Origin of the sequence: Kitasatospora sp. NPDC056651 (assembly GCF_042792155.1) — a bacterium.
Lineage (GTDB): Bacteria > Actinomycetota > Actinomycetes > Streptomycetales > Streptomycetaceae > Kitasatospora.
Genome location: NZ_JBHTWX010000001.1, coordinates 57,672 through 115,342 on the forward strand (window position 1 = coordinate 57,672; position 57,671 = coordinate 115,342).

Here is a 57,671-nt window from a genome sequence, read left to right on the forward strand (position 1 = left end):
GCTGGGGGCGCTGGCGGTCAGCGCGGGGGCGGCGGGGGCGGCCGCGGCCGGGTGGCGCCGCTCACGCGTCGCCCGGGGCTCCGGTCAGCCCTCGGCTCCCTCGGCTCCCTCGGTGCCCGCGGTGTAGACGCCGAACGCCGCTCCCTGGGGGTCGCGCAGCACGGCGATCCGCCGACCGCCCGGCAGGCCGGTGGCGGGCATCAGCACGTCACCGTCGAGCGCCGCCGCCCGGCTGACGGTGTTGCCGACGTCGGCGACCGCGAAGTAGGGCAGCCAGTGCGGCGGCACCTCGGCCGGGAAGCGGTCGTCCATCGTCAGCATGCCGCCGAAGTCCTGACCGTCCAGGCCCCACTGGGGGTAGTGCTCGGACGGGGCGACGGACCAGCCGAAGACCGCCGGGTAGAAGGCGAGCGCGCCGTCCGGGTCGCGGGTGAGCAGCTCCGCCCAGCCGAGGGAACCGGGCTCGTTGAACACGTCGGCACCCTTGAAGGCGCGGCCCTGCCAGAGGATGAACACCGCGCCGGACCGGTCGGCTGCCACCGAGAAGCGGCCGAAGTCGGACGCGTCGGTGGGGTCCTTCAGGATCCGGCCGCCGGCTTCCTTGATCTTCGTGGCGGTCGCGTCGGCGTCGGCGACCGCGAGGCCGACCGTCCAGGCGATCGGCTGCTGCGGGGCGTAGCGCGGGGTGATGGCGGCGGCCGCGGCGTCCCCGACCAGCATCTGGGTGTAGCCGCCGTCCCCGGGGCGGGCCGTGTCGTCCGCCCGCCAGCCGAACAGTTCGGTGTAGAAGGTCCGGGCGGCGGCCGGGTCGGAGGTGCCCAGCTCGGTCCAGCAGGGGGCGTTGATGGTCACGGAGGTCTGCTTCATGACGTCTGTCCTCGCAGCTTGCTCGTTGCTCGGGAACTCCCGGAGTTTTCGGCGCCTCGGCCCCCGCACACCTCCCGCCCCAGCATGCGGCGCGGGGGCGGCGGGTGGCGGACGGTGTTGGGCCGAACGGGGGCGGGCGAACAGATGACAGATGACAGCTGACAGATTTCGAAATCTGTCAGCTGTCATCTGTCACTTGTCATCTGCTACCTGGTGCTCGTCACCCGTCACCCGCCACCGGTCGACCGCCGGTCGCCGGCCGCCGCTCCTCAGCCACGCGCGGCCCGGGCCACCGGTATCCACAGTTGCGCCTCGGCGTCGGCGGTGCCCGGGACGGGGCGCGTCCGGAGGATCTCCGGACCCGGCCGGGCCTCGTACGGGTTGGACGGGAACCACTGGCTGGCCACGTCCCCCCACATCTCCTGCAAGGCCTGCGGGAACGGCCCGGCGTTGGTGAACACCGCCCAGGTCCCCGCCGGGACTTCGAGCACGTCCAGGTCCACCGGGACGTCGACACCCTCGCGCACCACCACCGCGTGCCAGTAGTCGAGTTCGGACCCCTCCTCGCGGTTCGGCGAGAAGTCGTCGCTCACCGACACGATCCCGTCCGGGTCATCCCCGGACAGCGACGCGATCCGCTCGACCGCCTCTGTGCCGAGCCCCTTGATGAACTCGGCGATCCCCGGGTTGATCCCCCGGTAGATCAGGGTGACCCGGGCCTTCCTCCCGACGATCCGGAAGTCCGGCTTCTCCACGATGCGGTATTCCATACTGCTGCTCCCCTCCACGACGAGTCGGAAGGACATCCGGGGCTGGGAGACGAGCACCGCGCCGTCGCGCCGGGCCTCGCCCGGCCCGACCCCGTGCATCGCCCGGAACGCCCGGGCGAAGGCCTCCCCCGAGGAGTACCCGTACCGGACCGCGACGTCGAGCAACGTCCGATCGCCGTCCAGGACTTCGGCCCCGGCGACAGTCAGCCGCCGGCGTCGGACGTACTCCGACAGCGGCATCCCGGCGAGCATCGAGAACAGCCGCCGGAAGTGGTACTCCGACGTCATCGCGATCCGCGCCAGCTCGGCCACGTCGACCTCACGGTCCAGGTCGCGTTCGATCCGGTCCATCGCCCGGTTCAGGTGCTCCAGCACGCCGCTCCGTCCTTCCTTTGTTGGTCTCCACCGTAGGAAGGGCCCACTGTGCCGCACCCGACAATCGGTGCCCGCTCCGGTCGGGTACCGATCGGAGCGGGCGGCGACGGGCGGCGACGGGTCACGGACGGTGCCGGGCCGAACAGGAGCGGGCGAACAGCTGACAGCTGACAGATTTCGAAATCTGTCAGCTGTCATCTGTCATCCGTCACTCGTTACCCGTCATCCGTCCCCCGGCTTCAGCCGCGGCTCAGATCAGCCCCTGGGCCAGCATCGCGTCCGCGACCAGCTCGAAGCCGGCGATGTTCGCGCCGACCACGTAGTTGCCCGGCTGGCCGTACCGCTCGGCGGTCGTGTGGCAGGAGTCGTGGATGTGCTTCATGATCCCGGCGAGGCGCTCCTCGGTGTACTCGAAGCTCCAGGAGTCGCGCGAGGCGTTCTGCTGCATCTCCAGGGCACTGGTCGCGACACCGCCCGCGTTCGCCGCCTTGCCCGGGCCGAAGGCCACTCCGGCCTCCTGGAGCACCCGCACCGCGTCCGGCGTGGTGGGCATGTTGGCGCCCTCCGCGACGGCCAGCACCCCGTTGCGCACCAGGGCCAGCGCGTCGGCCTCGGTGAGCTCGTTCTGGGTGGCACAGGGCAGCGCCACGTCACAGGGCACGCTCCACACACCCGGACCCTCGACGAACCGGACGTGGCTGCCGCGCAGCTGGGCGTACTCGGAGATCCGGCCGCGCCGCACCTCCTTGACCTCCTTGAGCAGGTCGAGGTCGATGCCCTTCTCGTCCACCACGTAGCCGGAGGAGTCGGAGGCGGTCAGCACTGTCGCGCCGAGCTGCTGCGCCTTCTCGATCGCGTAGACCGCGACGTTGCCGGAACCGGAGACGACCACCCGGCGCCCGTCCAGGCCGTCGCCGCGGCTGCGCAGCATCTCGCCGGTGAACATGACGCAGCCGTAGCCGGTGGCCTCGGTGCGGACCTGCGCGCCGCCCCAGCCGAGGCCCTTGCCGGTGAGCACGCCGCTCTCGTACCGGTTGGTGATCCGCTTGTACTGGCCGAACAGGTAGCCGATCTCCCGGCCGCCGACGCCGATGTCGCCGGCCGGAACGTCCGTGTACTCGCCGAGGTGGCGGTAGAGCTCGGTCATGAAGGACTGGCAGAACCGCATGATCTCGGCGTTCGAGCGGCCCTTGGGGTCGAAGTCGGAGCCGCCCTTGCCGCCACCGATGGGCAGACCGGTGAGGGCGTTCTTGAAGATCTGCTCGAAACCGAGGAACTTGACGATCCCGAGGTTCACCGAGGGGTGGAAGCGCAGTCCGCCCTTGTACGGGCCGAGGGCGCTGCTGAACTCCACCCGGAAGCCGCGGTTGACGTGGACGTCGCCGGAGTCGTCCGTCCACGGCACCCGGAACATCAGCTGCCGCTCGGGCTCGCAGATCCGCTCGATGATCCGGGCGTCGAGGAGTTCCGGGCGGTGGGCGAGCACCGGGGCCAGGGTCTCCAGGACCTCGTGGACGGCTTGGTGGAACTCGTCCTCGCCCTGGTTGCGGCGGACGACGTCCGCGTAGAGCGCCGCTATCGCGCGCTGCTCGGCTTCGAAGGTGGCAGGGGAGGAACCGGGGATGGCGGGGGTCGTCGGCATCTGGTCAGGACCCTTCCGTGGTTGTCGATGGGTTGCGCAGAGTTCCCGTGAACCGGGGGGACGTGTCCAAGGGAACGGTGGAAGTCTCGCAGTGTCCACACCGCGAGTTCCTTCGCATCCACATGCTGGAAGGCCCGGCGGGACATCTGGGGCCGAAGAGGTGTTGTACGCCTAGCCGGTCGAATCCGGCCGGTTCGACCGCTAACCGGTCGAACCGGAACCACCCCGCGCACCCGTCCGTTCCACCCGCCGCCGCACCGTCCGCAGCCCCGCGTGGGCCGCCAGCGGCAGAACCACCAGCAGGGCGGCCCAGAAGGCCCCGTGCCCCCACAGCCCCGCGATCACCCCGAACGGCCCCTCGAACACCGGGATCCGCAGTGCCTCCACCGGCCCCAGCGGCCCGGGCCAGGCGCCCAGGAACAGCGTGGCCGGGACCCACACCGCGAACAGGCCCCGGGCCGTGGCCGGCGTCCCGAGGGTGCTCACCAGCGACACCACGGCCAACAGCAGGACGAACCCGGCCTGGTAGGCCGCGCCGGCCTGCCCCGTGCCCCAGGAGCCGGGCGTCCGGTGCGTCCCGGTGGCCGCGAGCCGGACCTCGACCGTCGCCCACAGCAGCAGGACCAGCACCGCCGTCGTGCCGAGCGCGAACCGGGCCCGGTCGCGGGCCCCCGCGCCGCCCGTGCGCCACCGGTCGGACGGCGCGCTCCACACCCGCCCGGCGGTGGCCTCCCCCGAGGAGCGCGCCGCACGCCGCGCGTCCAGCCGCCGCCAGGCCTCCCGGACCTGCCGGCGGGCCTCCTGGGCGGGCTTCAGCAGTCGGCCGGACGCCCGCTCGACCAGGGTGAGCGCGACCACGACCGCCACCACCGCCGCGACGCCGGCCCAGCTCCCCATCCCGCCTTCGAACACGACCACCCGGTCGGCCACCGGCGGCGGGGGCTCGAGTGCCGTCATCGGCGGCCCGAGCCTCAGGTAGCCGATCGTGAAGGCCCCGGCCCCGGTGAACAGCGCGGTGCCGATGCCCACCCGCGCGGGGAAGAAGGCGATCACGACGGCGGCGACCAGGGCCGCGCCGAGCTGGCCGACCACCTGCCGGGCCGCCTGGTCGCCGGCCGTCCGGAGCGGGCCGCCGAAGGCGCCGGTGGGCGAGAGGCCGAGCTTCTCCCCGGCCTCGATCGGGTAGCGGAGCACCGCTCCCGCCCACAGCAACAGTCCGAAGGCGAGGAGGAGCAGCGCGGCGGCCCCGGCCCGGCGCGGCAGTGCGGTGCGGGCGTGCGGCCACCATGCCGCCGCCCGGCCCCGCCAGTCCATCGGCGGCCGTCGGCGCCGGTCGCGCCACAGCCGGGCCATCCGTCCTTCCCGTCGCACCCCGGCCCCAGCCTCTGCCCGTGCCCCGACCCCGGACCCGACCCCGGACCCGACCCCGGACATCGCCTCGGCCTCGGGCCGCTCGGGCCGTCCCCGACCGCGCCGCCGCAGGGACTCCGCCGCGACCAGCGCCGCCCGCCCGGCCGTCTGCGCCGGGTCCGCGCCCACCGCCCGGCGCCGCAGCGCCGACCAGCGGCGACGCACCACGTGCCGGGCGGTGGCCACCGCCGGGTCGGGCTCCGGTCTGCGGGCCACCGCCCGTACGGCGGTGCGGGCGCCCGCGCCCACGGCGAGCGCCCCGTCCACCACCGTGGCCGCCACCACGGCCGCGAGCTCCGACACCCGCTCGGGCAGCGGCAGTCGGTGCAGTGCGGCGGGCAGCGGCGAGAGCCGGCCGAGCAGCCGCTCGCGCTCCTCGGGCCGGATGCTGAGCCAGACCGCCTGCCGGTGCGCCTCCTCGCGCTCCTCCGGGCTGAGCCCGTCGCCGCCGCGCCGGCCGCCACCGACGGTGCGGGCCAGCCGGTCCACCTCGGCCAGCACCTCCGGCAGTCCGGCCAGCGCGAGCAGCCGTGAGCAGTGCTCGCCCGCGCACTCGGCGTGGAAGCAGTCGTAGCGGGCGGCCACGGCCGGTGCACCGCCCCGGACCAGTTCGTCGATGAACTCGGCGCCATCCGGCCCGGTGACCACGCGCTCCAGCCCGGCGGTGTCGATCGGGCGGTCGCGGTAGTGCGGGACGGCGCCCGGGGCGAAGGCGGCGCCGAGGGCCAGCACCGCGACCGCCGCGACGGACTCGCGCCGGGAGCCCGGCGCCCTGGCCGCCTCGGCGAGGTAGTGCAGGTCGAAGGTGGTGTCCTCGACCTCGTCCCGCAGCCAGTCGCGCAGCCGTTCCGCTCCCCCGGTGGAGAGCCAGCGGGCCGCCGCGCCGGAGTTCTTGAGCAGCGCCTCGGTGAGCCGGACCGGGTCGGTGAACGGGTTGCCGAGGAAGGTGACCGGCCGGTGCGTCCGGGCCTGCGCCTGCGGTCGGCGGCGGACCACCTCGGGGGTGCCGCCGGCCAGCCAGCCGCGGACCTGCGGCGCGGTCCAGCGGTCCTCCGGCTTCTTGGTGAACAGCCCCTGGAGGAGCAGCAGTCGGCGCGGGTCGCGGACGGCGGTGAGGTCCACCTCCTCGCCCATGACCAGTTCCAGCTCCAGCTCCTGGTCGGCCGGGCGCTTTCCGTCCGCGCCGACGAAGCGGGGGCGGCCGACGAACAGCTCGTACAGCACGTTGCCGAGCCCCCACCAGGGCCCGGCCTCGTGGTTGTTGCCGGCCAGTTGCTCGGGGGCCATGTAGGCGACGGTGACCATCATCGCGGAGCTGAACCGACGGCTGACCGTGAGCCGGTCGACGCCACCGAAGTCGGCGATCACGAACTCCGCCTCCCCGGAGCCGCTGCCACGTCCGGGGCGCACCAGGATGTTCGCGGGCTTGAAGTCCAGCGGGTTGCGCTTGATCCGCCGCTGCCAGAAGTCGAGCAGCGCGACGAGCTCGTGGACGATCCGCTCGGTGGTCCGCCGGTCGCCGTGGCCGCCCTCCCGCCACAGCTCGGCGACGTACGCGGCGAGGGTGACCGGCAGGTACTCCATAGCCACCCAGTCGACCAGGGCGCCGTGGTGGCCGACCCGGCCGAAGTCGATCAGGTGCGGGACGTGCCGGCGGAAGCCGTCGTTGCGCAGGTGGGCGAGCAGGTCGTGGTCCATCCGCTGGCCGGCCACGGAGACCTTGACGGCCGCGTCGCCGCCGCCGTCGGTGCGCCGGACGTACCAGACGACGCCCTCGGATCCCGCTCCGACCCGGCCCAGCGGAATGAAGCGCTCCCGCAGGGCGTCCGGGAAGGCGCCTTCGAACGGGCTGTCGGCGACCGGGACTTCACCGGATCCCGGCTCGGGAGCGACCGGCCCTGCGTGCGGCGATCCGCCACGGCCGCCGCCCGGAGCGGGGCCGCCGGGCCCGATGTTGTCCTGCCAGGAGGGGGTGGCGGTTCCCGGGCGGGGGCGGACCCGCGTCGGGGCGTGCGGGTCGAAGCGGGGCTCCGCACCCGGCGTCCGACGGGTGGCCGCGTCCGGGTCGAACCTCGGCTCCACCGGGTCGAAGCGGGGCTCCGCCGGGTCGGCCCCCGGGTCGGCCCCCGGCTCCGCGCCCGGCTTCCGGCGGGTCGCGGCCTCGGGGTCGTACCGCGGTCCGGTGCCGGATATCCGGCGGGTCGCGGCCTCGGGGTCGAAGCGTGGCGGGGCGGCGGGCGCTCGGCGGGTCACGGCCTCCGGGTCCACCCGGGTCTGCGGGACGGCCCCGAGCCGGGACGGCCGGTCCGATGCGGCTCCGGCCCCGGTCCCAGTCCCAGTCCCACCGGAGCCGCGTCGGCGTTCCCGTGGCCGCCGCTCCACCCTGGTCGCGGGCAGCTCTCCCGGATCTCCGTCGGCCGGGTCCACGCCCCTCGTCGTGCCCATGCGACGCTTCCCTCCCCCGCGGCCCGGACCGGTACGAGGCCGCGAGCGTGGGCGCACCGGTGCCGGGAGGTGATTGTGACGCGCCATCATCCCGCATGCCGGGCAGCGGTGTCGGACGCTTCCGCGGATCAGGACCGAGCCACCGCAGGACCGGTACCGAAGCTCTGTCACCGGTACGAAAACGGGACCTTTGGGAGTGCCGGACCCGACTTGCCGAGCTGACTTCCGGACCGGACCGCGGGACCGCCGGGCCGCCGAACCTCGGGGCCGCCGGACGGCGGAACCCCGGACCGCCGGAGCACGGCCGCCGGAGCGGTCAGCGTTCCTCGACCGGGCGCCCCTTCGGCTCCTCCACGATCCGCCGGGCGATCTCGACCGGCCGCACCGGGCGCCCGAAGTGCCAGCCCTGCGCCCAGTCGCAGCCCATGGTCCGCAGCCGCTCGGCGTCCCGGTGGGTCTCCACCCCCTCGGCGGTCACGTTCAGCCCGAGAGCGTGTGCCATCGACACCAGTCCGCTGACGATCCGCCAGCCGGTGGACTCGTCCTTGCCCGGTTCGTGCAGGTCGCCGACGAAGGAGCCGGCGATCTTCAGCCCGGAGACCGGCAGGTCGCGCAGGTAGGCGAGGTTGGACCAGCCGGTGCCGAAGTCGTCCACGGCCAGCGACACCCCGAGGTCGACCAGCCCGTGCAGGGTGCGCAGCGCCTCGTCCTCGGGCCCGACCACGGTCGACTCGGTGATCTCCAACTGCAGCCGGGCCGGGTCCAGTCCGGTGCTGTCGAGGATCCGGCCGAGGTCGGTGACCAGCGCGGCGCTGCGGGCCTGCCGCACCGCCAGGTTGACGTTGAGCTGCGGCGCCACGTCACCGAACCGCTTGATCCAGTCCGCGGCCTGGCCGCAGGCCTGTTCGAGCACCCAGCGGCCGAGCGGCATGATCAGCCCGGTCTCCTCGGCGGTGGTGACGAACTCGTCCGGGCCGAGCACGCCGAGCTGCGGGTGGCGCCAGCGCACCAGCGCCTCCACGGCGGCCAGTCTGCCGTCCGCGAGGCGGTAGAGCGGCTGGTAGTCGATGAAGAACTCGCCGCGGTCGAGGGCGGCGGGCATCCGCACCGACACCGCGTAGCGGCTGACCGCGCGGGCGTTCTCCTTGGGGTCGAACAGCGTCCAGCGGCCCCGGCCGGCCTCCTTGGCGCGGTAGAGGGTGAGGTCGGCGGCGCGGACGGCGGCGCCGGGGGTGGTGGTGGACACCCGCCGCTCCAGCACACCGACGCTGGCGCCGACGGCGAGCTTGTGGTCGCCGATCAGCACCGGCCCGGCCAGCGCCTTGAGCACGGTCTTCGCGGCGGCCACCGCCTCCTGCTCGCCCCGGCACTTCTCCAGCAGGACGACGAACTCGTCGCCGCCGAGCCTGGCCACCAGGTGGCCGAGCGGGCTGAGGGCCGCCTTCAACCGGGCGGCGACGGCGGACAGCAGCTGATCGCCCATGTCGTGGCCGAGGCTGTCGTTGACCACCTTGAAGCCGTCGAGGTCGACGTAGCAGAGGCCGAAGCGGGCGCCGGGCTCGGGTTCCTCGAACAGCTTCTCCAGCCGCTCGAAGAAGGCCGCGCGGTTGGGCAGGCCGGTCAGCGGGTCGTGGGTGGCCTGGTAGCGCAGCCGCTCCTGGAGCCGGTAGCGGTCGGTGACGTCCTCCAGCATCGCGACCTGGTACTGCGGGGCGCCGTCGTCGTCGCGGATCAGCGAGACGGTGAGGTGGGTCCAGACCACCTCTCCGTCCTGGCGGTAGTACGGCTTGTCGAACTGGAAGTACTCCCGCTTGCCGCCGATCAGCTCCTCGTACGCCTCCCAGACGCCGGGGGTGTCCTCGGGGTGGACGAGGTCGTCGACCCGGCGGCCGACCATGTCGTCCGGCCCCGCTCCGAAGAGCTCCTGCACGGCCTTGTTGACGGCCAGGATCTTGCCGTCGGTGTCGCCGATGGCGATGCCGATCGCGGCACTCTCGAACAGCGCCCGGAACCGGGCCTCGGAGTCGCGCAGGGCCCGCTCGGCCTCCTTGCGGGCCGTGTCGGCGGCGGTGCGGATCGCCTCCTGCTCGCTCAGCGTGCGCTCGCGCAGGGCGGCGGCCCAGCCGGCCGCGAAGGCGCCGGTCAGGGCGGGGCCGCGGTCGTCGTGGACGGGCTGCGCCTGGAGCAGTTCGACCGCCCGGGCCAGCAGCACCGGGTCGGTGAAGTGCGCGTCGACCAGCTCGGCGCCGGCCTTCGCGGCCAGCTCCGACTCGAACGGTTCCTCCTCCTGGGCGCGGTGCAGCAGCGCCGCGGTGCGAGCGACCAGCCGGCCGAGCAGGCCGGGGTGGACGGCCATGCCGTGGTCGGCGGAGAGCAGTCGGGCCCACTCCTCGTGGAAGCGCTCCGCGTTGCCGCGCACCGGGGTGGTACTCATCTGCTGAACCTGGTTCCTCTGGTGTACCCGCCGGTTTCGGCGGGCGCGACGACGGGCGCGGTGGCGGCCGCCCGGGCCGCCCGGGCCGTCCGGCGGCCGTCGGCCCCGCCGCCGCCCGTACCCGGTGCCGCGCTCCCGGCGGCCGCCGCGCGGGGCGCACGGCCGTCGGTGCCTCGTTCGTCGCGTCCGCTCAAGGGCGGATCCCCACGCCCGCGACGCCGGCGATCCGTTCGGGGTGCTCCCCGACCGTACCGGGCTGGTCCGGGCGCCACAGCGGCAGGTGGACCACGCCCGGCTCGACCAGCTCGAAGCCGGAGAACATCGCGGTGATCTGCTCGTGGGTGCGCATGGTCAGCGGGGTCGGCGTCCGCTGGTAGAGCTTCTGGTGGTCCTCCGCCTGGTCCGGGCGGCTCTCCAGGGAGGCGTGCGAGAGGACCAGCGCGCTGCCGGGCGGGAGGGCGTCGCGGATCACCCCGATCAGCTTCCACGGGTCCTCGTCGTCGCTGACGAAGTGGGCGACGGCCACCAGCAGCACGGCCACCGGCTCGCCGGCCGCCAGCAGCTCGACGACCTCGGGACGGGCCAGCAGGTCGGCGACGTCACGCAGGTCGGCCTGGACGACGGCGCTGGCGTGGTCGTCCTCCAGCAGCAGTCGGCTGTGCGCGACGGCGACGGGGTCGCGGTCCACGTAGACGACCTCGGTCTCGGGGCGGATCGCCCGCGCGACCTCGTGCACCGCGCCGAAGGTCGGGATGCCGGAGCCGATGTCCAGGAAGCGGGTGATGCCCCGCTCGGCGAGGACGGTCACGGCGCGGCGCAGGAAGGCGCGGTTGGAGCGCATGATCTGCGGCAGTTCCGGCCACATGGCGATCGCCTTGCGGGCCATCTCCCGGTCTACCTCGAAGTTGTGCGATCCCCCCAGGTAATAGTCGTAAACGCGGGCGGCGTTCGGTTTGTCCAGGTCCGTACCCTCCGGTACCCAGCTCGGTCGCCGCATGCCTGTGACTCCTTCACTCCGGTTCTGGGGGTGCAGCACCTGGGTGATGCTGCCGTGACTGATGAGACTACAAGCACAGAAGATCCTCCCCCGCACCCCGAACAGCTGCAAGCGGAGTGCACCCCGCCTTGCCGACGGGCGTTTCCGGAACACTCGCCTCCGGTCATGGTCGGCGCCGCGGACCGATTCGGCAAGGGTCCACCGGCGTTCGCCCCTCGGGCTGGCCGGGCCCCACTAGGGTGGGCCCGTGGACCCCAACCACTACCGATTCCGGGGCGTCTGGCGGCTCGCGGCCCCGGCATCCGCCGTGTACGCGGCGCTGGAGGACGTGCGGAGCTATCCGCTGTGGTGGCCGGAGGTCCGCGAGGTCCGGCCGACCGGCGAGGACTCCGGCGACGTGGTGGTGCGCGCGCTGCTGCCGTACCGCCTGGTGATCGGCCTGGCGACGAGCCGGCGCGACCCGGCCGCCGGCGTGCTGGAGGCGGCCATGCGGGGCGACCTGGCCGGGTGGTCGCGCTTCACGGTGACGCCGGACGGGACGGGCAGAGCGGATGGAACGGGCGGAACGGGGAGCCGGGTGCTGTTCGAGGAGGAATCCAGGCCCGGCAAACCCCTGCTGCGCCGGCTCGCGCTGCCGCTGCACCCGCTGTTCCGGGTGAACCACGCGGTGATGATGCGCCGGGGACGACGAGGACTCGCGGCGTACCTGGCGGGGCAGGGCGGGGTGGCGGTGGACGGCGGCGGGGCGGCCGCGGGTGACGGGGTGGCGGCGAACAGATGACAGACGACAGCTTTCAGCGAACAGATGACAGATTTCGAAATCTGTCATCTGTTCGCGCCACCCCCGACCCCGGCCCCCACCCGGACTCCGGCGTCGGATCCGGCGTCGGATCCGGCATCGACTTCGGCTTCGACACCCCCTTCGACCGCGCCGGCACCGGCAGCAGCAAGTGGGCCCGCGCCGACGCCCCCGGGGTGATCCCGATGGGCCTCGCCGACATGGACCTGCCCGGCCCGCCCGCCGTCGCCGAGGCGCTGGAGCGGCGCACCCGGCACCGGGCATACGGGTACACGGTCTGCGACCCGGCCGGGCGGACCCTGGTGGCCGACTGGTACCGCGCCCGGCACGGCGCCGCGGTGGACCCGGACTGGGTCCTGCTGCTGCCCTGCGGCCCGCGCACCGCGTTGCGCGTCCTCCTGGAGACCGTCCGGCCGCAGGCGCCCGTGCTCCTGCCCACCCCCGAGTGGGGCGGCTTCGCCCAACTCTGCCGCGCGGCCGGCCTCCCCCACCGCGAACTGCCACTGCACCCGGGCCCGGACGGCTACCGGCTGCCCCCCGGCCCCCTACCCCGCCCCGCCGGCGCCCTGCTGCTGAGCAACCCGCACAACCCCTCCGGCACGGTGTGGCCGACCGGCGCGGTACGCGGTCTCGCCGCGTGGTCGGCGGAGAACGGCGCACTGCTGGTCTCGGACGAGGTGCACGGCGACCTCACCCACCCCGGCCACTCGCACCCCGTCGCCGTCACCACCGCCGACCCGGCACACCGCCACCTCGTCGTCACCCTCAACTCCGTCGGCAAGACCTTCAACTGCTCCGGCATTCCCAGCAGCTTCGCGCTCGTCCCGGACCCCGGACTGCGCACCCGGTTCGCCGAGTCCCTGGCCGGATACGGCCTCTGGGAGGGCGGCCTGCTGGAACAGACCGTGCAGCAGGCCGCGTTGCGCGAGGGCCGCCCCTGGCTGGACGCCCTGCTCGCCCACCTCGCCGCCACCCGCACCCGGCTCACCGACCGGCTCGGACCCGCCGTCCGCTCCGTCCCGCGCGCCTCCTACCTGCTCTGGCTGGACGCCGCCGCACTCGGCCTGCCACCCGCCGGGGCCCGCCGGGCGCTGCTGGAGCGCTGTGGCCTGGAGGCGTCCGACGGCGCCGATTTCGGTCCGGGCGGCCGGGGTTCGCTGCGCCTGAACTACGCCCTGCCGGGGCCGGTGGTGGCAGCCACCCTCGACCGGCTGGAGCGCTTGGAGTGCCTGGAGCGCCCGCCGCGCCCGCCGCGCCAGTGACCCCGGCAATTGCCCGGCCGGACGCCGCCCGCGCCCACGCGCCGGCGACCCCGGAGATCCTCCCGTTCACCCGGTCGCCACGCCACTGACCTGCGAAAACGAACGTTCACGCGATTTTTGCGAGGCACCCTCGCATGCTCCGTAGCAGACTGGGCAGGGTAGACCGGGCCGCAATCGTGATCCCGAGGATGGTGAGTCCGGTGATACCGACATCCCGCACCACTCCGCCCGACCGGCAGAGCACGCCACCACCCCCACCGGGGGTGACCCCGTTGACCGAATCGGGGGCGCGCAGCCACGTGTCGGGCGTCTGCTTCAAGATCGGACCGCCCCGGCTGGTCGGGGTGGAAGTCGAATGGTTCGTCCACGACGACCGATGTCCTACCCGGCCCGTACGGCCCCAACTGCTCCACGCCGCACTGGAATCGCTGCCCCTCGGCGGCCCGGACGGCGCCTCGCTCCCCTCCGGTTCGCGCCTCACGCTCGAACCCGGCGGACAGGTCGAGCTCAGCTCCCCGCCCGCCACCGGCCTCCTGGCCTGCGTCGAGGAAACCCGACGCGATCTGACCGCCCTGCGGACCGCCTTCGCGGCGCAGGGCCTGCGACTCACCGGCACCGGGACGGATCCGCTGGCCCGCCCCCGACGGATGGTCCTGGACCACCCCCGCTACCTCGCGATGGAGCGGTTCTTCGACTCCGCCGGGCCCTGGGGCCGGATCATGATGACCGGTACCGCGTCCCTGCAGGTCTGCCTGGACGCCGGCGAGGCGGACGGCCCGCACGCGGTCGAGCGCCGCTGGCGACTGACCCACCTGCTCGGCCCGGTCCTGGTCGCCGCTTTCGCCAACTCCCCCATCCTGGACGGCAGTCCGACCGGCCACCGGTCCACCCGTCAGCTGGTCTGGTCCCGGATGGACCCGACCCGCACCCTCGCCCCGGAACCCGACCACGGCAACCCGCGCGAGGCCTGGGCGCAGTACGTGCTGGACGCCGAAGTGCTGTGCGTGCGACGGCCCGAGGGCCTTCCCTGGACGGCTCCCGCCGGGCTGACCTTCCGCGACTGGATCCGCGGTGGTGGCGAACGCCCGCCCACGCTCGACGACTTGGAGTACCACCGCACCACCCTCTTCCCGCCGGTGCGCCCACGCGGCCACCTGGAGCTGCGGATGATCGACGCCCAGCCCGGGGACGGCTGGGTGGTGCCGACCGCGCTGGTCACCGCGCTGCTGGACGACCCGGTGGCCGCCGACGCCGCGCGGGCCGCGCTGGAGCCGCTGGCGGCCGCCGACCGACCGGGGACGGACGGTCCGCGCGCGCCGCGCAGCGACGTCTGGCGCCGTGCCGCCACCCTGGCCATGACCGACCCCGAGCTGCGCCGGGCCGCCCTCGCCTGCTTCGCCGCCGCCGATGCCGCCCTGGGCCGCCTGCCCGGTGCCGGGCGACTGCGCGCCACCGTCGCCGAGTTCGCCGAGCGCTACCCCGCGCACGGCCGCTGCCCGGCCGACGACCAGCTGGACGCCCTACGCGCCGGCACCCGGCGCACTCCCCCGGAGGAGGCCTCATCATGACCGACGTCCGACCCCACGGGAATGCCGGGGCAGACAGCACGGACCACACCGGCACCGCCCATCCCACCAGCCCCCTCGGTGAACTCGGCACCCCCGGTGAACTCAGCACCCCCGGCGCCCCCGGTGAACTCGGCGCCCTCAGCACCCTCAGCACCCTCGACGGCCTCGGCACCGAGGCGCTGCGCGAGAGCATCGCCACCGAGCTGCTGGCCGCCCGCGCCCGCACCGCCGCGCTGACCGACTGCGTCGGGGACGGCGACCTCACCGCCCAGCACTCCCCGTTGATGTCCCCGCTGGTCTGGGACCTCGCCCACATCGGCAACCAGGAGGAACTCTGGCTGCTGCGCAACGTCGGCGGCCGCGATCCGATGCACCCCGAGATCGACCCGCTGTACGACGCCTTCCAGCACCCCCGCGCCGAGCGCCCCAGCCTGCCGCTGCTGCCGCCCGCCGAAGCCCGTGCCTACGCCCACGAGGTGCGCGGCCGGGTGCTGGACCTGCTGGCGACCAGCCCGCTGGAGGGCGCGCCGCTGCTGGAGGCCGGGTTCGCGTTCGGCATGATCGCCCAGCACGAGCAGCAGCACGACGAGACGATGCTGATCACCCACCAGCTCCGCAAGGGCGAACCGGCCCTCGCCGCTCCCCCGCCGCCGCCCGTGCCTGCCGACGCGGCCGCCCTGCCCACCGAAGTCCTCATCCCGGCAGGCCCGTTCACCATGGGGACGGACACCGAGCCGTGGGCGCTGGACAACGAGCGCCCGGCCCACGCCGTCGACCTGCCGGCCTTCCTGCTGGACACCACCCCGGTCACCAACGCCGCCTACCAGCGATTCATCGCGGACGGCGGCTACGACGACCCGCGCTGGTGGACGCCCGAGGGCTGGACGCACCGGCAGCGGGCCAGGCTGACCGCCCCGCTGTTCTGGCACCGGCAGGACGGCCAGTGGCTCCGCCGCCGCTTCGGGTCGGTCGAACCGGTCGAACCGAACGAACCGGTGCTCCACGTCAGTTGGTACGAGGCGGACGCGTACGCCAGGTGGGCCGGACGGCGGCTGCCGACCGAGGCGGAGTGGGAGAAGGCGGCCCGGCACGACCCGGCCACCGGGCGCTCCCGCCGCTACCCCTGGGGCGACCAGCCACCCGGCCCCGAGCACGCCAACCTCGGCCAGCGCCATCTGCGCCCGGCCGGGGCCGGCAGCTATCCCAAGGGCCAGTCTCCTTACGGTGTACGGCAGTTGATCGGCGACGTGTGGGAGTGGACGGCCAGCGACTTCCGCTCCTACCCGGGCTTCCGGGCCTGGCCGTACCAGGAGTACTCGGAGGTGTTCTTCGGCCCCGAGCACAAGGTGCTGCGCGGCGGCTGCTTCGCGGTGGCACCGGTCGCCTGCCGCGGCACCTTCCGCAACTGGGACTACCCGATCCGACGGCAGATCTTCGCCGGTTTCCGCACCGCGCGCGGCCTGGGGGGTGCCTGATGTGTCGTCACATCGCCTATCTGGGCGAGCCGGTGGCACCCCGGGAGTTGCTGGTGCACCCGCCGCACGGGCTCTACCGACAGTCCTGGGCGCCCCGTGCCCAGCAGTACGGGACGGTCAACGCGGACGGCTTCGGCCTCGGCTGGTACGCGGACGGGGACGAGGTGCCCGCCCGCTACCGCCGGACCGGGCCGGTCTGGGCGGACGAGACGTTCGCCGACCTCGCCCGGGTGGTCCGCACCCGGGCGCTGCTGGCGGCCGTCCGCTCCGCCACCGAGGGCTGCGCCGCGGGCGAGGCCGCGGCCGCGCCGTTCGCCGCCGAGCGCTGGCTGTTCAGCCACAACGGCGCGGTGGCCGGTTGGCCCGGCAAGCTCGACGCACTGGCCGCCCTGCTCCCCCCGGCCGAGCTGCTGGAGCTGGAGGCGCGCACCGACTCGGCGCTGCTCTGGGCGCTCACCCTGCACCGGCTGCGGGCCGGCGCCGGACCGGGTGAGGCGCTGGCGGCCACCGTCGCCGACGTCACCGCGCACACCACCGGCCGGCTCAACCTGCTGCTCACCGACGGCACCGCGATCGCCGCGACCACCTGGGGCGACACCCTGTACCACCGCGCCCTGCCGGGCCTCGGCACGGTGGTGGCCTCCGAGCCGTACGACGACGCGCCGGGCTGGACGCCCGTCCCGGACGGTTCGCTGCTGCTGGCGGACTCGCGCGGTATCACCGTGGACCGGCTTCCCGGCCGCGACTGACACCCACTCTCCCTTCATCTTCTGAACAGAGGAACCACCCTGTCATGGACACCTTCGATCTCGTCCGACTGCTGCCCGCCGACCACTTCAGCACCGCGCTGCGCCACGACGTGCAGCACGGACTGACCTCCGCGCCCAAGTGGCTCCCGCCGAAGTGGTTCTACGACGCGCGGGGCAGCGAGCTGTTCGAGGAGATCACCCGGCTGCCCGAGTACTACCCGACCCGCGCCGAGCGGGCCATCCTGACCGCGCGGGCCGGCGAGATCGCCGCCGCCACGGGGGCCCGGACCCTGGTCGAGCTGGGCTCCGGCTCCTCCGAGAAGACCCGACTGCTGCTGGACGCCCTGCGCGCGCTCGGCACCCTGGAGACGTACGTCCCGGTGGACGTCAGCGAGAGCGCGCTGGCCGCGGCCGGCGCGGCGCTCGCCACCGAGTACCCCGGGCTCGGGGTGCGCGGGGTGCTCGCCGACTTCACCACCCGGCTCGGCCTGCCCCCGGAGGGTGGACCGCGCCTGGTCGCGTTCCTCGGCGGCACCCTCGGCAACCTGCTGCCCCAGGAGCGTGCGGCCTTCCTGCGCCGTCTGCGCGCCGCCCTCGACCCGGGCGACTTCCTGCTGCTCGGCACCGACCTGGTCAAGGACCCGGCGGTGCTGGTCGCCGCGTACGACGACTCCGCCGGGGTGACCGCCGAGTTCAACCGGAACGTGCTCAACGTGCTCAACCGCGAGCTGGGCGCCGACTTCGACCCGGACGCCTTCGAGCACGTCGCGCTCTGGGACCCCGAGCAGGAGTGGATCGAGATGCGGCTGCGCTCGCTGCGCGCGCAGACCGTGAAGATCCCGGCCCTGGACCTGCCGGTGCACTTCGCCCGGGGCGAGGAGCTGCGCACCGAGGTGTCGGCGAAGTTCCGCCGGGAGCGGGTGGCCGGGGAGCTGGCGGCGGCCGGGCTGCGGCTGAGCCACTGGTGGACCGACCCCGAGGGCCGGTTCGGGCTCTCGCTCGCCGCGCCGGCCTGAGCGGTGCCCGGCGCGCCGCATGCCGCGCGTCGCACGGCGGACCTCACATTCCGAACAACTCAATTTGCTTGTTCACCTTACGAATTCTCAGAGCGAAACTTGAGCTCCTGGTGTACAAGACTTAAACGAATAAGGGTTACGATCTCGGCTACCGAGCTCAGCGTTGAGTACCAGGAGTCAGATCGTGAGCGTCACCCAGAAGCCCTCCGGGGCGGTCGAGGCCCCCGCGCCCGGCCGCCTCGGCTTCGTCGTCTTCATCACCGCGGCAGCGGCCCTCGGCGGCTTCCTGTTCGGCTACGACAGCTCCGTGATCAACGGCGCCGTCTCGGGCATCCAGGAGAAGTTCGGCGTCGGCAGCGGCGTGACCGGTCTGATCGTCTCCTCGGCCCTGCTGGGCTCGGCGGTCGGAGCGGCGGTCGCCGGACGGTTCGCCGACCGGTACGGCCGCATCAAGGTCATGAAGGCGGGCGCGCTGCTGTTCGCGATCAGCGCCGTCGGCTCGATGCTGCCGTTCGCCGCCTGGGACCTCGCCCTGTGGCGCGTCCTCGGCGGCGCGGCCATCGGCATCGCCTCGGTGATCGCCCCGACCTACATCGCCGAGGTCGCGCCGACCAAGTACCGGGGCCGGCTGGCCTCCTTCCAGCAGGCCGCGATCGTGCTCGGCATCGCGATATCCCAGCTGGTCAACTGGCTGCTGGCACGGGCGGCCGGCGGTGACACCCGCGGCCAGCTGCTCGGCCTGGAGGCCTGGCAGTGGATGCTCGGCATCTGCGTCGTCCCGGCCGCGGTCTACTTCGTACTCGCCTCGGTCATCCCCGAGTCCCCGCGCTACCTGATCCAGGCCGAGCGCCTGGACGACGCCCGCAAGGTGCTCGCCGAGGTCGAGGGGGACGGCGTGGACGCCGACGCCCGCATCGCCGAGATCCAGGCACTGATCGCGTCCGACCACCGCCCGCGCTTCCGCGACCTGCTCGGCGGCCGCTTCGGCTTGCTCCCGATCGTCTGGATCGGCATCGGCCTGTCGGTCTTCCAGCAGCTGGTCGGCATCAACGTGATCTTCTACTACTCGTCGATCCTGTGGCAGTCGGTCGGCATCGACCAGAACAACTCGCTGCTGATCAGCTTCGTCGGCTCGGTGATCAACATCCTGGGCACCGTGATCGCGATCGTGCTGGTCGACCGGATCGGCCGCAAGCCGCTCGCGCTGATCGGCTCGGTCGGCATGGCGGTCGCGCTCGGCACGGCCGGCTGGGCCTTCTCCTCGGCCACCGGCAGCGGCGACAACCTGACCCTGCCCGACCTCCAGGGCACCGTGGCGCTGGTCGCCGCCAACGCCTTCGTGCTGTTCTTCGCGATGTCCTGGGGCGTGGTCGTCTGGGTGATGCTCGGCGAGATGTTCCCGAACCGGATCCGCGCCGCCGCGCTCTCCGTCGCCGCCTCCGCGCAGTGGATCGCGAACTGGGTGATCACCGTCTCGTTCCCGTCCATGTCGCGCTGGAACCTGTCGGCGACGTACCTGGTCTACGCCGCCTTCGCGGCGCTGTCGGTCCTCTTCGTGGCGAAGTTCATGAAGGAGACCAAGGGCGTCCGGCTGGAGGACATGGGCTGATCCGAACGCCGGGCCCTCGGCCCCCGCCTCGCCCGCGTCGACGACGCGGCCGGGCGGGGGCCGAATCGTTTCCGCAGGGCCGGCCCGATCTGCGGAGGTTCGCCGGGCGGGGTGTTCCGCCAGGCCGGGACCGTTCGACGGGACCGTTCGCCGCGACCGGGTCAGGACCGATCGACGCGGCCGGGTCAGGACCGTTCGACGAGCCGGGCGTAGCGCAGGGCCAGCCCGTCGAGCAGCGCCTCCAGTCCGGTCTCGAAGGCGCCCTCGTCCACCGTCCCCCGGTGCCCGGCCAACCGGTGTGCCTCACCGAGGTGCGGGTAGTCGGCCGCGTCGTAGACCTCGGCGTCCGACGGGAAGCCGGCCGCGAAGGAGGCCAGCGCGGAGCCGGTGACGAAGTAGCGCATCAAGGCGCCGATCCGGGTCGCCTGACCGCGCGGCCACCCGGACTCGACCAGGTGGCCGAAGACGGCGTCGGCCAGCCGCAGCGCGTTCGGCCGCCGCCCGGGGCCCTGGGCGAGCACCGGGACGATGTTGGGGTGGGCGGCCAGCGCGGAGCGGTAGGAGCGGGCCCAGTCCCGCAGTGCCTCCGGCCAGGGGGTCTCGGCGGTCCCCGTCCCGGCCGGCTGGAACATCGACAGGTCGACTTCACCGATGACGCTGTCCACCACCGCGTCCAGCAGCTCGTCCTTGGTGGCGAAGTGGTTGTAGAGCGAGGGCCCGCTGACCGACAGCTCGGTGGCGAGTCGGCGGGTGGAGAGGGCGTCCAGCCCCTCGTCGTCGATCAGCCGCAGCGCGACGGCGACGATGCGCTCGCGGCTGAGCAGCGGGGTGCGTGGACGGGCCATCGCGGCGGGTGCCTCCGGTTCCTCCGGTCGAGTGCGCTGGGGACCGATTCTGGCAGGCGCCCCTTCCCAGCACGGCGCCGGCGGGGCTACAGTCCCCCCATAAAACTTGCAGCGCTAGTTTAATGGGCCCGGACCCCCTCCCGGGCCCTGGACACCGGATTCGGGAGCCGCCGTGAACCTGGAGTTGTCCGAGGAACAGAGCGCCGTCCGGGACCTCGCCGTCTCCTTCACCGACCGCGAGATCGTGCCGTACGCCGCCGAGTGGGACCGCGCCGAGTCCGTCGACCGGGCGATCATCGGCAAGCTCGCGAAGGTCGGCTTCCTCGGGCTGACCATCCCGGAGGAGTACGGCGGCAGCGGCGGCGACCACCTCGCGTACTGCCTCGTCCTGGAGGAGCTCGGGCGCGGCGACTCGGCCGTGCGCGGGATCGTCTCGGTCTCGCTCGGACTCGTCGGCAAGTCGGTCAACGGCTTCGGCACCGAGGAGCAGAAGCGGCACTGGCTGCCCCGGCTCACCTCCGGCGAGGCGCTCGCCTGCTTCGCCCTCACCGAACCGGGCACCGGCTCGGACGCCGCCAACCTCACCACCCGCGCCGTCCGGGACGGCGACGACTGGCTGATCAGCGGCGCCAAGACGTTCATCACCAACGGCACCTGGGCCGACGTGGCGCTGGTCTTCGCCCGCACCGGCGGAGACTCGCCCGAACGGCGGGGCCACCGGGGCATCACCGCCTTCCTGGTCCCCACCGATCTGCCCGGCTTCACCCGCACCGAGATCCACGGCAAGCTCGGCCTGCGCGGCCAGGCCACCGCCGCGCTCTCCTTCGAGGACGTCCGGGTGCCCGACCGCGCCCGGCTCGGCGAGGTCGGCGAGGGGTTCACCGTGGCGATGGCCGCACTGGCCAAGGGCCGGATGTCGGTGGCGGCCGGCTGCGTCGGCATCGCCCGGGCCTGCCTGGAGGCCGCCGTCCGGTACGCGGGCGAACGCGAGCAGTTCGGCAAGCCGATCGCCTCGCACCAGCTCGTCCAGGAGCTGCTGGCCGGGATCGCCGTGGACGTCGAGGCGGCGCGGCTGCTCACCTGGAAGGTCGCCGACCACATCGAGCGCGGCCTGCCGTTCGCCACCGAGTCCTCCGTCGCCAAGCTGTACGCCGGCGAGGCCGCCGTCCGGGCCGCCAACAACGCGCTCCAGGTCTTCGGCGGCTACGGGTTCATCGACGAGTACCCGGTGGGCAAGTACCTGCGCGACGCGCGGGTGATGACCCTCTACGAGGGCACCAGCCAGATCCACCAGCTGCTCATCGGACGCGCCCTCACCGGCGTCAGCGCCTTCTGACCGCACCCCGCCCCGGGCCTGCCCGGCCCTCCCCACCACCCTCGCCACCCTCGTCACGCCGCCATCCCCGCCACCCGACAAGGAGCCCGACGACGTGCGTCCCGTCTACTTCGCCGCCGCCCGCCGCACACCCATCGGCCGGCTGCGCGGCGCGCTCGCCACGGTCCGCCCTGACGACCTCTCCGCCACCGTGCTGCGCGCCCTGCTCGCCGACGTGCCCGCGCTCGACCCGGCCCGGATCGACGACGTCTACTGGGGCGCCGCCAACCAGGCCGGCGAGGACAACCGCAACGCCGCCCGGATGGCCGTCCTGCTGGCCGGCCTGCCCGAGACCGTGCCGGGAGCCACCGTCAACCGGCTCTGCGCCTCCGGCCTGGAGGCCGTCACCCTCGCCGCCCGGGCCATCGGCTCCGGTGAGGCGGACGTGGTGCTGGCCGGCGGGTGCGAGTCGATGACCCGTGCCCCCTTCGTCCTCCCCCGCCCCGACGAGGCGCTGCCGCACCGGATGGAGACCTTCGACACCCGGCTCGGCTGGCGGCTCACCAACCCGCGGATGGCCGAACTCCACGGCGTGCTCAGCATGGGCGAGACCGCCGAGGAGGTGGCCGCGCGGTACGGCATCGGCCGGGAGCGCCAGGACGCCTTCGCGCTGCGCAGCCACCAGCGGGCCGGCGCCGCGCGCAAGGACGGGCACTTCGACGCCGAACTGGTCCCGGTCGAGCGGCCGGACGGGGTGACGGTGGGCCAGGACGAGGGCATCCGCGAGGACACCAGCCTGGTGAAGCTCGCCGGACTCAAGCCGGTGTTCCGGCCCGGGGGCACCGTGACCGCCGGGAACGCCTCGCCGATGAACGACGGCGCGGCCGGCCTGCTCCTGGTCGGCGAGGAGGCGCTGCGCGACCTCGGGCTCCAGCCGCTCGGCCGGTACGTGGCCGGCGCCTCGGCCGGGGTGCACCCGGACGTCATGGGCATCGGCCCGGTCCCGGCGACGGCGAAGGTGCTCGCGCGGGCCGGCTGGTCGCTCGCCGACCTGGACACCGCCGAGCTGAACGAGGCCTTCGCCGCGCAGGCGCTCGCCTCCGCCGACGGCATCGGCTTCAGCCCGGAGCGGGCCGAGGAGGTGGTCAACCCCAGTGGCGGGGCGATCGCCCTCGGCCACCCCCTGGGCGGCTCCGGCGCCCGCATCCTCGCCACCCTGCTGCACCGGATGCGCCGTACCGGCGCCCGGCGCGGCCTGGCCACCATGTGCGTGGGCGTGGGGCAGGGTACGGCCGTGCTGGTCGAGAACGTCTGACGGCCACCGCCTGCCGCCCATCGCTTGTCATCTGTCGCTTGTCATCTGTCAGCTGTCACTTGTCAGCTGTTGATCCAGACTTCCGAGGAGTTCACATGACGCGGTTCGCGGGGAAGGTCGCCGTCGTGACCGGCGCGGCACAGGGCATCGGGGCAGCCACCGCCCGACGGCTGGCCGAGGAGGGCGCGGCGGTCGCCGTGGTCGACCTCACCGCCGAGCGCGCGGCCGGGACGGCCGCCGAGATCACCGCCAAGGGCGGCACCGCCCGGGCGTACGGCTGCGACGTGGCCGACTACGACGCCGTGGAGGCGGTGTTCGCGCAGGTCGCGGCGGATCTCGGCGGGGTGCACATCCTGGTCAACAACGCCGGGATCACCCGGGACAACCTGTTCTTCAGGATGCCCAAGTCCGACTGGGACGCGGTGCTGACGGTCAACCTGACCAGCGCGTACAACTGCAGCCACGTCGCCCAGAAGTACATGGTGGCGCAGAAGTACGGGAAGATCGTCTCGCTCAGCTCGCGCTCCGCCCTCGGCAACCGGGGCCAGGCCAACTACGCCGCCGCCAAGGCCGGCATCCAGGGCCTCACCGCGACCCTGGCGATCGAGCTCGGCCCGTTCAACATCAACGTCAACGCCGTCGCGCCCGGGTACATCGCCACCGCGATGACCGCCTCCACCGCCGAGCGGGTCGGCAGCAGCGCCGAGGAGCACCAGGCGGAGGTGGCCGCCCGGACCCCGCTGCGCCGGGTCGGGCAGCCGGAGGAGATCGCCTCGGTCGTCGCCTTCCTTGCCAGCGAGGAGGCCTCGTACGTCAGCGGGCAGACCCTCTACGTCAACGGCGGGGCGCGCTAGCAGCTCTGCTGACGTGTCGTCACCTTGCCGTCCCGGGTGGGAGGTTACTTTCCCCTGGGACGGCCTTTACCTTTTCGCGTGGCCGAGCATGACCATGACCTTGATCATGTGCCCCCTCCAAATGACTATGGCATGATCATGCGGCACTCGATGGGATGGCCGGACCCACCCGACCGAACAGGTCGGGCCCTGCGTCCCAAGGAGTCCCATGGGCAGCCCCGCCACCCTCCGCCGCGCCCTGGCTCTGCTCGCCGTGGGGGCCACCGCCCTCACCGCAGGCACCGTCGCCGTACCGGCCGCCGGCACCGCGATCGCCGCCCCCACGCACGACCTGACGGGCGTCCACGTCCGGCCCGCCTCCTTCGGCCACCACAACGCCCAAGGGCGCGTCGCCCCGCTGAGCACCACCCAGTGCGTCAGCCAGATCGGCATCCACTGCTACTCGCCGCTCCAGTACCGCACCGCCTACAACCTGGACCCGCTGTACCAGGAGGGCGTCACCGGCAAGGGCCGCACGATCGTCATCGTCGACTCCTTCGGCTCCCCGACCATCCAGCACGACCTGGAGGTCTTCGACAAGCAGTGGGGCATCCAGGACACCAACGTCGAGGTGGTCAAGTGGGGCAACGTTCCCGCCTTCGACCCGAAGAACCCCGACCACACCGGCTGGGCCGGCGAGACCACCCTGGACGTCGAGTACGCCCACGCCATCGCCCCCGACGCACACATCATCCTGGTCGAGACCGGTGTCTCCGAGACCGAGGGCACCACCGGCCTGCCCGAGATGATGGACGCCGAGAAGGCCCTCATCAAGGCCGGCCGCGGCGACGTCATCTCGCAGAGCTTCGGCGCCACCGAGAACACCTTCCCGGGGTACGACAAGGGCGACTTCAAGTCGCTCACCGATCTGCGGTACGCCTTCCAGGACGCCGCCGACCACAACGTGACCGTGCTCGCCGCCTCGGGCGACAACGGCGCCACCGACGCCCAGGAGAACGGCACCGACCTGTACCCGTACAAGGTCAACTCCTGGCCGTCCTCGGACCCGCTGGTCACCTCCATCGGCGGCACCCAGCTCACCCTGGACGACTCCGGCAAGCGCACCGCGCCCGACAAGGTGTGGCACGACACGTCCGGCGCCGGCGGCGGTGGCGTCTCGGGCATCTTCGAGCGCCCGTGGTACCAGACCGGCGTCGCGAACGTCACCGGCAACCACCGCGGCACGCCGGACATCAGCATGAGTGCGGCCGTGGACGGCGCCGCCTGGACCTACGAGTCCTACGACCCGACCTCGGTCGGCTGGCACCTCACCGGCGGCACCAGCGAGGCCACCCCGCTGTTCTCGGGCGTCGTCGCGCTCGCCGACCAGCTCGCCGGCCACCGCCTCGGCCAGCTCAACTGGCGCCTGTACGGCATGAACCTGCTGCCGAGCCAGTGGAGCGGCATCGTGGACGTGAAGGAGGGCGACAACGGCTGGGGCGGCGTCACCGGCTACAACGCCACCCCGGGCTACGACCTCGCCAGCGGCCTGGGCACCATCGACGCCGCCAAGTTCGTGCACGCGATCGCCGCTCGCTGAGCCGACGGGTCGCGCCGTAGCGGGTAACGAGTAACAGCGAACAGATGACAGCGGACAGATAACAGATTTCGAAATCTGTCATCTGTCCGCTGTCCGTCATCTCCGGCCTGTCGTCTCAGCCGTCTCCGGCCCGTCGTCTCCGGCCTGCCGTCTCCGGTCAGCCGGTCGCGGCCAGCTGGGTCAGGTAGCGCTCCGCGGCGCGGAGCTTGCGGCCGTCGGGGCCCGGGAGATAGGCGCGCAGTTCGATGATCTCCGGGGCGATCCGGATCGCCTCCGCCCGGTCGGTGACCGCGCGCCAGCAGGCCTCGGCATTGGTGGCCGCCCGCTGGGTCTCCGGATGGTCCGGGCCCTGCGAGCGGAGCAGCGTCAGCGCCACCTCGCGGTAGATGTCCGCGGCCTCGACCGGCCGGCCGGCGAGCCGACACACGTGCGCCCGGACCTGCCGCACCTGGAGCACCGGCTCGGAGACCGCCCCGTGCTCGGCGATCGCCTCCAGTTCGAGCGCGAAGGCCAGATCCGTGGCGGCGGCATGGTCCCCGGCGTCGGCGCTACGGACGATCCGTCCGATGACCTCGCGGTAGTCCGCGCGGGGCCGGCCGGTCCCGGGGGCCTCGGCGCCGGCCGCCTCGTCCGGGCTCTCAGCCCGGGCTTCGGTCGGCGTTCCGGCCGGGGTCCCGGCCGGGGCGGCGGGCGGGGCGGCGGGCGGGGCGGCGGGCGGTCCGTCGACGGGGGCCGCGTCGGCCGGCCCTTCGCCGGTCGGCACGCTCCCCTGGGACACGGCGGTGGCCGACGCCTCGTCAGCGGACTCACCAGTGGGCTCGTCGGCGGGCTCGTCGTCGACCGGCACCTCGTCCGTCGGCGCCTCGTCCGTCGGCGCCTCGTCCGTCGACGCCTCGTCCGCCGGTGCCGATTCGACCGGGACCGCGTCCTCGGGCGCCTCCTCGACGACCTCCTCGGCCGTCCCCTCCACCGCCTCCGACACAGCCTCGGAGGCCACCACGGCCTCTTCCTGGAGGAGTTCGGGCTCCGCTGCGACATCCACCGACTCCGGCCGGGGCTTGCGCAGCGTGACACCGACCGGAGGCACGGCGTCGGCCGGAACGGTGTCGGCCGGAACGGTGTCGGCCGGAACGGTGTCGGCCGGAACGGGCTTGCGCAGGGTCACGACCGGCGCCACCACCTCCTCGCCCACCTCTCCCTCGCCCGCCTCGGCCTCCTCGCCCGCCTTCAGCAGGCTGACCGGACGGGCCGGCCGCGGCGGGGTGGGCGGTACGCCCGGCTTGACCAGGCTGACCGGGCCTCCGTCGGTCACCGGTACCGCGTCGGACGTGGAGGACCCGAAGCCCGCCTCGGCCGGTGCGGACGGCGCACGCACCCCGGCCGGTGCGGGCACCGGCAGGTCGACGACGGCGTCCCGCGGCTCCGCCGGACGCGACGCCAGCGATGGCAGCGATGGCAGCGACGCCGGGGTCGGCGCCGCCTCGGCCATCGGACCCTCGCCCCGCCGGGCGGTGTTGCGGAAGAACGGGCGCTCCGGGGCGTGGGTGGCCAGGATGACCACGTCCGGCCGCAGCACCGAGTACACCTGCTGCCGCAACTGCTCGGGCGCGAGCACCTCCCCCGCGCCGGGCCGGCCGCCGTGCAGCGCCTCGATCAGGGCACGGGTGAAGGTACCGATCTGCTCCGGGTCCGGGCTGACCACCGCCCACAGCGGGATGCCCTCACTGAGCGGAGAGACCGTGCCCTGGAGGTACGGCCAGGCGTTCTGATCAGCACTCAGGTCGGCGATGACGAGGGTGGGCCACTCGGCCGGACGGTGGCTCAGCTCCGCGGCGATGGCCTGCCAGGGCAGACCGTCCTGCTTGGCGTCGCGCAGGGTCAACTGGAGCTGGCCGCCACGCTTGTCGCCGACCACGTGGCCGCCCAGGTGGATCAGCAGTGGTCCCGGGTGCCGGGAGGCGGCACGCAGGTGGGCGAGGACGGTGTGCGGGTCACCCGCACCGGGGAGGTGGACGGCGTCCACCGCGTCCGCGGCGAGCAGCACCTGCGGCGAGACGGCTGCGAGCATCGCCGAGAGCACCGGTGCCTGGGCGGGGCCGCCGCGGCCCCAGGTCCGGCGACCGGAGTTGCCGTACCCGCCCTCGATCACCAGGATCCGTCCACGCGGCGCCGCGCCGAGCCCGCCCGCCCCGACGGCGGCGACACCCTGCGCCGCGCTCTGCACCGGGAACGGTGGCGGGGTCGGCGAGGACGCGGACCCGACGGCCGGCAGTCCGGTGAGGGTCCATCCGGTGGGTGCCATGGGCGGCACGGCCGGGAGCGCGGGCGGCGGGACGGGCGCCTGCCCGACCGGCTGCGCACCCCCCTGTACTCCCACCCCGGCACCCGCCCCGACGCCCGGAACCGAAGCCGGTTCCGAAGCCGGCACAGCGATCGGCGCGGGAGCGGCCGGAGGCGGCGGAGGCTCGTACAACGCGGCCGGACCCGGCGGGTGCTCCTCGGCCTGGAGGCGCGGCGGCTGCGGTACGGCGTCCCAGGGACCCGAGTCCAACGCCGGGTCGGGACCTCCGGAAACCGCTGTCGTCTCCGCCATCTCCTGGTCACCGCCCCGCCCCGCCGCTCCCGCGGCGTCTGATGCCCTCGCCCGCGTGGTGCCTCCCACCACACTCCGTGCGCGCCACCCTACGAGATCCCGGCTCGCCCGTTCCAGGCCGGGTGGCCGATCGGCGCGCCATCCCGCCCACGCCGTCCCCGACGGAAAGACCCCGTCAGAAGCCTCTGCGAGAGCGCCCGCCCACGCCGCCGCTCCTTGATCGACGCGTCGGGACGAGGCTGTGTCGCCCCTGGGCCGTGTCGGATGAACTGCCGGGATCGGTCGAGCCGTTGCCTTCGTCCGAGCCGCGAAGCCGGAGCGGCGTCCGGTACCGGACCGGCAGGCCTCGCAAGGAACTCCGGCCGCAGCGGAGCCCACCGCCCTGCCCGTCCGGGAATGTCGATCACCGGGTGTTCGCGGCGTCCTTCCGGAGGAGTTCCTCGCCGGTGCAGGTCTGGTCGAGGTCCCGGACAAGGCAAAGGTTGAATCCCCGGTCGTCACGCTGAACCTTGGCGGCAAGGTCGCACTGGGTCCCACTGGTGTTCACCGTCACCCCGAACCGCTTGCCCTCGGTCGCCGTATCCGACTCAGTGAGGCTGTTCGGCGAGCCGTCCTGCACCCAGAACTGCCACTTGCCGGCGGTCAGACTCGTCGCGCACTTGTAGTCGGGCACCGCATGGCCGATCCCACTCGCCGTCAAACCGTGATCGTCCGCGACGTGCACCTTGGCGCCGGCCGAGTTGCTCCAGTCCCCGACCAGCTCGGCCTGCTTGATCACAGCGTCGTCGCCACCCGCACCGGCGCAGGACGTACACGCGAGAGCCAAACATCCGAGAACCACCACCGCCCACCCGAAACGCCGGTCGAGTCGGCGAGCGGGGTTGTGCACCCCGTCGGCCGGCCACGGCGACGACTGCAGCCCACCGGCGGCTACAGCCAAGTCCTCATGCGTTGTTTCCATATCCGTCTCCCCACCACATCGGTTCGAACGTGTCGCCGCGAACGCCACAACGGCAGTTCACAGCGGGCGTCCGGTGCTGGTCAGACCAGCCTGTCATATTTTTTGAACACGTTCAACTGAGCCTCGGAATCCACTCACCTGACCCCAAGGGCTACCACGAACGGCCCCTCGGGCCGCCCGGCTCCCCTTCGGAGCGACGCCGGAGCCCTCCATCCGAACCGGCCCGCTACCGACATGCGGATACGGCAAGCGATCCCGGCTGCCGAGAAGGGTCGGCAGCCGGGACGCCTCCGGCTTGGAGAGGACTATTCGTTGGGGGCGAGAATGGTTCGGTATCCCCACTCGAAGTGGCCGTTTATCGCCTTACCCGGACCGTATACGGTGCCGAGCGGGGTCGAGAGCGTGAGGTTCCAGCCACGGGGCACCGCTTTGGTCGCGGAGTTCAGGTCCCAGGGATTGTCAACCGTGAAGTGCATGTTCACCACACGGTATCCCTCCTTTGTCTGCTCGATGCTGCTGATCGAACCCACCGCGTTGAACGAACCGATGACGGCCTTCGATTCCCTGGAACCGATTGCCCCGTTGGTCACTGTGCCAAGGCCATCAAGGACGATGCCAAAGGGAGCGAACCCAAATGGTCCCGTGTCCTCGTAAGGCTCATTTTTTTCTTCACCGATAGCCGCATCCCCCTTCTCCTTGTAGTTCTTGAGCAGCTTCGCCCTGAGCACGGCAACCTCGTGCGTGTCGGCGAGGTCCATCAGCAGCGGGTCACCCGCACCGAAGTTCACCACGTCGGGGTTGTCCCAGCCGTTGAGCACCCAGGCCCGCAGGACGTCATAGGCGCTGTCGGTGTTGCGTGCATAGTTCGTCACGCTGTAGATGCCGCACCCGACCGAGACGCAGATTCGGCTGACCTCGTCAATCTTGTCGGCCATGGCGCAGGCCTTCTTCGACCCGCAGGCGGAGTCCGACTGGGCCGGTTGCGCCGCCGGCTTCTTGAGACCCGGGATACCCGAGCTCGTGTTCCGTGACGGCGGCTGGTACGGCCGACGCTTCTTGACGATGTCAACCTGCCAAGCGCCTCTGGCGTCTTGGGTCCACGTCTCCTGAACCGTCTCGCCAGTCGGGGTCGTGCAGGGGCCGAAGCCGCCGCAGGTGCCGTCCGGGTGGAGCCCGCTGGGGTCAGACATATTGACGGGGTTGTTGTTGCTGTAGGCGTAGCCGTTGATCTGTTGCGGGTCGGTAGGATCGAGGACGGGGTCGACGGAGATGAAGCGGCCGTTGGCCGCGTCGTATTCGCGGGCGCCGAGGTGGGTGAGGCCGGTGGTGGCGTCGTTGGTGCCGCCGACGAAGCCCCGTTCGGTGGGCCACGTCGCAGGCTTCTTGCCCCGCGGGGTGCCGAAGGCGGTGGTGTCGCCCCGCGTGTACGCCAGGCTGTCGGCGCTGATGGTGAGTTGGGCGGTTCCCTGCTGGTCGTTGATGAGGTAGTTGAGGCTGCCGTCGGAGGACTTGACGATGGTCGACTGGCCGGCGGTGATGTAGCGGGTGCCGGTGACCTTGTTGGCGTTCTTGTCGAGCCGGAGTTCCTGGCCGTCCAGGTACAGGGTCACCGAGTCGGGCTCACGGCGCAGGAGGCGGTTGCCGTCGGCGTCGTAGAGGAAGGTCGTGCTCTTGCCCGCGGTGGTGGACTTGGCGAGGTGGCCCTCGGTGTCCCAGTCGAGGGTCTGGTCGCCGTCGGCGGTGACGCGGCGGATGGTGTTTCCGGCGTCGTCGTAGGTGAAGGTGTCGGTCCGGGCGCCGGTTCCGGTGATGTCGACGCGGGACAGGGCGTGCGGTCGGGTGCCTCCTGGGGCGGGGTAGGTGGAGGTGCGCTGGGTCTGGTCGCTCTGCTGGTTCTCCGCGGTCTGGGTGAGCTGTGTCCAGGAGAGCCAGCCGGCCGTGACCGCGGACCGCTTGGTGTAGTTGAGGGTTCCGCCGGCGGCCGTGATGAGCTTGAGGTCGCCGCCCGAGCTGACGACCGATGCCGAGACGGGCTGGTTGAGCTGGCCCACGACCTGGCTGACGTTTCCCCAGGGCTGCCAGTTGCTGTCGGGCTTGCGGACGGTGTGCCAGATGGTCCCGTTGGCGATGGCGACGACCTCAAGGCCGGCCCCCGTCGCCGTGGCGGCGAGGTTGGCGGGCGCGGCGAGCGCTCCGGTCATGCTGTAGACATCGCCCCAGGGCTGCCAACTGGTGTCAGGCCTGCGGATGGTGTGCCAGAGCTTGCCGCCCGCGATCACCATGACCTCGAGCCCGCTGGCGGTGGCCGCGCTGGTGACGCGGGTGGCACCGGTCAGGTTACCGGCCATGCTGTAGACGTTGCCCCAGACCCCCCATTCGCCGGTGGGCTTGCGCAGGGTGTGCTTGAGCACGCCGTCGGAGAAGGTGAGGACCTCCAGCCCGGAAGCGGTGGCGGACAGCGACAGCTGGTTGGGGTTGGCGATCGGACCGACGGCGCCGGTGACATCACCCCAGGGCTGCCAGGAACCGTCCGCCTTGCGCAGCGTGTGCCAGACCCTGCCGCCGGCGATCGCCATGATCTGCAGGGTGTTGTCCGACCAGACCGCCGCCACGTGCTCGACCGCCGCGGGCAGAGCACCTGCCCCGGTCGTGGTGTGCAGGTTCTCGTAGTTGCGCCACGTCCCGTTGGCACGCTGCTGCGCCAGGTAGACCTGGCCGCCGGCGATCGCCACCGAGGAGGTCTGGCCGTCGCCGGCGATGGCGACCGCGGTCACCTTGGTGGTGTCCATCAGCGGGCCGGGGGCGGCGCCGCTGGTGCGGTTGGTCGCCTGGGTGCGGTTGCCGGCCGCGTCGTAGGTGTAGCTGGTCCAGTACGGGTCGGCTCCGCCGACGACCGGGCCGTTGACCGAGGTCGGCTGGGCGACGCAGTTGTCGGTCGCCGACCAGGCGTTGGTCAGGCGCTGGTCGAAGTCGTACGTGTAGCACTGGGTGTCCGTGACGGCGGCGTTGTCGCGGTCGTCGCGGACCCGGGTGATGTTGCCGATCGGGTTGTAGGTGTAGGTCTTCCTGTTGAGTGTCTGCGGCCCGCTCTTCTCCCGGTCGGTCTGAACCACCGCGAGACGCTGGGTGGCGTTCTCGTAGTCGTAGGTCTGAACCGCCCGGGACCCGATGTCTCCGAGGGTGCTCTGCTGGAGCTGGCCCAGCGGCGAGTAGGTGTTGCCCAGCGAGTACACCCTGCTGCCACCGCTGACCGAGGTGGGCAGGCCCAGTGGGGTGTAGTTGCGGCGGATGGTCTCCTGCGCCAAGCCTCCGCCGGCCGGGTAGCTGGTGGTGTCGACCAGCCCGGTGTCGGGGGTGTGGGTCTGGGAGGTGGTGTAGGAGCCCGCGAGGGGCCCTTCGCTGTCCGGGATGGTGACGGTGGTTCCGGTGGGTCGGGCCGCGCCGTCGAACCCGGTGACGGCGGTGGTGTATGCCTTGCCGTTCTCGAAGCGGGTGCTGCCGGTGGCCAGGCCGTTGCTGCCGGGCAGGGTGTCGTAGGCCCACTCGGCCAGCTTGGTCCCGCTGGTGGAACCGTCGAACATCGCCGTCTTTCGACCGAGGATGTCGTAGGTATAGGCGAGGGTCTTCCCCCGGCCGTCGGTGACGGTGGCGAGGGTGCCGTCCGCGTTGTAAGCGCTGATGGTGGTGCCCTTGTCCGGATCGACCGCCTTCGTCTGACGGCCGAGCAGGTCGTGCTCCCAGCTCCAGGTGTTGCCTGCGGGATCGACGAGCTTCGCGAGCTTGCCGGCGGAGTCGTACGTGTACTTCAGCGTCTCGTAGGCGGAGGCGGGAGCGCCGTAGTCGGGGCTTCCGGTCTTGTAGTGCCGCACCTCGGAGGGACGTCCGTGGGCGTCGGTGGTGGTGAGCGTGGGAGTGCCGCCGTCAGGCGGGGTCGTCGCCATCCAGTTCACGCCGTAGCGGGTGGTGGTGCGCCACTTCTCCACGTTCAGCGACTTGAAAATGCTGGCGGTGGGCCGGTCGAGGCCGTCGAACTCGGTCTCCGTCTGGGACGGGACCTTGTTGTCCAGGCCGATCCACAGTGCCGCTTCCGGAGGCCCGTCGGCGTGGTACACCGCGTTGGTGCGGTAGACCCGGCCGTGGCTGTCGTAGAAGCTGTCGGTGATGTTGCGGCCACCGTTGTGGGCCTCTGAGCCTCCGGGAGCCTCCTCCTGCGTCTGACGCGGACGGAGCAGGCCGTCGTACAGGGCGATGCTGGTGCGGTAGTCGCCGCCTTCGAGAAGGGCCTTGGTGGTGACGGCGGGCTGCTTGCCCGGTTCGATCGTGTACTTGTACGTCGTACTGGCCGAAGCGCTCTTGTCCCGGCCCGAGTTCCACACGGCCGTGGTACGCCCCATGGCGTCGTAGTCGACGTGGACGGCGCGGTTGTTGGTGTCCACGACCTTCACCGGAAGCGCCCGCAGCCCGTCGTAGGTAGTGGTGGTCGTGAACTTCTTGGCGTTGGTCGTCTGGACGACGGTGGGCTGGCTGCCGCTCGCCGGATTGTAGGACGTCGTGGTCTCCGCGTTGTTGGCACCCTTGGCGGAGGTCACGCGCCCGTACTGGTCGTACACGGTCGTGGTGGCCGTCAGGTAGTGCGGGGTGCCTCCGTCATAGCGGTCCAGGGCCTGCACCGTGGTGGCGTTGCCCTTGCCCGGCTCCGGCGCGGCCCCCACGGCCCGGCCGTCGTAGGCCGTGCGGGTCTCGCTCGTGACGGTCGCCGGCGTGGCGGCCGTCGAACAGAGCGTGCCGCTGATCTGGACGGACTGCGGGTAGGAAATGAGCCAGTTGGCCGTGTCCGGGGCGACGTAGGCGGTGCGGGTGCACTGCTCGTCACCGGTGACGTTCGTGTCGCCCTCGTCGGAGACGGTCTTGATCTGACCGTAGTCGTCGAAGGTACGGCTCAGACGGACGGTTCGAGCTGTGCTGCCGTCCGGCTGGAACGCCTTGGTGGTCTCGCTCTCGGTGCGGACCATCGTGGCGGTCGCCGGTGGCAGGGCCGCGGCCTCGGGTCGCCCGGCTTCTCCCGGCGGGGTCGCGGTGGGCTTGCCGTCCTTGCTGGGCAGGGCCTTCACCGCCCGGCTCGCGGTGCTCCGGACCCAGGGGGTGCTCGCCGTGCTGGTGACCGGCTTGCCCCCGTCCTTGTCGTAGACGATGGTCTCCCGGACGTAGCCCGCGAGTTCGTTGCTGTCCTTGACGCCCTGGAGGGGGCTGACGGGCCTCGGCTGGCCGTTGGCGAGGGTGTCGCCGTCCATGCCGCGGAAGTAGACGGTCTCGGTCAGGCTCTTGCCGGAGTCGCCGACACGGGTGCGGACCCGCTGGTAGCCGCGGAAGTCGTTCCAGGTGCGCTCCTTGTCCGGGGTGAACTCGGAGTTGTCGCGCCGCCAGGCGGCCCCGTCGAGGTACTCGTAGCTGGTGACCTTGTCAGGTGACCCCGAACCGGCGACCAGGTCGTGCTCGGTGACCGTGTCCACGGGGTACTTGTGGAACCAGTCGAGGACCGGGTCGACCGCCCCCTCGGGGGTCCACCAGGACGGGTAGCAGCGCCTGGTGTTGCTGTCCGGGCTGGGCAGAGCCCCGGCGACGCAGTCGATGCCGGCGTACTTGACGTCGGTGTTGGAACCGGTCTCGGAGGTGATCCGGTTGATCCGGTACCGGTTCATCGGCGGCCGGCCTTCGGCCGAGTCGACCCGGTTGGGGAGCGGGTCCCCGTGGCCGAACGCGACGGGCTGGAGCGTCATCGCCGTGGAGCCGGCCTTGGCGGTACGGGTGACGGTCTTCAGCCACAGGGCCCGGCCTCCGCTGTCCCCGGTGGCGGGGAAGTCCTGGTCCAGGCTCCAGGAGTCGATGTCCTTGTAGCTGCCGTTGCCCTGCAGCGCCTGGGTGCTGATGCCCGTCAGGCGCTTCTTGGACCAGAAGGTCGGGGCGCCGTTGCGGCAGTCCTGGTCCTTGTCGCAGTTCTGGTCGACCGGAGTGTCGTACCAGTTGGCGGCGTTGGCCTTGGTGAAGGAGCAGTCGGCCGCCACACACCGGTCCGCGGTGGAGAAGCTGACCTTGCCGGCCGGAGAGGCGCTGTAGACCTGGCCCGCCCGGTGGCCGTACTCGACGTGGTTCAGCGTGGCGGCACGGGTGTACACCGCGTCGGCCTTCGGAACACTGGTGGCGGCGCCGCTGTTCTTGGCGTAGGCGTTCTTCTCCTGGTCGTAGAAGTACGCGATCGCGTTGCCGTGCGGGTCGACGACGTAGTCGAGCTGCCAGCGCCAGGCCCGGTCGCGCGAGGAGTCCTTGAACGCCGGGGCGTAGCCGGGCTCGCCGGGGTGGTTGCCGAACACGGGCACGGTCAGGGCCGAGCCGGTCTCGGGCTTGCCGACGCTCCATCCGGGCAGGCGGTTCTTGCCGAAGAAGTACTGGGTGCCGTCGGTCGTGGTGACCTTCCAGTACTCGTTGTCGGTGTCACCGTTGGCGGTGTCCGTGGCGTTGCCGTTGAGCTTCTCCACGCGCGAGCCGTCGTCGTTCGACAGCTTCCAGGTGCCGGTGGCGTCGTCGCGCACCAGGGCTGAGTTGTTCCCGTTGAGCGAGATGGTGGCGTTGTCGGACTTCCAGCACATGTCACCGGTGTTGCTGGGCGCGTTGCTGCCCGAGCCATTGTCGCCCACGCACGGGGTGTAACTGCGTTCGACGAAGCCGGGGTTGTAGTCCCAGCCGTCACCGATCCACGAGGACTGGTTGTTGGTCGACGCGGTGCGCCCGTCGATGGCCGCGGACGAGTAACCGAGGGCGATCTTGGGGGAAAGGCCGCCGGGCACCGGGGGAACCTCGACGGGGTAGGACCAGATGAACGAACCAGTGTTGCCACCTACCGACCAGGAGCTGGACGGGGAGAGCGAGGTCGCCTTGTAGTCGCCCTCCGGGCCCGATGCCCCGGCCGTGGCGGCCAGCACCATCACGCCGGCGGCGGACGCTCCGGCAGCCTGGAAGAAGGAGGACTTCACGGCACCGCCACCCGCCTGACCGCTGGGGGTGGGCGCGGTCGCCGAGACGTCCGCGGTCAGTGTCCCGGCCTTGGTGTCGTTCGACGTGACCAACGGTGTGGTCGTGCGGCACTGCGGCTGGTCCGGCGTGGTCAGCGCGCACGCGGGCAGCTGAACGAAGGTCAGGCGGGAGCCCCAGTCGGCGCCGAACGACTCACGGAAGGCCTTGTAGTCCAGCTGGACCCGGGCCTTGTCCGGAGCGGCACTGCCCGCCACCGGCTCGACGTCGACCAGAACGCCGTCGAGGCCCACGGAGGCCGCGGCGGCGCGGTCGGACAGGCCCACCCGGACCTTGGGCTGCTCGCCCGAGGCCGGACCATCCCCGGCCGACGTGACGGTCAGCGGCAGACCGGGCGCCTTCGCCTGCGCTGACGGCTGCTTCGCCGAGGCCGAGGGCAGGGCGATCTCGGCCTTCCCCGACTTGGGCCAGGCCGCGGCCGGAGGAGCGGTCGGAGGCTGGGCCGTCTTCGGGTCACGGCGTTCCGCCTCGACCTTGGAGAGCGGGACGGATTCGATGTGCTGGACGGGAGGCAGCTTGAACTCACTGTCGGCCGCTGCCGCGATGGCCGGAATCTGTACGGCGGCGGCGATCAGCGCCGTCACCGCCATGGGCGCGACTTTACGGAGCACTGGGCGTGTCATTGCCTCTGCCCGGCGCTTTCGCGCTCCGGGCGAGGCGCCCCTGTCGGATGGATACATCCGTTCTTCTTCCTCTTGGTCGAGTTGTGCGAGGGCACGGCCGTGCCCGGCGAGACCCGCGATTCCGGAGACGGACTGATCGCAGTCGCCGAGGTCGGGGTCCAACCGGGTTGTGGGCCTGATGAGCCCTGGCCGGAACGGTTTTGTCTGTATGGCGGGGTACCTGTCGCCGTCTTCACCTGGCGGTGCGGTCCGCGTCCTGGGGTGGCTCCGGCGGTAGGTAGGTTCGGTGAAGCAGGGGCGAGGTCCGATGGCTGCGGAGCAGCAGGGCGTGGGCGCGGAGAACGGCTCCGGGCTCAACGGACGGATCTCGGCTGGTGAAGTAGAGCAGGAGGTCGAGCCGATCGGCGGCGGGCCGCGCACTCACGTGCTGGAGGCCGTCCACTGGTTCGGTGTGCGCCCACAGAGCGTCCAGGACCCCGGCCACCTCGTTCGTCTTCGCCGCCTCACCTGAGCGACGGTGGTTCAGGCTGGCGTAGACGATCTCCATTGCGCGCTCAGCCGCCCCAGCCGAGGCTCTCCTGGGAGACTCCACCCCAGCCGAGGCTGTCGGACGAGCCGACGACCGGACCGGGCGCGGCCCCAGCGGTGTCGGCAGAGGCGCCGGCGGGGGCCATCAGGAGCACGGTGGCGGAGACGAGAGCGACCGCGGCGGCCTGGGCGATCCGAATACGGAGCATGGCAGGGGTTCCTTCTTCAGGGGTGAGAGAGGGGGTTACGACCGGACCCGGCGTCCCGCGGTCGACGCCTCGTCCGGTTGCCGATCCGAGCCGATTCCCGGTGGCGATGAGTAGCTTCGCCGCCCGCCACCGCCACCGGAAGACACTGCGAATGTCGTCAATCGGCCTGGCGGGATTCGGACTCAATGTCGCGCTCACGTCAATTGGCGCGGCGGCGTGACCGACGACTCACCTCGCATACAGACCCATACCGCCAAGACCGCCACGGATCAGATCTTGAATTACCCTCGCACAGCTGTTTGGATGCGACCGGCCCCCGAATCTGGCGGCCACGATACGGAGGGACATCATGCTGGAAGTCCTGGGTCTGACGGCCGGAGCCGCCACGGTGTACCAGGCGATGCTTGATCATCCCGCCTTCGACGTTGACCGGATCGCCACACACTGTGGCCTGCCGGTCGCCCAGGTGCACGATCACTTGGACGAGCTGGGCCGGCTCACGCTCATCCGTGTCTCCGCCGAACGGCCCGGGCAGATGCGAGCGGTGAGCCCCGACATCGGCCTGGCCGACATACTCGCCGCCCAAGAGGCCGAACTGGCCGCTCACCAGGCCCGGCTGGCTTCGTCCCGGGCCGCCGTCACGCGCATGGTGGCCCAGCGCGCAGAGCATCGGACGAATCATGGCGAGCGTCTCCTCGGTCTGGATGCCATCCACACCAGGCTCGAGCAGATGGGCCGAAGCGCCACCACCGAGGTACTCGGCAGCCAGCCTGGCGACCAGCGACGTGAGGATCTCCTCGCCAGCCGCCCCGCCGATACCGAGGTGCTCTCCCGCGGTGTCACCATGCGGACCCTCTACCAGGACTCCACCCGCAATCAGCCTCACGTGGCCACCTACGCCCACTGGCTGCTCAGCCACGGCGGCGAGGTCCGCACCTCTCCCACGATCCCACCCCGCATGGTGGTGGTTGACCGCGCTCAGGCACTCGTCCCCATCGACCCGGCCGACAACCGGATGGGTGCGCTTCATGTGACCGAGCCTGGCATCCTCGCAGCCCTGCTCGATCTCTTCGAACAGGCCTGGACCACGGCCGTCCCGCTCGGCGCCACACATCCCGAAGACCCTCGCACCGGCCTCTCCCCCACAGAACGAGAACTGCTGCGGCTGCTCGGTTCCGGGCTCACCGACGAGGCGGCGGGCCAGCGCCTCGGCATCTCCTCCCGCACCGTCGGCCGCCACATGGCCTCGATCATGGAACGCCTCAGTGCGAGCAGCCGGTTCGAAGCCGGTATCAAGGCCGCTCATCGTGGCTGGCTCTGAACCTGCCGTCGCGTGCGCCTCGGCGCCACTACAACCGCCCGTCCGGTCGGCGCCAATGCCCATCCCCACGTCGATGACATCATGGCGCCTGCGGCAACAGGCCGACCAGCCTGGCGTGTTGTGCCAGGCCGGCCGGCCTCTCGGTCTTCCTTCCCTCGCGACTACACCCGGTACCAGGAGCGGAAGGCGGCTCCCGGCACGGGCTGGTCGATCGCCCAGGTGGCGCCCGTGACGTCGCTGGTGGTGACGACCATGGCCCCGTTGTCGAAGAGCAGGACGCGGGGGTCGCCGGCGAAGATCATGCCGGGGTCGCCGAGGTTGACGCCGGTGCCGAACCCGGTGGTCGGGCCGCTCTGGCCGAACAGGGCGATGTGGCCGTCCTTGGTGCGGGCGACGATGTTGACCGTGCCGCCGGCTCCGGCGGACAGTACGACGCTGGTGGCGCCGCCGGTGCCGCCGCTCGGGGTGATCCGGTACCAGGAGCGGAAGGCCGTTCCGGGGCCGGCCTGGTCGATGGCCCAGACGTCGCCGTTGACGTCGATGGCGGCCACGATCATGCCGCCGCTGGCGGCCGTGGTGACGCTCGGGTCACCGGCGAAGACGGGCGAGTTGGCGCCGAGGTAGTCGCCGCTGCCGAACCCGCCGGTGGGGCTGCTCTGAGTGAAGTAGCCGATGTGTCCGTTCGTCGTGCGGGCGAACAGGGTGACGGTGCCGCCGGCCCCGGGAGACTGCACGGAGGCGGTGTGGCCGGTGAGGCCGCCGCTGACGCTGATCTTGCTCCAGGCGTCGAACGGTGTCCCGGGCGCGCTCTGCTTGGTCGCCCACAGGTCGCCCGCCGTGTCGACGGCGGTGACGATCATGCTGCCGTTGGCGGTGAGGGTGACGGCGGGGTCCTGGGCGAACACCGGCGCCGAGCTTCCGACTGCCGCCGCGGGGGCGAAGGACGAGTTGGCGCCGGTCTGGGCGTAGTCGACGATCCGGCCGGCGCGGGTGCGGGCGAAGACGTGCACGGTGCCGCCTGCGGCCGACGACAGGATCGGCGCCGGGTCCCCGGTGTGGAGCCCCTGGGCGCCGAGCTGGTACCAACTGCGGAAGCCGCCTGTCGGGTTCGTCTGGTTGGTCGCCGACAGGCTGCCGTCGGGGTTGACCTTCACCGCGACGAGCGAGCCGTTGGCGGCCCGCGTCATGGCCGTGGCCGGGCTGCGCAGGCTCTGTCCGCCGTCGAGCGCGGTGACGGTGTGGAGGCTCCCCTGGGCGACCAGGCGCGGCAGGCCGAGCCCGGTGGGCGTGCCCGGGTACATCAGCAGGCAGCCGGTCGGGCAGGTGGTGCTCTGCGCGCTCCCGTCGGCGGTGTAGTGGGTCACCGCGGCGGTGGGGTCGGCCGGTGTGGTCGCGAGGATGTCACCGGTGGTCTGGCCCGGGGTCGGGGTGAACAGCGGGTAGCCCTTGCCGCTGTCGGCGACGGTGCCGTGCAGGTTGCCGGGCGTCGTGATCAGGGGCCGGTGCTGGGGGTCGAGGCCGGTGGCGTAGACGGTGCCGGTGGCGGGGCTGGGGGCCTGGTAGCCGTGGCCGTCGGCGGTGCGGGCACCGAGGACCAGGCGCACGCGCCCGTACTCGGGGTCGCTGGGATCGGAGGTGTTGCGTCGGGCGAGCAGGTCGGGGATGCCGTCGCCGTTGACGTCGCCGGGGGCGAGGACGTCGTAGTCGGCCCAGCCGGCGGAGGAGATGACGGTGGCGGGCTTGAGCCTGTTGGTGCCGCCCTGGACGGCGAGGGGGCCCTCCTCGGTGCCGGTGTAGAGGACGAGGGTGTCGCCGTCCTTGGCGATCAGGTCGTCGCCGGGGCTCTTGTCGAGGTCACCGGTGGCGACGATCTGGCTGGTACCGGACCAGTCGCCGCCGCTGGGGTGGACCAGTTCGGTGCGCTTGGACTCGTCGGGGGCGCCCATGCCGTTGCCGGGGTAGAGGTAGAGCCGGGTGCCCTGCTTGACGACGAAGTCCTCGTAGCCGTCCTTGGTCTGGCCCGGGCTCTGGGCGGTGAAGTCGCCCCGGTGGGTGATCTGGGCACCGGACCAGCCGGGGCTCGCGACGGTCCGGGGCTGCTCGAAGGTGCCGTCGCCCCGACCGGCGTAGAGGACGAGATCACCGGTGCTGGTCGCGGCCACCAGGTCGGCGTGACCGTCACCGGTCAGGTCGCCGCGGCGGTCACCGCCCAGGGCCGGGTCGGTGGCGTCGTGGACGAAGTCGCTGTGGGCGGTCAGGACCAGCGTGGTGCTGGAGTTGGGGCCGCCGTCCGAACCGTCGTAGGGGGAGAGGTTCCCGGCCTTGTCCATGGCCTGGACGGTGAGCCGGTTGGTCGGCCACATGGTGGGCGTGAGCGTCACGGTCGCCGTCCCGTCCGGACCGGCGTCCACCCAGGTCCCGGCACAGCCCTGGTTGACCACGGGCAGGGGCTTGTTGAGCGCGTAGCAGAAGCCCTTCAGCCCGAACTGGTCGCTGGAGGCGAACTTGACCGTGCGCGGCTTGCGGGCGGGCACGTCCTCGATGTCGATGCGGTGGCCGTCCGCGGCGGTGACAGTCGGCTTGGAAGGCGGCGTGCGGTCGACGTTGAAGCCGCAGTCACGGCCGAAGCCCGAGACCGCGAGACCGTCCTCGGCCTGGGCGCGCCACTTGTAGCGGCCACCGTCACGCAGGCTGCCCGCGCCGAGCCTCGTGATGGCCCACGAACCGTTCGGGGCCCCCGCCCAGACCGGCGGGAAGAACTGCCCGGTGTCGTGGTCCCAGGCCTCGAACTTGGCCGCCAGGCCGGTGTCGTTGTCGGGGTCGGAGATCCTCGCGGTCAGCACGACGTCGTTGCGCCCGACGGTCGGCCAGGCCGCCGGGTCGCTGACGCACGGCACGTTGACGTTGCCGCTGCTGCCCGGCGTCCACTGGCCCTCCCAGGCCGCGTAGTCGTGGAGCACGGGCGGACGGTTGTAGGTGACCTCCAGCCACGGGTTGTTCTTGAACCGCTTGTAACTGTTCTTGTTGCCGAGGTAGTTGTCCGGGGTGCGCAGCCCCAAGGTGACGGTGCCGTCTCCTCGGTCCGCCGCGCCCTGGACGACCGCGCGCAGCTTGTCGGTGCTGAAGTCCTGGCCCTGGACCCCGGGGCAGTAGCCGGGGTTGCCGTGGGCGAAGGCCTTGGCGTCCAGTTGCCAGATCCAGGCGGCCTGGTTGTTCCAGGTCGGCGTCGTGCTGTTGATGGGGCCGGTCGCCCAGAGTTCGGTGTTGCCCGCCGCGGCCGGGTCACAGCCCCAGGAGTGGGTCTCCTCGACGTGGAAGGTCGTGGACATGATGGTGGCCCCGGCCAGGCCGCTGGTGTTCATCTCGAAGTAGGAACGGGTGTTGCCGCTGCCGTTGTAGCCGACGCGGGGCTCGTCCGCCGGGTTGTCGGAGTGCCAGCCGTTCCCGTCCGGGTAGGCCTCGCCGGGTGTGGCGGAGTAGACCACCGCCCAGCGGTTGCGCCAGCCGTCGGTGAACGTCGGGTCGATGACGACCGGGAAGACGGTGTCGGCGCCGTGCAGCAGACCGGCGTCCGGGGTCAGCCGCAGCGTGTCTGCGGTGATCTCGGTGGCCATCGTCTTCGGCGCGTGTTCAGCACTGCTGGGGGTGGCCGGGTCCGATGGCGCGGTGCTGTCGGCGGCCGGGGCAGCTGCCGGTGCGGCCTTGGCCTTCAGCGGGGAGGCAATGGCGGGGGGCTGCTGCTGGGCAGCGGCGGCCGGGGCGTGGGAGTCCCACATCCGCGGGGCCTCCGCGGTGAAGACCGTGCCGCCGGCGGTGTCGGTCGCGGCGATCCGGCCGTCCTTGCCCGAGTTGAGGGTGATGCCCGAGGTCTTGAGACCGTAGGTGACCTGGGCCAGGCGCGGATCCTCGGCGGCCTGACGGGTCTTGACGACCAGCTGGTGGGCGAAGCCGTCGGTCTCGGCGATGACCTTCAGGTCCACCCCGGGCAGCACCTCGCGGTACAGGGCCGTGTCACCGCTCAACTCGGGCTGCGGCAGCGGCGCCGGCCACGTGATGGCGAGGGACTTGCCGTCCTTCTGCAGGGTGGCCAGCGGGGCACTGCCACCGGCCGAGAACGCCATCGGGAACACCGAGGCCTTCGGAGCGATGCTTCCGTCGGCACGGCGCTCCAACGTGGCATCGGCCGGCTGCCACTGCCCGGCGACCTTCGCGCGCACCGGCCGCGCATGCCGCCGCTGAGTGAAGCTCCCGTCCGGATTGGCCACGAGGTCGGTCGTCTCGTCCTGCCGCTCCGCGACCTCGACAGGCTTTCCGGTTTGACGCGCCTTCAGCGCAGCGGTGTTCTCCGGGGTGTTCACCTGCGGACCCGGCGAGGGACTGCCCGCTTCCGCGTAAGCAGGGACATGTCCCAGCACGGCGACGCCCACGGCGGCGACGATCAGGGCGGCGGCTGCTTTTCGGCCGGACTTCCCTACTCGATCGGTATGACGGTGCATCCCCTTCACTTTCTGATCGGTTCGCAGGCTCTCCCATCACTCAAGCGATCAGGTGACGGGCGGCGAAACGTATGGATGGTCGCCCCAGCAGGGCGGACGAAGTAGGTGCCACACAGCGGCGTTCGATAGCTTCATTGCTCGCCGACACCATCGGAAGGCGTTCCGGGTGTCGCCAATCGGCCTGGCGGGATTCAGACAAATTGTCGAGAACACATCAAGAATGTCGACCATCGCTCCGCGACCATGAGGGACGGGACATCGCATGCGAATTCAGGGAGGCAACGCACCGCTCGCCATCCATCACGCGAGGCGGGCGTCACACAGGACTCGCTTTCGCCCCGCTGCGAATCCCGGAGAATCATCGAGGAAGGCCCGGCCGCGCGAACCGCGCCCGGCCGTTGGGGCCGAGGCGGCATGGCGCGGCCCGGCTCGCCGGGCCGGCCGGCCGTTGCTGTTCCTCGACGTCGACGGTCCGCTCATTCCCTTCGGCGGTCCGCCGCCGGGTGGCTATCCGACCTTCCGCAGCCCGCACGTCCGGTCCGGCGCGGTGCCCGGTGGGAATCCGCTGATCGCCCGTGTGGACCCGGGGTTGGGGGCGCGGCTGCTGGATCTGCCGGGCGAGCCGGTGTGGGCCACGACCTGGCTGGAGGACGCCAACGAGTGCCTCGCGCCCTGGCTGGGCCTGCCCCGGCTGCCGGTCGTGGACTGGCCGGTGGAGGAGAGGGGCGGACCGGAAGGCGTGCACTGGAAGACCCGTGAGCTGGTCGCATGGGCGGACGGGCGGCCGTTCGCCTGGGTGGACGACGAGATCACTGACGCCGACCGCCGTTGGGCCGCCGCGCACTCCCCCGCCCGCGCCCTGCTCCACCAGGTGGACCCCGGACGCGGGCTCACCGAGGCGGACTTCACCTCCCTGGAGGCCTGGCTGCGGGCCGGCTGACCGACCGCCGCCACCGCCGCCACCGCCGTGGCCGGCCCGCCTACGGCACTGCCCGGCCGCCCCCGTGGGAGCGGCCGGGCAGTGGCCGGGCAGTGGGCGAGCCGGGTCAGGAGCCGGCGAGCAGGTCCCGCAGCAGGGCGACGGTGTCGGCGTCGAGGTCCCGGCCGGTGCGGCGACTGAGCGCGTCCAACCTGTTGACGGCGCGCAGGAGTTGGTCCCGGGCGCCGGCCGAGGCGTACGCGTAGAACAGGTCCCGGTGCAGCAGTTCGACGTCCGGGGCGACAGCGAGGCCGCGGAAGACGGCGGCCTCGGCGCTGCGGTGGTCGCCGTACTGCAGGCGGCGGGCGGCCAGTTCGTGGGCGGTGTCGACGATCGCCGCGATCATGTCCTGCCGCTCCGCCTCGGCCCAGCCGTACGAGGCCGGCGGGGCCTCGGCGAACGGCGCGCCGCGGACCAGGGCCAGGGCGTGGGCGAGGGCGGCGTCCGCGGTGGCACTGGTGCTGCGCATGCCGCGCCGGTAGAGGCTGCGGAACTCGTCCCAGTCGCAGGTGACCGCCGGGGCGAAGGAGTAGCCCTCGGCGCCCTCGGCGGGCAGGAAGGCGCGCCCCTCGGGCGAGGTGCCGAACCAGGCCGCCAGGTCGGCGAGTTTGGCCGGCAGCGGGCTCCGGGCGTCGGCCGCGGTGGGGTGCGGGTCGAGGTGCGCCGCACCGGGGTGCAGGTCGTGGTCGAGGGCGTGGCGGCCGGAACCGGGGCGAAGCGCCAGGTAGACGGCCAGCTCGGTGAGCCTGGGCAGCGCACCGGGTGTGGTGGTGCCGAGGGTTCCCGCGACGTCCACCGGGCCGAGCAGGCGGATCCGAGGGGCGTTGCGCGGGGCGTGTGCCTCCGGGGAACGGAGGATGGCGAGCAGGTCGTCGCTGTCGCTGCGGCCGGGGGTGGTCCGGGCGACCGGCGCGGCAGCGGCGGGGCCGGGCTCGACGGCGGCAGGACCGGGCGCGGCGGCAGCGGGGCCGGGTGCGGGGACCTCCGTACCGACGGCCCCCGCGGTTCCTGCGGTTCCGGCGGATTCAACGGACTCGGCGGCCTCGACGGTCTCGACGAACTCGGCGGACTCAGTGGACCCGGCGGTCTCCGGAGCGTCCGTGGTCCCGGCGGCGACACCAGTGGTGGCGGCGACGGCGGCGCCGGGAACGGGTTCCGGGGCGGGCTCGGCCGACTGCGGAACGACCGACTGCGGGACGACCGGCTGCACGGCGAGAATCATCGTCGCCGTGGACTCCGACGACCCTCCCCCCGACTCGGCGGCACCCTCGGCGCCGCCCTCGCCCTCCGGCGGACCGGGCCGTCGCAGGTCCCGGGTGGTCTCGTCGGTGGCCGCCTGCCGCCCCTGCCCGTTGACGGCGAACCGCGCCGGACCGGCCGGAACCGACGTCACACCCGTACCCGCACCCGCACCTGCGCCCGTTCCTGTAGCCGCACCCGGCACGGAAGTCGGCGCAGTGACAGGAAGAGGAGCAGAACCAGGACCGGTGGCCTGCGCCGGCAGCAGGGCCGACGCCGGAGCCGGCGTCACCGGATCGGTGCCCGCGAACGGGCTGGCCCCGGTGCCGATGACCCGTGCCACCAGCCGCGGGCCGGCGGACGCGCCCGCGTCCGCGCCCTCCCGCGCTCCGCCGCCCGAGGCCCCGACACCCGCCAGCACCGGCACGGTGAGCGGCAGTTCGGTGGTGTCGGTGTCCTCGTCCGGACCGTCCAGGGTCCAGGCCGGGGCCGGGTTCTGGGTGGTGTCGTCGGCGACCCGCAGCAGCTCGGCGACCTGGTCGTACTGCCGCCCGCTGAGCCGTTGCAGTTCGACCGTCAGGTGCAGGCCCGGGATCGCCGCCTGGCCGGAGGTCGGCAGGGTCCAGCGGGCGACCGGGCCGGTGCCGCGCTCGGGGGCGCGGGTGACGACCGCGACGCAGGTACGCGGCCGGGCGTCGAGCAGGCGCCCGAGCTCGGCCGGGATCTCCCCGCCGGGCTGGTGGGCGCAGAGCACGATCTCGGGCGTCCAGGACTCGTCCGCCTGACCCCGGCTGCGGGCCTCGCGCGGGCTGGTGACCTCGGCGGCGACCAGGGTGGCGCGGGCCTTGGCGGTGCGCGGGCCGAGTGCGGCGAGCGCGGCCTCCAGGGTCGGGTGGCGGTGCACGCGTTCGGCGGCCGGGCCGCTGATCGGCACCTCCTCGGCGAGGTCCACCAGGTGCAGGTGCAGCCGGTCGGCGAGCGGGCTGTGGGCCAGCTCGACGGCGAGGGTGCGCAGCACGTCGCGGGCGTCGTCCGGGTGGCCGGACAGGTGGAGCAGCCGGACGGCCTCCAGGTCGGCGAGGACCACCGAGCCGTCCGGCGAGCTGCCGAGGGTGACCAGCGCGGGGTACGGCGCGGCGGTCTTCCGGGCCTGGCCGGGGCTGAGCAGGTCGCCGGAGTCGGCGCTGCACCACCAGACGTTGGCGGCGTGCGCGGCGCGGAACGGCGCGATCGGCGTGGCCGGGCCGGACAGGTGCAGCTCGATGGTCTGGCCCTGGGTGATCCGGGCGGCGACGATGGCGGGCAGCCGCTTGCCGCCGCGCACGGTGTTGCGGGCCAGGGTGCGCAGGGCGCGGTCCAGCAGGTCCAGCCCGGCACCGCTCTGCCGGGCCATCAGCTCGTTCTCGAAGGCGGCGGCCTCGGCGCCGGGCATCGCGATGCGGTGCCCGGGGCGGCGGGCGCGCTGCTGGGTGCCACGCTTGTGGGCGACGGTGCCGACCATGATGGCGGCGAGCAGGACGCCGACGGTGGAGGCCGTGAGGGCGACGGTGTAGTCGCCGCCGGAGGCCGGGTCGGCGTGCGCGGCCGGGGCCGGCGCCTTGGTCGGCGCGTGCGTGGGCGCCGGGGCCGACTGCGGGGCGCCCGAGGCGGGGGCGCCCGCCGCCGGAGCCGGGGTCTGGGCCGGCGCCTGGTCGGCCGGTGCCGGGGCGGGAGCGGGAGCCGGCGCGGGGGCCTGCCCGGCCTGGGCCTGGTCGCCGGGAGCCGGAGTGGCGGCCCCCGCACCCGGCACCGTGAGCACCATTCCGGGCACCACCACGTCCGGGTTCGTCAGCTGCTCCCCGTCGGGCGCCTGCGCGCCCTTGTTCGCCTCGAACAGCTTCGGCCACTGCTCGCCGTCCCCCAACTCCCGCTGGGCGATGGCCGACAGGCTGTCCCCGGCCTGGACGGTGACGGTCCGCTGCGCGCCGGAGCCGGCCGCACCGCCGGGCCCGGCTTCCGTGCCGGACTGCGGAACGTTCTGCGGCGAACCCTGCGGCGTACCCTGCGTGGCGTCCCCGGAAGGGGCGGGCGCGGGCGCCGGCGCGGGTGCCTTCGCCTCGTCCGGCTTGGCGTCCGCCGGCATCAGCAGCTCCCAGCCGGGCTGGATCGGCCGGTCGGCGTCGAAGCGGATGCCCGAATCACCCATCACCCGGCCGTCGTTGAGCTTGGCGATCTCCACCCACCGCTCACCCGACCCGAGTTGGCGCTCGGCGATGGACCACAGGCTGTCGGCCGGGCGGACGTCCCGCACCGTGTACGTGCTCTGCTGCTCGGCGGCCGGGGTGAGGGCCGGTGCGGCCTGCGCCGCGGGCAGCGCGGCCCGCTGCACGCCCGGCGTCACCTGCGCCTGGGCGGCCGGGCCGTGGTTCGGTTCGGGGACGGCCGCGAAGGCCGAGCCGGCCACCGGCAGCAGCGCGAGCACCGAGCCGACCAGCCCGGCGGCGAGTCGCTGGCTCCAGCCGAAGGCCGGGATGCGGCGGGCGATCCGGCCGCGCAGCTGGGCGGGGATCTCCAGCAGGACGGAGAGCGCGAAGCAGGCCCAGGCGAGCCAGCCGACCACCACCAGCGCCCACAGGAACAGGCTTCCGTCGTCCGAGCTGGTGAGCGCCTCCCCCACCCCGCCCGAGGTCACGTCGCCCATCCCGGCGACCGCGTCGGTGCCGTACAGCAGCAGCGCGGGGACGCCGAGCAGCAGGGCGAGCAGGGTGACCAGCGCGCCGAGCGCGGTGATCACGCCCCGGCCGCGCCCGCGCGGTGGTCGGGGCGCCGGGGCGGCGGGCCCTCGCGCGCCGCCGGCTCGGTGGGAGCTCCCGGCCCGGCCGGTACGGGCCTGGGCGGTTCGGGCCTGGTCCTTGGCACGTGGCGCGGCCATCAGTCGGTCTCCGCTTTCTTGACTCCGTGGACGAGGGTCGCACTGCCCTTGCCCGTTACCTTCCGTTCCCCGAGGGCGCCCAGCAGGACCGGACGGTAGTCGGCCTGCACGGTCACGGTGACGACCTTTCCGTCACCGGAGAACTCGATGCCGCCCGCCCGCAGGCCGTACAGGCCCAGGTAGGCGTCGGCGGCGTCCCGGACGTACTTCTCCTGGACCTTGAAGCCCTGGCCCTGCAGGACGGCGGCCTGGTCGAGCTGCTGGCCGCCCACCCGCGCGGCCTCCAGGGCGTAGGCGTCGGTCCGCTCGGCGGTCCGAAGCCGGCCTCCGGCGTCGATCACCAGGGCGATGACGAGCACGACGTAGGCCGCGCAGATCGCCACGAAGAGGGCCACCGCGCCCCGGTCGGACCGGCGCGCCGACAGCCGTCGCCGCAGACCGCTCACCATCCCCGCTCCCTCCCCCCACTCCGCACGCCGCTCTCCCCACCGGCCCCCACCGGGCGCCACTCGGTACCGCTGTGTCATCCCCCGAGCGCTCTCCGCTTGCGTTTCCCCACTCGGGCCTTCTCCAATCCCCCGTCGCGCGGGTGTCGGCGCCACACGCCGTCAGGTGCCCCGGTAACGGTCCACCACCGAGGTGAACTCGCCGACGAGGTGCTTCGTCACGGGTACGCCGGACGGTCCGCCGAGCAGGTCGGCCAGTTCCACGTCGCAGACCACGGTGACCGTGACGGTGGCGACCGGTCCGCCCGGCAGGTCCAGCTGTCCCTTGCCGACGTGGACGTCGCCGTTGCGGCAGACCACGCCCTCCTGCCGCAGCGTCGCGAGGGCCGAGTCCCTGGCCGGCTGGTCCATCCCGGCCACGCCGCGCTGCAGCGAGGCGGTCCGGGCCCCGGCCCGGGCGGCGGCTTCCACGGTGCCGGCCGCGGTCTGCACCCGCCCGGCGGCGATGGCCACCAGGACGAGCCCGACCACTCCCGGAACGACGATCGCCGCCTCGATCGCGATCCCGCCCCGGTCCGAGCGGTCCGACCGGCCCGGCCGGACCCACCGGACCCACCGGACCCACCGGTTCAGCCCGCTCAGTCCGTTCAGCCCGTTCAGCCCGTTCAGCCCGTTCAGCCCGTTCACCCTGCGCGGCCGGTTCGACCGTTCCCGTCGGCCGGACCGCCGCCACCGGGCCGGTGTCCTCACCACGTGCGTCACGGCTTCACCGCCGGCGGGACGAAGCGCTCGCGCGGCGCCTCGGCGAACTGGGTGATGGCCGGCGCCTTGATCCCGGGCAGCAGCAACGGCGGGGTCAGCCGTACGGTGACCCGGACGGTCTGCGCCGTGCTCCCCTCGGTCCCCACCGTGTACTCGTGCACGCCCTGCCGGTCGAGGAAGTCGCGGGCCTGGCGCTGGGCGGCCTCGTTCTTCTCGCCGTCCGTCGCGCTCCCCTGCACCCGTCCGGCGTCCACGCCCTCGCGGGCGGCGGTGAGCGCGACCTGCCGGTCGTACCACCACAGCGCGGCCTGGACGACGAGCAGCAGGAGCAGCAGGACGACCGGGAAGACGATGGCGAGGCTCACGCTCATCGACCCCCGGTCGCCGCCGCGACGGAGAGCGGGACGCATCACTTGGTGGCGCCGCCCGCGCCCGCGCCGCCGCCCGGCAGGTTCGGGTCCTGCTGGACCTTCTGGACGACCTTGTCCTTCAGCAGGTAGAGCGCGGTCGCCACAGCGCCCGCGACGAAGACCAACGCGATGATGGCGAGGGCGAGTTCGATGCTGATCGCGCCGCGGTCGCCGCGCGCGCGGGCGGCCCGGAGGCGACCGAGGCGGAAGGTGAACAGCAGCAGTGCGAACTGGACCGGTAGCAGGACGGGTCGCAGTACCCGGCCTGCCAGCTGGGCGAGTCGTACGGTCATCGGGTTCTCCGGAGGATCTGACGGTGTGGTGTGGTGGGTGGTGCCGGCTGCTCTGAACGGGACGGAGGGGCTGGGCAGGGGCTGGACAGGGACGGGTCAAGGACTGGACGGGAGCTGGACGGCGGTCAGTTGAGCATCTGGTGCAGCGCGGGGAAGACGATCAGGACGGTCATCAGCAGGGTCAGGGCGGCCCCGGGCGCGACCATCCGCTCGCTGTCGGCGTTCGCGCGGGCGAGGTCCTCGGCGAGCAGCTCCCCGCGCAGGCCCTTGGCGCGGGCCCGCAGGGTGTCGTACACGGCGGCGCCGTCGGTGCCGGACAGCCGCATGATGTCGGCCAGGTCCTGGAGCGGGCTGAGCCCCAACTCCTCGGCCAGCGCGTCGAGTCCGGCCCAGGGCGGGAGCCGGTCGGTGGCCGCGCGCTCCAGGGCGTCGCGGATCCGGCGGAACACCGCGCCCTGCCCGACCGCGGCGGCCCGGCGCAGCGCCTCGGCGGGGCCGCAGTCCGCGGCCCGCTCCATCGCGACGAGTTCCAGGTAGGCGGCGATGCCGTGCAGGTACTCGGTGCGCGCCTCCTTGGCCTCACCGCGCACGATGGCGTCGGGGACGAACCAGAGCAGGCCGGCCAGCAGCGGCCCGACGACCAGCGGCAGCGCGAACGGCAGGCCGACGTCCATCAGCACGGCCATCGCGCCCAGGTAGGCGGGCAGCATCAGGCCGAGCGCGGCGAACAGCAGCTTGTGCACCATGAACCGGGCCGGGGTACGGCCGATCAGGGAGAGTTCACGGCGCGGGACCGAGACCCCGCGCAGCCGCACCGACCGCTCGCCGATCCGGTCGTACCAGCGCGGCCGCTCGTCCGGGTCCTGCTCGCGGTCGGCGGGGGTGGCGTGCAGCCGGTCCAGCGCCTGGCCCAGGTCCGGTGGCGCCGGCCGCAGTTCGGCGACGAGCACGGCGACTCCACCGGCCGCGACGGCGCCGGCCAGCACGGACCAGGGGGAGATCACCGGACCTCCCCGAGCTGCTCGGCCGCCTCCGGCGCGGACGCCGGTCCGGCGGACCGCCGGCCGCTCCTGCTGCGCCGGTCCGGCGTCAGCAGCCGGGGCACCGGCGGGTGGGAGGCCAGTGCCCGCATCCAGGCGATGATCGCCACGAACAGGGCGGCGACCACGGCGAGGACCAGCTGGCCGAGGATGGTCCCGTACGGCCGGGTGTACTCGGTGTTGAAGGAGCCGACCGTGACGACCAGCACGATGATGCCGACCAGCCAGCGGATGGTGGTCCGGTGCTTGGCCCGGTCGGCCTCGATGGCGCGGCGCTGTCGGACCTCCTCGCGCACCGAGTCGGCCATGTCGGAGAGCGTGCGGGCCAGGCCGGGCCCGCTGTCGCCGGCCCGCAGCACGAGCGCGGCGAGCACCTTGTCGGCGGTGGCGTCGGCGAGGCTGTCGGCGAAGGCCCGCAGCGCCTCCTCCGGCCGCCAGCGGGCCTGCAACCGGGCGGCCAGTTCGCCGATCTCGTCCTCCAGGGCGACCGGCGCGGTGCGGCGGCTGGTGACGATGGCCTGGTTGAGGCCGACGCCGAGCAGCAGCACGTCGGCGATCCGCTGGGTCCACTCGGACAGCGCCTCCAGCCGCTCGATCCGGTGGGTGTCCGGGCGGGTGGTGTCGAACAGCCAGGGCAGGCCGAAGACGGCCAGCGGCACCAGCAGCGCGGTCAGCGGGATGCCGGTGAACAGCCAGGCCAGCGGCGCGCCGGCGAGCGCGAGCAGCAGCTGGATCCGGCGCAGCCGCGCCACCCGGGGGGTGACCGACCCGGGGGCGCCGTACCAGAACACGTGGACCCGGCCGGCGAGCGGGTTGTCCGCGCGCTCGGTCCCGTCCTCGGGCTCGGGCTCGCTGCCGCGTCCCCAGACCACCAGGGTGACCAGGCCGCCCGCGATCGCCAGCCCGCACAGGGCGAAGAGCAGCATCACCGCGCGCCACCGCCGATCCGCAGCTGCAGCGGGGTGGCCCAACTCCCGTACCGGGAACCGAGCAGCGAGGCGTCGAAGCCGGCCCGGCGCAGGTCGTCCAGGCACTGCGGCGGGGTGTGCGGGACGGCCCGCGGCTCGCCGAGGTCCGGCCGGGGGCCGAAGACGGTGTTCAGTGCGGGCCGGCCGCTCTCCCCGAGGCCGGTGACCTCCAGGACGTGGGACACGAAGCGGTGCCGGCGGCCGCCGACGGCGGTCTCGTCGACCATGGTGACGTGCACGATGAGGTCCAGGGCGTTGGCGGTGAGCCGGTAGGCGAGTGAATCGGTCATGTGCGAGCCGTACTCCAGGCAGAGTTCGGCGATGCGGTCGACGACCATGTGCGGGCCGCGGGCGTGCAGGGTGCACATCGAGCCGCCCTCGCCGTTGGTCATCACCCGCAGCATCGGGACGACCTCGCCGGAGCGGACCTCCCCGACGATGATCCGGGAGAGCGTCATGCGCAGCGCGGCCGGGATGAGGTCGCCGAGGGTCAACTCCCCGGCCAGGCGCCCGTCGACGCGTTCGCCGTTGCCTTCGCGGGCCTCCATCGGGACGACCTGGCGCAGGTGGCCGAGGGTGTGCAGCCAGAGCTCGAACTCCGACTCCAGGGTGCCGATCCGCTCGTCCGGCGGGATCTCGGCGGCCATCGCGCGCAGCAGGCTGGTCTTGCCGACGCCCTGGGTGCCGGTGACCATCACGTTCTTCCGGGCCCGGATCGCGGAAGCCAGGAAGGATGCCAAGGTGGCGTCCAGGGTGCCGAGTTCGACCATCTCGGGCAGCGTCGCGGAGGCCACCCGGTGGCGCCGGATCGCCACGTACGGGCGGGGCGTCACCTCGGTGAGCGCCTGGAGGCGCATGCCACCCTCCAGGCGCAGCGCGAGGGTCGGGCTGGCGGTGGACAGGCTGCGCTCGCCGCCGCCGTGCTGGCGGGCCAGGTCCTGGAGCAGCTCGACGAGTTCGGCGTCACTGTCGGCCACCGGCGGCACCTGGCGCAGGGGTTGGTGCACCCTGGAGACCCAGACGTCGTCACAGCCGTTGATCAGGATGTTCTCGATCTCCGGGTCGTCCAGGTAGGGCTGGAGCCGGCCGGCCCGGAACAGCAGGTCGAAGACGGCCTCGGCGAGGGCGCGGTCCTGCTCCCGGGTGGGCGGGATGCCGTGGGTCTGCGCGTAGGCGTCGGACCAGCGGGCGACGGCCTCCTCGATCAGCGCCCGGCCGCGCTGGCGACGGGTGGCGCGGTCCGGCTCGGAGCCGGAGGTGGAGGTCAACCGGCTGATCTGCTGGTGCAGTTCGGCCGCGACCTGACGCTTGAGCTCGCGGGCGACCTGCGGGTCGACGGCCGGGCGGGTGGCGGCGCCGCGCAGGTCCAGCGAGGGCAGCTGGGAGGGCACCGCGGTGGGACCGGCCGCACCGGGCGCACCGACCGCACCGACCGCACCGACCGCACCGGGCGGAACGGATTGCGGGGCGACGGGCTGGGGCGCCACCGGCTGGGGCGCCACCGGACCGGGCTGGTACCCGTACGGCGGGGCGACCGGGCCGGGCGCGGGGGAGGCCGCGGGCGCCGGCGCGACCCAGGGCAGCGCGGCCGGATCGGCGGACGGACGCTGATGCAGGGGGCTACCGCGCACGGAGCACCTCCCCGGGATTGTGCGGATACGGCCCGTTCGGATCGTCCTGACGGTTCGTCACGATCGGCCGCTGGAGCGGGTACTGGTCGTCCGCATCGCCGTTCGGCGCGGACTGGACGTGTGCCGGGAACGGCGCCGGCGCGGCCGGCTGCGGTGCCAGCCCGGCCAGCGGCGCCACCGGTCCGGTGGTGATCACCGGCGGGACGGGCTGCGGCGGGGCGTACGAGGGCTGCTCGCTCTCGGCCGCCGTCCCGTATCCGGACGGGCCGGGTGCCGGACGGGCGTGCGCCGGGCGGGCATGTGCGGGGCGGCCGGGGCCGGGGCCGGGCACCCGCTGGCCGTATGCCGGCTGTCCCTGCGGGGCCGATCCGTACCCGCCCGGTCCGTACGAGTCCTGGCCGTACGAACCCTGCGCGTACGGGGCCTGGGTGTGCGGGGCCTGCGCGTACGGGGTCTGGGCGTACGGGCCCTGAGCCTGGCCGCCCTGTCCGTACCCCGGCTGCCCGTACGGGCCCGGCGCGGGAGCGCGCCCCGGCGCGGGCGAAGGCGCGGACGAGGGCCCGGAAGAGGGCACGGGCATCGGCGGCTGTGGCGCCGACGGCACGGGCTGGGCCGGTATCGGCGAGGCGGGCGGGACCGACGCCGCGGGGGCCGCGGCCGAGCCCGGAGCCCCCGCCGGGCCACCGGCCGTCAGCTGGGCGGGTGCCGCGCCCGGCGCGAGCCGCTGGCGCCGACGGCGGACCAGCAGCTGCACCTCGTCCGCCGCCGACCGCGCCGTGCGCATCAGCTCCGAGCGGATGAACCGACGGTCGGTGGTGTCCCCGCCGTCGGAGAGCACCCTCGCCGTCCGGGCGGCGTGCGGCAGCACCCCGAGGACGGGCAGCCCGAGCTCGCGGGACACCTCCGCCCGCGAGTACGGCCCCTCGGAGACCAGCAGCAGCCCGAGCGCGTCCGGCCCGGTGCCGGCCGAGGCCAGGTCCTCGGCCAGGGCGGCGAGCCGGGGCCGCGCCGAACTCAGCCCGCGCAGTGTGGTGCGCACGGTCGCCGCCACCACGTCCGCACGGCGGGCGAGCACCGCGCTGTGGCCGGTGGCGCCGGAGCGGCCGAGGTCCACGATGACGTCGTAGCCCTGCCGCTCCACGCCGTGCAGCAGTTCGGAGAGCGGCTCCCAGGTGTAGGCGAGGCCGGGCGCCTGGGTGGGGTCGGTCAGCCCGGGCAGCAGCAGCCGGTCGGCGTTGCCCTCGGGCGAGAGGTCGATCAGCTGCTCCCAGATGGTCTGGGCGAGCAGCCCGCGTCGGTCGGCGATCGCCAGGTTGCGCAGCCCGTAGACCGCCTCGACCCGGCCCTCCAGGGCACCGGCGAGCACCGCGCCGCCGTCCGGGTCGGCCTCGACCAGCAGCATCCGCCGACCGGGCGGCAGCGGCCAGGCCAGCAGCATCGCCAGCGCGGTGGTGGTGGCCCCCGGAGCGCCCGGGCCGCCGACCACCGCGATCACCGCCATCAGGCGCCACCCGTCGCGGCCGGGGCCCCTGACGCGGTCCCGGCGCCGGAGGCCGGGGCACCCGGCGTGGCGGCCCCCGATCCTGTGGCCCCGGGCGTGGCGGCCCCCGGCGCGGGGGCGGCACCCGTGGGCGCGCCGCCCTGCGCCGGGCTCGGCGCGGCACCGCTCGGACCGCCCGCCGCCGGGCCGCGCGGTGCCAGCAGCACCTGGATCCGGCCGCTCGCCACCCACTGCGCGAGCCGGGGCCCGTCCGCGGTGCCGACCGCCACGTCGATCACCTGGCTGCCGTCCGTGTCCACCCGGCCGACGGTGATCGCGGTGGCCGCCAGCGAGTCGGCCCGGCCGTTGTCGGGAGTGAAGACGATGACCAGCTGCACACCCGGCTGGACCCGGCTGGCGGGCAGCTGGCTGTGCTTGGCCGACACTCCGACCACGATCTGTCCGGGCTGCACCGTCAGGCCCTGCGCGAGGTCGGCGCCGGTGAGCATCGCACCGCGCTTGAGGTCGGTGGCGGCCCGCATGCCGACCGCCTTCACCCGGTCCTGGGCCGACACCGGGTGCAGCGCGGGGTCGCCGGCGATCCGGGCGACCACCAAGTCGTCCTCGGTGATCACCTGACCCCACGGCACGTCCCGGGCCAGCGCCAGCACCGCGACCCGCTGGCCGGTGCTGTTGTAGAGGACGGCGCCGCCCAGCCCGCCGGCCGCGATCAGCGCGACCGCCATCGCCAGCACCGCCGGGCGGCGCCGCCTCGCCCGCATGGTCCGCCCGGGCGCGTGCGGCACCGCCCGTCCCCCGCCCTTGCCCGGACCGCCCTGCTCCTGCTGATCCGGGAGCGCCGCGGACGCCGCGGCGCCCGCGGCGGTGCCGGTTCCCGGCGTCGCGAACGTACGGTTCTCCACCGGGTTCCGCCCTTCCCTTGTTCGTCTCTGGCTGCTCTGGCCGCTCTGGCCGCGTGCGCTGGATGGTCTGGCTGGGTCTGGCTGGTCTGTGCCGTGGTTGGTCTGTGCCGTGGCTGCGCTGGTCTGGTCTGGTCGCGGGAGTGCGGGGTCTGGCGTCCCGGGTCAAGCGGACGCGGTCAGTTGAGCACCTGCATCTCGGCGACCTTGAGCGCGAAGCCCGAGGACTGCGGGAGGTCGACGTCGAAGACCTTGGCGTTCGGCCCGGTCACGACCACGTGCCCCTGCCAGTGCGCCGTCACCGTCCCGTCGAAGACGCCGTCCTTCTTGGTGCCCGAGCCGGCGGCGAACTCGTACCCGCAGTCCGGGGACTTCGCACCGCCGTACTTGGGGTCGTAGGGCGTCCCGGCGGTGTCGCAGGTCACCTCCATGCCCTGGTCGAAGGTCCAGGTCACGTTCCTCAGCACGGGCGTGACGGTGACCGAGGCGCCGGGCACCGCGAGCGTCTTGGGCTCGGGCGCCTTGACCCCGTCCAGCCAGAGCCAGACCGGCGACTTCACCACCGCGGTGCCCTTGGGCGCCACGCCCGCGGCCGGCTTGGGGAACCTCATCTCATGGGCGAGGCTGATGCCGATGGCGCGCAGGTCCAGCACCGGCGGGCCGGCCGGCGCGTTGGACTCGAAGACGATCTGGGCGCCGTCCGCGCCGCCGCCGGTCTGCGGGCAGACCTTCGAGTACAGCGCGCCGTCCGAGGGCTTGTGGTCGCCCCACTCCGGGGCGCCCGCCGGGAGTTGGGGGTCCAGCACCTTGTAGTAGCAGCCCTGGTCACTGTTGAACCAGCCGAGTTCCGGGTCGTGGCAGGCCCACTCCACCCCGTGGTAGCTGCACACCAGCGGGCCGCTGCCCGAACTGCCGCCGCCCGGCTGGGTCGACCCGGGGCCGGTCGTGCTGCCGCCGGTGTGGACGTCCGAGCAGATCTTGTCGGGGGCGCACTGGGTGGCTCCCCCACCGCTCGGCGGTTCCTCCGCCGCCGCCGTCAGCGCCGAGGACAGCAGCAGTCCGGCGGACAACGGTGCGAGGAACGCGATGCGCCGGACCCGACGACGTCCGTCCAGCATGTGATGACGTCCGTTCAGCATGTGCGGTCCACCTCACGCTTGAAGTCGTAGATCAGCCAACGTGCCTGGAACCAGCGCAGGGAAACCGTCGCCAGGTAACGGTCGATTCGCCCGGCCGGATCCTTCGCGGCCCCGGTGGCGGCGTCGACGCGGTGCCAGTCCGACACGTCGACGCAGTCCTCGATCACGGCGGTCCGAGGATCGGCTTTCAGATCAACGGCCTTGACCACCGCGGAATTGCGCGGGGATCCGGTCATCACCAGTTTGGCGTCGTGGAGTTGACGCAGGCCCGCGAGGGTGTCCGACAGCGCCCGGCCGGAGGAGTACGCCT

General features: G+C 73.1%; 39 protein-coding genes (2 of these 39 cut by a window edge). 15 read left to right on the plus strand and 24 right to left on the minus strand.

Annotated features, from left to right (window positions below; all coding sequences use genetic code 11):
- Positions 1–127: the end of an apolipoprotein N-acyltransferase gene (lnt, locus tag ACFRAR_RS00240; RefSeq protein ID WP_380692902.1), read on the plus strand. The gene continues 1,490 nt to the left of window position 1, outside the view; only the last 127 of its 1,617 coding nucleotides appear in the window; its start codon lies beyond the left edge, outside the window; its stop codon occupies positions 125–127.
- Here the strand turns inward: lnt and ACFRAR_RS00245 are convergent.
- The 6 genes from ACFRAR_RS00245 to ACFRAR_RS00270 all read right to left on the minus strand — a co-directional run bounded on the left by ACFRAR_RS00245 (position 85) and on the right by ACFRAR_RS00270 (position 10,940).
- Complete coding sequence (locus tag ACFRAR_RS00245) at positions 85–867, minus strand: VOC family protein (protein WP_380692904.1); 783 nt, start codon at positions 865–867, stop codon at positions 85–87. The two genes, lnt and ACFRAR_RS00245, sit on opposite strands and share 43 nt — an antisense overlap.
- A 269-nt stretch (positions 868–1,136) precedes the next feature.
- A complete protein-coding gene (locus ACFRAR_RS00250) occupies positions 1,137–2,012 on the minus strand; it encodes a GyrI-like domain-containing protein (protein WP_380692906.1) in 876 nt (291 codons plus the stop codon).
- A gap of 250 nt (positions 2,013–2,262) precedes the next feature.
- Entirely contained in the window at positions 2,263–3,654 is a 1,392-nt protein-coding gene (gene gdhA / locus ACFRAR_RS00255; RefSeq protein ID WP_380692908.1) for an NADP-specific glutamate dehydrogenase, read from the minus strand.
- Positions 3,655–3,855: 201 nt separating this feature from the next.
- Complete coding sequence (locus tag ACFRAR_RS00260; protein WP_380692910.1) at positions 3,856–7,317, minus strand: hypothetical protein; 3,462 nt, start codon at positions 7,315–7,317, stop codon at positions 3,856–3,858.
- Between the two features lie 508 nt (positions 7,318–7,825).
- Positions 7,826–9,943, minus strand: a complete 2,118-nt coding sequence (locus tag ACFRAR_RS00265) for a putative bifunctional diguanylate cyclase/phosphodiesterase (RefSeq protein ID WP_380692912.1) — start codon at positions 9,941–9,943, stop codon at positions 7,826–7,828.
- Positions 9,944–10,133: 190 nt separating this feature from the next.
- Positions 10,134–10,940, minus strand: coding sequence for an SAM-dependent methyltransferase (locus ACFRAR_RS00270; protein WP_380692914.1), 807 nt, complete (start codon positions 10,938–10,940; stop codon positions 10,134–10,136).
- Between the two features lie 247 nt (positions 10,941–11,187).
- On the opposite strand from ACFRAR_RS00270, the gene ACFRAR_RS00275 reads away from it, so the two are divergent.
- The 7 genes from ACFRAR_RS00275 (at position 11,188) to ACFRAR_RS00305 (ending at position 19,418) form a co-directional block, all read left to right on the plus strand.
- Positions 11,188–11,721, plus strand: a complete 534-nt coding sequence (locus ACFRAR_RS00275; RefSeq protein ID WP_380692916.1) for an SRPBCC family protein — start codon at positions 11,188–11,190, stop codon at positions 11,719–11,721.
- On the plus strand, positions 11,718–13,001 hold the full coding sequence (locus ACFRAR_RS00280; protein ID WP_380692918.1) for an aminotransferase class I/II-fold pyridoxal phosphate-dependent enzyme: 1,284 nt from the start codon (positions 11,718–11,720) through the stop codon (positions 12,999–13,001). The genes ACFRAR_RS00275 and ACFRAR_RS00280 overlap by 4 nt, the downstream gene beginning before the upstream one ends.
- A 263-nt stretch (positions 13,002–13,264) precedes the next feature.
- The gene (gene egtA / locus ACFRAR_RS00285) at positions 13,265–14,569 is read left to right on the plus strand and encodes an ergothioneine biosynthesis glutamate--cysteine ligase EgtA (RefSeq protein ID WP_380692920.1); all 1,305 of its coding nucleotides are present in this window, start codon (positions 13,265–13,267) and stop codon (positions 14,567–14,569) included.
- Complete coding sequence (gene egtB, locus ACFRAR_RS00290; RefSeq protein WP_380692922.1) at positions 14,566–16,044, plus strand: ergothioneine biosynthesis protein EgtB; 1,479 nt, start codon at positions 14,566–14,568, stop codon at positions 16,042–16,044. The genes egtA and egtB overlap by 4 nt, the downstream gene beginning before the upstream one ends.
- On the plus strand, positions 16,044–16,793 hold the full coding sequence (gene egtC, locus ACFRAR_RS00295) for an ergothioneine biosynthesis protein EgtC (protein ID WP_380692924.1): 750 nt from the start codon (positions 16,044–16,046) through the stop codon (positions 16,791–16,793). The genes egtB and egtC overlap by 1 nt, the downstream gene beginning before the upstream one ends.
- A gap of 44 nt (positions 16,794–16,837) precedes the next feature.
- Positions 16,838–17,809 carry an L-histidine N(alpha)-methyltransferase gene (gene egtD / locus ACFRAR_RS00300; protein WP_380692926.1) on the plus strand — a complete coding sequence of 324 codons (972 nt, stop codon included), beginning with the start codon at positions 16,838–16,840 and terminating at the stop codon, positions 17,807–17,809.
- A gap of 181 nt (positions 17,810–17,990) precedes the next feature.
- Entirely contained in the window at positions 17,991–19,418 is a 1,428-nt protein-coding gene (locus ACFRAR_RS00305; protein WP_380693469.1) for a sugar porter family MFS transporter, read from the plus strand.
- Positions 19,419–19,603: 185 nt separating this feature from the next.
- On the opposite strand, the gene ACFRAR_RS00310 is transcribed toward ACFRAR_RS00305, so the two are convergent.
- The gene (locus tag ACFRAR_RS00310) at positions 19,604–20,263 is read right to left on the minus strand and encodes a TetR/AcrR family transcriptional regulator (RefSeq protein WP_380692929.1); all 660 of its coding nucleotides are present in this window, start codon (positions 20,261–20,263) and stop codon (positions 19,604–19,606) included.
- Positions 20,264–20,435: 172 nt separating this feature from the next.
- Here ACFRAR_RS00310 and ACFRAR_RS00315 point away from each other — a divergent pair, with 172 nt between their 5' ends.
- From ACFRAR_RS00315 to ACFRAR_RS00330, 4 genes are all read left to right on the plus strand, one after another.
- Entirely contained in the window at positions 20,436–21,599 is a 1,164-nt protein-coding gene (locus tag ACFRAR_RS00315; protein ID WP_380692931.1) for an acyl-CoA dehydrogenase family protein, read from the plus strand.
- Between the two features lie 94 nt (positions 21,600–21,693).
- Positions 21,694–22,893, plus strand: coding sequence for a thiolase family protein (locus tag ACFRAR_RS00320; protein ID WP_380692933.1), 1,200 nt, complete (start codon positions 21,694–21,696; stop codon positions 22,891–22,893).
- A gap of 95 nt (positions 22,894–22,988) precedes the next feature.
- Positions 22,989–23,747, plus strand: coding sequence for a 3-oxoacyl-ACP reductase FabG (gene fabG / locus ACFRAR_RS00325; protein WP_380692935.1), 759 nt, complete (start codon positions 22,989–22,991; stop codon positions 23,745–23,747).
- A 208-nt stretch (positions 23,748–23,955) separates the two neighbouring features.
- Entirely contained in the window at positions 23,956–25,326 is a 1,371-nt protein-coding gene (locus ACFRAR_RS00330; protein WP_380692937.1) for a S8 family serine peptidase, read from the plus strand.
- 157 nt (positions 25,327–25,483) lie between these two features.
- Here the strand turns inward: ACFRAR_RS00330 and ACFRAR_RS00335 are convergent, their stop codons facing one another.
- The 3 genes from ACFRAR_RS00335 to ACFRAR_RS00345 form a co-directional block, all read right to left on the minus strand.
- Positions 25,484–27,628, minus strand: coding sequence for a hypothetical protein (locus ACFRAR_RS00335; protein ID WP_380692939.1), 2,145 nt, complete (start codon positions 27,626–27,628; stop codon positions 25,484–25,486).
- A 694-nt stretch (positions 27,629–28,322) separates the two neighbouring features.
- Complete coding sequence (locus tag ACFRAR_RS00340) at positions 28,323–28,697, minus strand: hypothetical protein (RefSeq protein ID WP_380692941.1); 375 nt, start codon at positions 28,695–28,697, stop codon at positions 28,323–28,325.
- A 488-nt stretch (positions 28,698–29,185) separates the two neighbouring features.
- Complete coding sequence (locus ACFRAR_RS00345) at positions 29,186–36,556, minus strand: RHS repeat domain-containing protein (RefSeq protein ID WP_380692943.1); 7,371 nt, start codon at positions 36,554–36,556, stop codon at positions 29,186–29,188.
- 340 nt (positions 36,557–36,896) lie between these two features.
- Here ACFRAR_RS00345 and ACFRAR_RS00350 point away from each other — a divergent pair, with 340 nt between their 5' ends.
- Positions 36,897–37,100 (plus strand): hypothetical protein, encoded by a 204-nt coding sequence (locus ACFRAR_RS00350; protein ID WP_380692945.1) that lies wholly within the window; start codon positions 36,897–36,899, stop codon positions 37,098–37,100.
- A 43-nt stretch (positions 37,101–37,143) separates the two neighbouring features.
- Here the strand turns inward: ACFRAR_RS00350 and ACFRAR_RS00355 are convergent, their stop codons facing one another.
- Complete coding sequence (locus ACFRAR_RS00355) at positions 37,144–37,326, minus strand: hypothetical protein (protein ID WP_380692947.1); 183 nt, start codon at positions 37,324–37,326, stop codon at positions 37,144–37,146.
- A 349-nt stretch (positions 37,327–37,675) separates the two neighbouring features.
- Between ACFRAR_RS00355 and ACFRAR_RS00360 the strand changes: the two genes are divergently transcribed.
- Positions 37,676–38,647 (plus strand): LuxR C-terminal-related transcriptional regulator, encoded by a 972-nt coding sequence (locus ACFRAR_RS00360; protein ID WP_380692949.1) that lies wholly within the window; start codon positions 37,676–37,678, stop codon positions 38,645–38,647.
- Positions 38,648–38,808: 161 nt separating this feature from the next.
- Here the strand turns inward: ACFRAR_RS00360 and ACFRAR_RS00365 are convergent, their stop codons facing one another.
- Positions 38,809–43,005 carry an FG-GAP-like repeat-containing protein gene (locus tag ACFRAR_RS00365; RefSeq protein ID WP_380692951.1) on the minus strand — a complete coding sequence of 1,399 codons (4,197 nt, stop codon included), beginning with the start codon at positions 43,003–43,005 and terminating at the stop codon, positions 38,809–38,811.
- A gap of 586 nt (positions 43,006–43,591) precedes the next feature.
- Here ACFRAR_RS00365 and ACFRAR_RS00370 point away from each other — a divergent pair.
- Entirely contained in the window at positions 43,592–44,083 is a 492-nt protein-coding gene (locus tag ACFRAR_RS00370) for an HAD domain-containing protein (RefSeq protein ID WP_380692953.1), read from the plus strand.
- Between the two features lie 106 nt (positions 44,084–44,189).
- Here ACFRAR_RS00370 and ACFRAR_RS00375 read toward each other — a convergent pair whose 3' ends face one another.
- The 12 genes from ACFRAR_RS00375 to ACFRAR_RS00430 all read right to left on the minus strand — a co-directional run.
- Positions 44,190–48,272, minus strand: coding sequence for a LysM peptidoglycan-binding domain-containing protein (locus ACFRAR_RS00375; RefSeq protein ID WP_380692955.1), 4,083 nt, complete (start codon positions 48,270–48,272; stop codon positions 44,190–44,192).
- Positions 48,272–48,721 carry a hypothetical protein gene (locus tag ACFRAR_RS00380; protein WP_380692957.1) on the minus strand — a complete coding sequence of 150 codons (450 nt, stop codon included), beginning with the start codon at positions 48,719–48,721 and terminating at the stop codon, positions 48,272–48,274. Before ACFRAR_RS00380 ends, ACFRAR_RS00375 begins: the two co-directional genes overlap by 1 nt.
- A 159-nt stretch (positions 48,722–48,880) precedes the next feature.
- Positions 48,881–49,405, minus strand: a complete 525-nt coding sequence (locus tag ACFRAR_RS00385; RefSeq protein ID WP_380692959.1) for a TadE/TadG family type IV pilus assembly protein — start codon at positions 49,403–49,405, stop codon at positions 48,881–48,883.
- Between the two features lie 71 nt (positions 49,406–49,476).
- On the minus strand, positions 49,477–49,851 hold the full coding sequence (locus ACFRAR_RS00390; RefSeq protein WP_380692962.1) for a TadE/TadG family type IV pilus assembly protein: 375 nt from the start codon (positions 49,849–49,851) through the stop codon (positions 49,477–49,479).
- Positions 49,852–49,889: 38 nt separating this feature from the next.
- Positions 49,890–50,183, minus strand: a complete 294-nt coding sequence (locus ACFRAR_RS00395; RefSeq protein ID WP_380692964.1) for a hypothetical protein — start codon at positions 50,181–50,183, stop codon at positions 49,890–49,892.
- Positions 50,184–50,308: 125 nt separating this feature from the next.
- A complete protein-coding gene (locus ACFRAR_RS00400) occupies positions 50,309–51,187 on the minus strand; it encodes a hypothetical protein (protein ID WP_380692966.1) in 879 nt (292 codons plus the stop codon).
- On the minus strand, positions 51,184–52,149 hold the full coding sequence (locus ACFRAR_RS00405; protein ID WP_380692968.1) for a type II secretion system F family protein: 966 nt from the start codon (positions 52,147–52,149) through the stop codon (positions 51,184–51,186). Before ACFRAR_RS00405 ends, ACFRAR_RS00400 begins: the two co-directional genes overlap by 4 nt.
- Positions 52,149–53,822, minus strand: coding sequence for a CpaF family protein (locus ACFRAR_RS00410; protein ID WP_380692970.1), 1,674 nt, complete (start codon positions 53,820–53,822; stop codon positions 52,149–52,151). The genes ACFRAR_RS00405 and ACFRAR_RS00410 overlap by 1 nt, the downstream gene beginning before the upstream one ends.
- Positions 53,812–55,323 carry a hypothetical protein gene (locus ACFRAR_RS00415; protein WP_380692973.1) on the minus strand — a complete coding sequence of 504 codons (1,512 nt, stop codon included), beginning with the start codon at positions 55,321–55,323 and terminating at the stop codon, positions 53,812–53,814. Before ACFRAR_RS00415 ends, ACFRAR_RS00410 begins: the two co-directional genes overlap by 11 nt.
- A complete protein-coding gene (locus tag ACFRAR_RS00420) occupies positions 55,323–56,225 on the minus strand; it encodes an SAF domain-containing protein (protein WP_380692976.1) in 903 nt (300 codons plus the stop codon). Before ACFRAR_RS00420 ends, ACFRAR_RS00415 begins: the two co-directional genes overlap by 1 nt.
- A 176-nt stretch (positions 56,226–56,401) precedes the next feature.
- The gene (locus tag ACFRAR_RS00425; protein WP_380692978.1) at positions 56,402–57,361 is read right to left on the minus strand and encodes a hypothetical protein; all 960 of its coding nucleotides are present in this window, start codon (positions 57,359–57,361) and stop codon (positions 56,402–56,404) included.
- Positions 57,355–57,671, minus strand: partial view of a hypothetical protein gene (locus ACFRAR_RS00430; RefSeq protein WP_380692980.1) — the 3' portion only. The gene runs 307 nt beyond the window's last position; 317 of the gene's 624 nt are visible here — the last part of the coding sequence; its start codon lies off the right edge, out of view — the gene reads right to left on this strand; its stop codon occupies positions 57,355–57,357. The genes ACFRAR_RS00425 and ACFRAR_RS00430 overlap by 7 nt, the downstream gene beginning before the upstream one ends.

What these genes read in the sequence shown, in the direction of transcription:
- ACFRAR_RS00310 (WP_380692929.1), bottom strand. Translation starts at nt 20,263, where the DNA reads ATGGCCCGTCCACGCACCCCGCTGCTCAGCCGCGAGCGCATCGTCGCC.
- ACFRAR_RS00335 (WP_380692939.1), bottom strand. Translation starts at nt 27,628, where the DNA reads ATGGCACCCACCGGATGGACCCTCACCGGACTGCCGGCCGTCGGGTCC.
- ACFRAR_RS00245 (WP_380692904.1), bottom strand. Translation starts at nt 867, where the DNA reads ATGAAGCAGACCTCCGTGACCATCAACGCCCCCTGCTGGACCGAGCTG.
- ACFRAR_RS00360 (WP_380692949.1), top strand. Translation starts at nt 37,676, where the DNA reads ATGCTGGAAGTCCTGGGTCTGACGGCCGGAGCCGCCACGGTGTACCAG.
- fabG (WP_380692935.1), top strand. Translation starts at nt 22,989, where the DNA reads ATGACGCGGTTCGCGGGGAAGGTCGCCGTCGTGACCGGCGCGGCACAG.
- egtB (WP_380692922.1), top strand. Translation starts at nt 14,566, where the DNA reads ATGACCGACGTCCGACCCCACGGGAATGCCGGGGCAGACAGCACGGAC.
- ACFRAR_RS00270 (WP_380692914.1), bottom strand. Translation starts at nt 10,940, where the DNA reads ATGCGGCGACCGAGCTGGGTACCGGAGGGTACGGACCTGGACAAACCG.
- gdhA (WP_380692908.1), bottom strand. Translation starts at nt 3,654, where the DNA reads ATGCCGACGACCCCCGCCATCCCCGGTTCCTCCCCTGCCACCTTCGAA.
- ACFRAR_RS00425 (WP_380692978.1), bottom strand. Translation starts at nt 57,361, where the DNA reads ATGCTGAACGGACGTCATCACATGCTGGACGGACGTCGTCGGGTCCGG.
- ACFRAR_RS00415 (WP_380692973.1), bottom strand. Translation starts at nt 55,323, where the DNA reads ATGGCGGTGATCGCGGTGGTCGGCGGCCCGGGCGCTCCGGGGGCCACC.
- ACFRAR_RS00265 (WP_380692912.1), bottom strand. Translation starts at nt 9,943, where the DNA reads ATGAGTACCACCCCGGTGCGCGGCAACGCGGAGCGCTTCCACGAGGAG.
- ACFRAR_RS00390 (WP_380692962.1), bottom strand. Translation starts at nt 49,851, where the DNA reads ATGAGCGTGAGCCTCGCCATCGTCTTCCCGGTCGTCCTGCTGCTCCTG.
- ACFRAR_RS00405 (WP_380692968.1), bottom strand. Translation starts at nt 52,149, where the DNA reads ATGCTGCTCTTCGCCCTGTGCGGGCTGGCGATCGCGGGCGGCCTGGTC.
- egtC (WP_380692924.1), top strand. Translation starts at nt 16,044, where the DNA reads ATGTGTCGTCACATCGCCTATCTGGGCGAGCCGGTGGCACCCCGGGAG.
- ACFRAR_RS00395 (WP_380692964.1), bottom strand. Translation starts at nt 50,183, where the DNA reads ATGACCGTACGACTCGCCCAGCTGGCAGGCCGGGTACTGCGACCCGTC.
- ACFRAR_RS00355 (WP_380692947.1), bottom strand. Translation starts at nt 37,326, where the DNA reads ATGCTCCGTATTCGGATCGCCCAGGCCGCCGCGGTCGCTCTCGTCTCC.
- egtD (WP_380692926.1), top strand. Translation starts at nt 16,838, where the DNA reads ATGGACACCTTCGATCTCGTCCGACTGCTGCCCGCCGACCACTTCAGC.
- ACFRAR_RS00345 (WP_380692943.1), bottom strand. Translation starts at nt 36,556, where the DNA reads ATGGCGGTGACGGCGCTGATCGCCGCCGCCGTACAGATTCCGGCCATC.
- ACFRAR_RS00280 (WP_380692918.1), top strand. Translation starts at nt 11,718, where the DNA reads ATGACAGACGACAGCTTTCAGCGAACAGATGACAGATTTCGAAATCTG.
- ACFRAR_RS00330 (WP_380692937.1), top strand. Translation starts at nt 23,956, where the DNA reads ATGGGCAGCCCCGCCACCCTCCGCCGCGCCCTGGCTCTGCTCGCCGTG.
- ACFRAR_RS00375 (WP_380692955.1), bottom strand. Translation starts at nt 48,272, where the DNA reads ATGGCCGCGCCACGTGCCAAGGACCAGGCCCGAACCGCCCAGGCCCGT.
- ACFRAR_RS00380 (WP_380692957.1), bottom strand. Translation starts at nt 48,721, where the DNA reads ATGGTGAGCGGTCTGCGGCGACGGCTGTCGGCGCGCCGGTCCGACCGG.
- ACFRAR_RS00350 (WP_380692945.1), top strand. Translation starts at nt 36,897, where the DNA reads ATGGCTGCGGAGCAGCAGGGCGTGGGCGCGGAGAACGGCTCCGGGCTC.